Here is a 57,671-nt window from a genome sequence, read left to right as displayed (position 1 = left end):
GGTGGAGCGGCTGCTGCGCCCGGACGCCGAGGCCCGGCCCGACGCGGTCGCCGTGCAGCAGGAGCTGCGCGAGCTGCTGATGTCCGCCCCCGAGCCGTACCCGGACGGGCCGCCCGCCCCGGCGCTGCCGGCGCCCCGCACCGAGACCGGGCCGCCGGCCGTCCGCCCGCGCGGCGCCCGCCCGCGCAAGCGCCCGCCGACGCCCCGTCAGAAGGCCGCGCCCGCCGGGCGTCCGCCGCGGATTCCCGCCCGGATGCTCGGTCCGCTGGTGCTGGCGGCCGTGCTGGTGCTGATGGTGGCGGCGGTCACCGGGATCGTTCTGGTCGCTGGCTGAATGCGGCCGGTCACCGTGCGATTCGCAACCCGGGGTGTGATTCCCGCGCGGCCCCGCGCAGCCTAGGCTTGCCTTCGAACCGTCGGTGCGAGCAGGCACACGAGGTGCCACGACCTCGTCCGACCGACGGTGGGGGGTCAGAAGGGGGGACGGTCATGGGCGGGCAGGACCAGTCGACAGGCCGTCTGCTGGCCGGGCGGTACGCGCTCGGCGAGCGCCTGGGGCGCGGCGGGATGGGGACCGTCTGGCGGGCCAGGGACGAAATGCTGGACCGGGAGGTCGCCGTCAAGGAGTTGACGGTCAGCCATCTCTCGGAGGAGGACCTGGAGATCCTCCAGTCCCGGATGAAGCGGGAGGCCCGGGCCGCCGCCCGGATCAAGCACCCGGGCGTCATCACCATCCACGACGTGCTCGAACAGGACGGCCGGCCGTGGATCGTGATGGAGCTCGTCGACGGCCGCGCGCTGTCCGAAGTGATCAGCCAGGACGGCACCCTGACTCCGCGTGAGGCCGCCGACGTCGGCCTCCAGGTGCTCGCCGCCCTGCACCGCGGCCACCAGCTCGGGGTGCTGCACCGGGACGTCAAGCCCGCCAACGTGCTGCTCGAACACGGCAGCGGACGGGTCGTGCTGCTCGACTTCGGCATCGCCAAGTTCGAGGGCGCGATGGAGATCACCCGCCCCGGCGACCTGGTCGGCTCGCCCGACTACCTGGCGCCCGAACGCGCCCAGGGCCAGCGGCCCGGACCGGCCTCCGACCTGTGGGCGCTCGGCGCGACGCTGTTCCACGCCGTCGAGGGCCAGTCGCCGTTCCGCCGCGACAGCCCGCTCGGCACCCTCACCGCCGTCGTCGACGAGCCGCTGCCGGATTCCCGGCGGGCGGCCGCCCTCGGGCCGGTGCTGGCCGCGCTGATGGCCAAGGACCCGGCGGACCGGCCCGGCGCCGACGAGGCCGCGAGGATGCTCCGCGAGGTCGCCGCCGGACACACCGTCAGCATGCGCGTCCCGCAGCAGGCCGGCGAGGAACGGCTGCCCACCCAGCAGGTGCCGGTCGCCGACCGGGTCGAACCGGACGGGACGCCCGCCGAGCCGGAGCCGGCGGCGCCGCCGCGCGTGCCGTCGCAGGGCGGGCCGGCGGAGACCGCGACCCCGCCTCCGGCCGCCAGCGGCGGCCGGAGGCGATGGCCGCTGCTGGCACTGGCGGCCGTCCTGGTGCTGGCCGCGGCCGGCGGCGGCGGGTACTACGCCACCCACCGCCACCAGCAGCAGGCCGGCGGCGGCGGGACGACGCCGTCCGCCTCCGAACCCGGGCAGGGGCCCGCGCCCGCCGGCTACACCTGGCAGGACGACCCGGCGGGGTTCCGCTTCCCGCTGCCCACCGACGGCACCTGGGTGCGCAGCGAGAGCGGCACGCAGATCCTCTACTCGCCCGACGAGCGCGACCACTACCTGCAGTTCGCGGTGACGGTCGGTCAGCCGCTGGCGCCGCAGGAGCACCTGCTGCAGTTGGAGGCCTCGCTCAGCAAGAGCCTGAAGGACTTCCAGACCAGCAGCCTGGCCGCCGCGCGGATCAACGACCAGGAAGGCGCGGTGTGGGAGTTCAGCTTCACTGCGTCGGGCGGGCGCCGGCACGCGAAGGAAGTGGAGTTCCGGCGCAGCGACGGGACGTCGTACATCGTGTACGTGTCGGGGCCGGAGAAGGACTGGACGCAGAGCCTGCGACGCTTCACCACGGTGTTGAACAACTTCGTGCCGACCAAGTGACGTGACGGAGGGCGCACGCCCCCGGATTGTTGTTACCGCCGGGTACACAAGCGGGCGTCCAGCGCCTAGGCTGCCCGCATGACGGAGAGTGCGAGCCAGGGTCGGCGCAATCCTTCGGCGAAGGGTGCGGCGCGTACGGTTGCTTCGGCGGTGCCGGCGGCGGTGGTGGCGCGGTTGGCGAAGGGGGTCACGGCGTCCGGGGAGGACGTCGTGGAGACCGTCGCGCCGCTGACCGGCGAGGCGCTGGCGGCGCTGCCGGTGTCGGGGACGGCGGACGTGGAGCGGGCGTTCGCCGAGGCGCGGCGGGCGCAGCCCGGGTGGGCGGCGCTGTCGGTGCGGCACCGGGCGGGTGTGCTGCTGCGGTTCCACGATCTGCTGCTGCGGCGGCAGGACGAGGTGCTGGACCTGATCCAGGCGGAGACCGGCAAGGCCCGGCTGCACGCCTTCGAGGAGGTCATGGCGGTCGCGTCGGCGGCCCGGCACTACGGCCGGACGGCGGCGTCGTACCTGCGGGACCGCCGCCGCGGGGGCGCGGTGCCGGGGCTGACCAGCGCCGTGGAGGCGCGTCGGCCGAAGGGCGTGGTCGGGCAGATCTCGCCGTGGAACTACCCGCTGGAGCTGTCCGTCGGCGACGCGCTGCCGGCGCTGGTCGCGGGCAACGCGGTGGTGAACAAGCCGGACACCCAGACGGCGCTGACCGCGCTGTGGGCGCGGGAGCTGTTCGTCGAGGCGGGGCTGCCGCCGCAGGTGTGGCAGATCGTGCTGGGCGACGGCCCGGTGGTGGGCCCGGAGGTGGTGGAGCGCGCCGACTACGTGGCGTTCACCGGCTCCACCCGCACGGGTCGGGAGGTGGCCCGGCGGGCCGCCGAGCGGCTGGTCGGGGCCTCGCTGGAGCTGGGCGGCAAGAACGCCATGCTGGTGCTGTCCGACGCGGACCTGGACAAGGCGGCGGCGGGCGCGGTGCGGGCCTGCTTCTCGTCCGCCGGGCAGCTGTGCATCTCGATCGAGCGGCTGTACGTGCACCGGTCGGTGGCGGACGCGTTCCTGGCGAAGTTCGCCGAGAGGACCTCCGCACTGCGCCTCGGCGGCGGTCTCGCCTACGGCGCGGACATGGGCTCGCTGGTGTCGGGCCGTCAGCTGGAGACGGTGACCCGGCACGTCGACGAGGCGGTGAAGGCCGGGGCGACGGTGGTGGCCGGCGGGCAGGCCCGGCCGGACCTCGGGCCGCTGTTCTTCGAGCCGACCATCCTGGACGGCGTCACCCCCGACATGGCGGTGTGCGCGGAGGAGACCTTCGGCCCGGTGGTGTCGATCTACCGCTTCGACACCGAGGACGAGGCGGTCGCCGCCGCCAACGCCACCCCGTACGGCCTGAACTCCAGCGTGTGGACGAAGGACACCGGCCGGGGCCGCAGGGTCGCGGCGCGGCTGCGCACCGGCACCGTCAACGTGAACGAGGCGTACGCCGCCGCGTACGGGTCGGTCGCGTCGCCGATGGGCGGCATGGGCGACTCCGGACTGGGCCGGCGGCACGGCGCGGAGGGCATCCTGCGCTACACCGAGGCGCAGACCATCGCCGTGCAGCGGCTGCTGCCGATCGGGCCGTCGATGGGCCTGGACGACCGGAAGTTCGCCGAGCTGTTCACCACCGGCCTGAAGGTCATGAAGGCGTTCCGTCTGAAGTAGCAGGGCCGTTGATCGAGGAGGGGCAGTGTCGTTCGACTACGACGTCGTGGTGGTCGGTTCGGGCTTCGGCGGTTCGGTCGCCGCGCTTCGGCTGACCGAGAAGGGCTACCGGGTCGCCGTCCTGGAGGCCGGGCGCCGGTTCGGCCGCGACGAGCTGCCCAGCACCTCCTGGGACACCCGCGACTACCTGTGGGCGCCCGCGGTCGGCCTGTACGGCATCCAGCGCATCCACCTGCTGCGCAACGTGCTGATCCTGGCCGGGGCGGGCGTCGGCGGCGGCTCGCTGAACTACGCCAACACGCTGTACGTGCCGCCCACGCCGTTCTTCGAGGACCGGCAGTGGCGGCACATCACCGACTGGCAGTCCGAACTCGCCCCGTTCTACGACCAGGCGCAGCGGATGCTCGGCGTCCGGACCAACCCGACGATGACGCCCTCCGACGTGCACCTGAAGGCCGCCGCCGAGGCGATGGGCTGCGGCGACACCTTCCACCTGGCCCCCGTCGGGGTGTTCTTCGGCGACGGGCGGGACGGCACGGGCGAGGCCAAGGCCGCGCCCGGCGCCGAGGTCGACGACCCGTACTTCGGCGGGGCCGGCCCGAAGCGCACGGCGTGCACCGAGTGCGGCGAGTGCATGACGGGCTGCCGGCACGGCGCGAAGAACATGCTCACCGAGAACTACCTGTACCTGGCGGAGCGGGCCGGCGCCGAGATCCTGCCGCTGACCACCGTGAAGCGGCTGCGCCCGTACGGCGACGGCTACGCGGTGGACGTGCTGCCCACCGACGCCCGCACCCGGCGGGCGAAGAAGGCCGGCGCCCGCACGATCACCGCCGAGCGGGTGGTGGTCGCGGCCGGCACCTACGGCACCCAGACGCTGCTGCACCGGATGCGCGAGGGCGGGCTGCTGCCGCGGATCTCCGCCAGGCTCGGCCACCTGACCCGCACCAACTCCGAGGCGCTGGTGGGCGCGCAGACCTCCGACCGGCGCTACGGGGAGCGGCCCGACTTCACCCGCGGCGTGGCCATCACCTCGTCCGTGCACCCCGACGAGAACACCCACATCGAGCCGGTCCGCTACGGCCGCGGCTCGAACGCGATGGGCGCGCTCTCCATCCAGCAGGTCAGCGGCGCCGGGCGGGGGCCGCGCTGGCTGCGCTACCTCGGGACGGCCGCCCGGCACCCGTGGATCTTCGCGCAGTCGATGAACCAGCACCGCTGGTCGGAGAAGACCATCATCGGCCTGGTCATGCAGTCGCTGGACAACTCGCTGACGGTCTCCCTGAAGAACGGGAAGCTGACCTCCCGCCAGGGCCACGGCGCACCGAACCCGAACTACATCCCGGCCGCGGAGGAGGGGGCGCGGGCACTGGCCGCGTCCATCAACGGCTTCCCCGGCTCGACCGTCGGCGAGATCTTCGACATCCCGCTGACCGCGCACTTCCTCGGCGGCTGCCCGATCGGCGACAGCGCCGACACCGGCGTGGTCGACCCGTACCACCGGCTGTACGGCTACCCGGGGATCAGCGTGGTCGACGGCTCCGCGGTCTCCGCCAACCTCGGCGTCAACCCGTCGCTGACGATCACCGCGCAGGCCGAGCGCGCCATGTCGATGTGGCCCAACCGCGGCGAGGCCGACCCGCGCCCCGAGCAGGGCGCCGACTACCGGGCCGTCCGTCCGGTGGCGCCCCGTCGGCCCGCCGTCCCCGAGGGGGCGTTCGGGGCGCTGCGGCTGCCGCTGCTGGCCGTGCCGAAGGTGCCGCGGAAGGCCGACTGAGGCCGATTGACATCCCCGGAGGGCCGGTGGGATAAACGGGCACCCGATCGAACCATCCCCGGGGGGACCGTCATGCCCATCTGCCCGTCCTGCGGCGCGGCCGTCGCCGGCGCCGTGGCGGCCTGCGCGAACTGCGGGCACGGCCTCGCGCTGCCGCCGCCCGCGATCGGCGAAGTGGTGGCGGACGACACCTCGACGCCCGGCGGCTCCCCGTGGGGCGCCGGGCGGATCCACCCAGACCGGCAGTGGCCGACGCCGTCCCGGGGCTGGCTGACCGCCGGCCGGGTGCTGCTCGCCCCGACCGTGCTGCTGGTGCTGCTGGCCGCGCTCGGCTCCACCGTCGCGGGCCGCGACGTCGCCGGCGTGGACGACGACCCGGGGGTGCGGTGGACCACCCACGCCTTCCAGATGTGGCTGCAACTGACGCTGACCGCGTTCGGCACGCCCTGGCGGAACGCCAACACCAGCAGCTTCGGCAGCGCCGTCGCCGCCGTCCACGTGCTGCCCTACGCGGTGGCCCTCGGCTGGCTGGCGCTGCTCTGGTTCGGGCAGCGGCTCGCGGCCCGGGCCCGCGCCGAGGCCGGCGCCGCCGAGCCGACCGCGCGCGCGGCCGGCGCGCAGGCGCTGCGCACCGGCGCGCTGTCGGCGGCTGCGGCGCTCGTGCTGGGCCAGGTCGCCACCGGCAGTTCGGAGAAGGAGACGCTCAGCCTCAGCATGCACATCACCACCGGCCCGGCGATGACGCCGCTCGGGGTGTCCGCGTTCCTGGCCGCGGCCGTCGTGGTGCTCGCCGTGGACGGGCAGGGCGCGCTCCGGGCGGAGGCCGCGCGGCGCCGGTGGCTGGGCGGCTGGCTGCTGGCGTGGCAGCACGCGGCGCGGGTGGTCGGCGGCCTGCTGGTGCTGCTCACCGTGGTGTCGGTGGTCATGCAGGTGCTGGTCGACCGGCCGTTCCCGCAGTACGCGTTCCGGGCGCTGACGGTCAACGGCGGCGGCTACCTGTTCGGCGTGGGCAGCGGCGCCCGGGTGGTGCAGCGATCCCTGCGCGGCAGCCGGGACGACTCCTTCGCGCTGTACGACCTGGGCGGGCACGGCTCCCAGTGGTGGCTGGCGGTGGTGCCGGTGCTGCTGGCGGCGCTGGCGCTCGGCTGGTCCGCCCACCGCGGGCGGCTGACCCGGCCGGACCGGGCCCGGCTGGCCGTGCTGTACGCGGCGCTGGCCGCCGCCCTGGTGCTCGGCACCTCGATCCGGCTGAGCGACCGCACCACGTTGAAGGGCGAGGTCCACGAGACCCGGATCGACCTGGTCGGCTGGTCGCTGACCTCGGTGCTGGTCGCCGCCGCGGCCTGGGCGGTGTTCGGGGCGCTGGTGGTGCCGGCCCTGCTCGACGCGGTGCGGCGCACGCCCGCGCCGGTGTCCGTGCCGCTGCCCGGGCAGGCCTCGGACCGGCCGGAGCCGGCGGGCGGGCCGATGGAGGCGGAGCTGGTCGAGTCGGTCGCCGAGCGGCGGCCGGCGGTCGGACGCGTCGACGTGCTGGACTCGCACGCCCCCTACCGGCGGCCCGACGCCGACTGAGCCCGGACAGGGCAAAGGGCCCCGCGGGGGAACGGGGCCCTTTGTCGGTCAGCACTCGGCGTCAGGGCCGCGCCGGGTGCTGGTGACGGCGCCGGGGGAGGAGCGCCGTCGGGGGAAATGGCTCGGTGCACGCCGGAGGCCGGTGGGCCTCACGGAGCGTGAGAAAAGGGCCGTTCGCGCCAACGGTCCAGGACTGCGGCGGGGGTGTGCGGTGGCCCCCGTCCAGCAGCCATCGTCCTGGACGAGGGCCTTGCCGTGCAACCGATTCGACGCAAATCAGGGGGAGGCCGGAACAGGACACGGCGCCGGGGAGCGCCGGTCCCGACCGGCCGGGGTGGTGACTGTCCGTGATAGTGGCTTGCGGGGCGTACCGGGGCGTACGCCGGAGCGGGCGGCCGGCCGATGTGTGGCGGCCGGCACCGGTACCGGCCGCCACACCCCGGGTCCGCCCGGTCGCGGACGGGTTCGCTGTCCCCTGCTGACCCGACCGCGGCACCGGGGCGCGGTCCCACGGCGGGCCCGTGCCCGCCACGCGCACCCGGTGGACCGGAGAAGATCCACGCGTGGTCCGCCGTACGTCGCCGCCCGCACCTGGAGGATGCCGGCGTCTTCGTACGGCCGCCCGGTGCAACGATTCGCCACCCGGCGCGGTCACGGGCAGCGCGGCGGGCAGTCGGGTGAAACGCTCCCGGTAGACTCGGTGGCGACACCCCTTTTGTACCGCCGCCGGAAGGCCGTCCGTGTCCTCTGTACACCCCCAGTCCCCGCCCGAGAACGACACCGTCCTGGTCGTCGACTTCGGCGCCCAGTACGCCCAGCTCATCGCCCGTCGGGTGCGTGAGGCGCGGGTCTACAGCGAGATCGTGCCGAGCTCCATGCCGGTCGCCGAGATGCTCGCCAAGAACCCGCGGGCGATCATCCTCTCCGGCGGTCCGTCGTCGGTGTATGAGGAGGGCGCACCGCAGCTCGACCGTGCGATCTTCGAGGCCGGCGTCCCGGTGTTCGGCATGTGCTACGGCTTCCAGCTGATGGCCACCGTCCTCGGCGGCACCGTCGACAACAGCGGCGCCCGCGAGTACGGCCGCACCCCGCTGACCGTCACCCGCTCCGGCTCCACCCTGTTCGAGGGCACCCCGGACAAGCACTCGGTGTGGATGTCGCACGGCGACGCCTGCTCGGCCGCGCCCGAGGGCTTCACCGTCACCGCCTCCACCGACGTGGTGCCGGTCGCCGCGTTCGAGAACGACGAGCGCAAGCTGTACGGCGTGCAGTACCACCCCGAGGTGATGCACTCCGAGCACGGCCAGCAGGTGCTGGAGCACTTCCTGTACCGCGGCGCCGGCATCGCCCCGAACTGGACCACCACCAACGTGGTCGAGGAGCAGGTCGCGCTGATCCGCGAGCAGGTCGGCGACAAGCGCGCCATCTGCGGCCTGTCCGGCGGCGTGGACTCCGCCGTCGCCGCCGCCCTGGTGCAGCGCGCCATCGGCGACCGGCTGACCTGCGTCTACGTCGACCACGGTCTGATGCGCAAGGGCGAGACCGAGCAGGTCCAGAAGGACTTCGTCGCGGCCACCGGCGTCAAGCTGGTCGTGGTCGACGCCGAGGAGCGCTTCCTGACCGCGCTGAAGGGCGTCTCCGACCCCGAGACCAAGCGCAAGATCATCGGCCGCGAGTTCATCCGGGTCTTCGAGCAGGCCCAGGCCGACATCATCGCCGACGAGGGCCCGGCCGTGGAGTTCCTGGTCCAGGGCACCCTGTACCCGGACGTGGTGGAGTCCGGCGGCGGCACCGGCACCGCCAACATCAAGTCCCACCACAACGTCGGCGGCCTGCCCGAGGACCTTGAGTTCCAGCTGGTCGAGCCGCTGCGCAAGCTGTTCAAGGACGAGGTCCGGATGGTCGGCCAGGAGCTCGGCCTGCCCGCCGAGATCGTCCAGCGCCAGCCGTTCCCCGGCCCGGGCCTCGGCATCCGGATCGTCGGCGAGGTCACCAAGGAGCGCCTGGACCTGCTCCGCGACGCCGACGCCATCGCCCGCGAGGAACTGACCCTGGCCGGCCTCGACGCCGAGATCTGGCAGTGCCCCGTGGTGCTGCTGGCCGACGTCCGCTCGGTCGGCGTCCAGGGCGACGGGCGCACCTACGGTCACCCGATCGTGCTGCGCCCGGTCTCCTCCGAGGACGCCATGACCGCCGACTGGTCGCGCCTGCCCTACGAGGTGCTGGCGAAGATCTCCACCCGGATCACCAACGAGGTCAAGGACGTCAACCGGGTCGTGCTGGACGTCACCTCCAAGCCGCCGGGCACCATCGAGTGGGAGTGATCCCACCGGCAACCGTGTGACGCCGCCGCCGCTCCCCGACGTCAGGGGAGTGGCGGCGCCGTCATGTGCGGACGCCACCCGGCACAATCGGACCCGGCCGTGTCGGCGGTCGGCAGGCGGCGCGAGGGAGAGGGACGGCAGCGATGGCGACAGGGACGGGGACGGGAACGGTCCCGCACGAAGGGTCGGGGACGGCGGCACGGATCGGGCAGTGGAAAGCGGCGGCCTCGCGCCTCGCCCTGCTGCCGCTGCGGCTGTTCCTGGGGGTGACCTTCGTCTACGCCGGCTTCGACAAGCTCTCCGACGCGCACTACCTGGCCGGCGCCGGCGACGCCGCCTCCTTCTACTCGCAGACCCGGGCGGCCCAGGCCGGCAGCCCGATCGGCTGGACGCTCGCCCCCGCGCTGCACGCCCCCACCTTCTTCGGCCTGCTGATCGCCTTCGGCGAGCTCGCGGTCGGCCTCGGCACCCTGTTCGGCCTGTGGGGTCGGATCGCCGCCCTCGGCGGCGCGCTGCTCAGCGCCACCCTCTGGCTGTCCGTCAGCTTCCACACCACCCCGTACTACCTGGGCAACGACCTGGCCTACCTGATGGCCTGGACGCCGCTGGTGCTGGCCGGCACCCCGTACCTGTCGGTGGACGGCTACCTCGCCGCCCGGGCCGCCCGGGACCGGGCCCGCGGCCTCGCCGAGGACGCGGTGCGCCGCCGCGCCCTGCTGGACGGCGGCATCGCGGCGGTCGCGCTCGGCGGCGCCGGCCTGCTGTCCGGCTCGCTCACCGCCGCCTTCGGCCGCGAGGACCTCCCGCCCGCCGCCGCGCCCGGCACCGCCGCCCCCGCCCCGCAGTCCGCAGCCCCGCAGTCCGGCGGCCCGGCGGTGGCCGTCCCCGCCGCGCAGGTCCCGGTCGGCGGCTCCGCCACCGTCAAGGACCCGGCCAGCGGCGACGCGGTGTACATCGTCCAGCCGTCCGCCGGGAAGTACACCGCGCTGTCCTCGGTCTGCACCCACTCCGGCTGCGCCGTCAACCCGCCCAAGGACGGCCGGCTGTACTGCCCCTGCCACGGCTCCACGTTCGACGCCGCCACCGGCGCCGTGATCAACGGGCCGGCCGTCAAGCCGCTGCCCCACTACACCGTCACAAAGAACGGCGAGCAGCTCGAACTCGGGCCGCAGCAGTCCGCCTAGCCGTCCAGCGTGTGATCGTCGTCGCGGGCCCCGCCCCGGCCGCGCCTGGAGACCGCCACCAGCGCGCCGCCGAGGCCGCCCGCGCCGAGCACGATCAGCGCCAGCGGCAGCACGAACCGGCTGTTCACCTCCCGGTCGTTCAGCGACGCCACCAGGTACAGCACGGCCAGCGCCGTGAACAGGCCGCCCGCGACCAGCGCGTACAGATCGAACTGATGCTTCCTCATCACCGCTCCACCCTGATGTCACCGATGCCCGTCGTCACCGTCAGTTCCAGCGCGCCCTTCGACGGCTGCCCCTGCGGGACCTCGATCACCACGTTCTCGTTGGTGACCGGCCCGCTGTAGTCCTGGCCGTCCGGCAGGCTCACCGAGCCCACCGCGTCGCGCAGCTTCAGCCGCAGCTCCACGCCGGGCGGCACCTGCACCGTCGCGGTGCCGATGCCGACCCGCAGCTCGGTGCCGAGGACGCCGCCCTTCGGGTCCAGCGCCGACAGGTCGAGCCGGGCGTCGCCGACGCCCACCGTGTACGCCGAGTGCAGGTCGTCGTTCGCGGCGGTCCAGTGGCGGTCGCCGACCGTGCCCGCGACCGTCGTCGAGGTGCTCGCCGAGAACACCAGGCCCACCGTCAGCAGCAGCGACAGGAAGGTCAGCCCGCGGGTGCGGCCCCAGCGGGCGCTGAGCATCATCGCCAGGCCCAGCGGCAGCAGCGCCACCGCCAGCACCGTCGACCAGCGGTGGTCGCCGTGGTCGCTCGCCGCGACCGCCCAGGACGCGCCGATCGCCACCAGCACCGCCCACGCGCCAAGCCCCGAACGTCCGCGCTGCGCCCGCCGCGCGGCCTTCCACTCCTGGTGGCGGCGCAGGTTCTCGCGGCGCTGCTCCATCGCCTCGCGCTGCGCCTGCCGGCGCTGCTCGGCGGCGTCCCGGAAGTGCGCCTTCCACTCCTGCCGGCCCTGCGGCGCGGTCGTCTCCTTGCGCAGCGGGTCGCCCTCCGGCAGGTCGGTGCGCTGCCACCACGGCTGGGCGGGCGTGCCGGGCGGCGGCGTCGCGCCGTACGGGTTGCGCTCCGGGTGCCGCGGGTCCCACAGATAGCCGGACGGGCCGGTCGGGGGCGTGTCCGCCGGGCGCTCCTCGTGCTGGGCCGCGACCCGCTCGTGCAGGTCGGCGGTGCGGGTCCGCCACTCCTGGCGGAGGTCCCGGCTCATCGCCTCCCCCCAGGTCTTCCAGTCGGCGAACGTGCCGGACGGGTCCAGCCGGTCGTACGGGCCGCAGCCCGGCTTCGGGCCGGCGCCCTCGCCGCTGCCGAACCGGCGCCGGCGCTCCGGGTCGTAGCGCAGCGCCAGGAACACCAGCGCGGCCAGCAGCAGCAGCGGGAACAGCTGGTCGCCGTCGCCCATCGAGGAGAAGAACACCCCGGTGCCGATCACCGTCAGCAGCACCGCGCCGATCGACTGGCCGTCCACCCGGCCGGTCAGCACCCGCTGGAGCTCGGTGCGGCCGCCCTCGCCGTCGGTCGCCTCGCGCGGGATCACCAGCCAGGCCAGGCCGTACAGGAAGAGTCCCAGTCCGCCGGTCAGGCCGAGCACCGCGATCACCACCCGGAACACCACCGGGTCGATGTCGAGGTAGCGGCCGAGTCCGCCGCACACGCCCGCCACCACCCGGTGCCGGGAGGAGCGGGTCAGCGCCGGGCGCGGTTCGGTGGGGGCGTCCGGTGCGTCTCCCGGGATCTGGTCGTCCGTCATGCCCCCCATCCTTCCGGCCCGCCGGGCCCCGCCCAACCGTCCCGGGCCCCGGAGCGACCCTGAACTGTCCCTGAGGCGGGCTCCGGGCCGGACCCTGATGCGCCGCCGACACCGCACCTGCGACCATCGGTGCCGTGGCAGCACCCGACACCAGAACCCCCGAGACCCCACCGACCGACCTGCCGGCCGGCGCGCCGCCGTACCGGCGGCTCTACCGCAGCCCGCACGGCGGGATCCTCGGCGGCGTCTGCCAGGGCCTGTCGGTGCACCTCGGCGTGCCCGTCACCTGGGTGCGGCTGGCGTTCATCGTGCTGTTCTTCGCGCAGGGCATCGGCACGCTGCTGTACGCCGCGTTCTGGGTGGTGGTGCCGCTCGGCATCGGCGAGGCCGCGCCCGGCGCCGCCCGGCCGGGCCTGCCCGACGTCGGCCGGCTCGGCCGCCTCGGGCGGCTGCGCGAGCTGCTGGAGCGGACCTTCCACGGCGAGGACGGCGCCCCCGGCGCCTACCCCGACCCGGAGGGCCGCCCGGCGACCGCCCCGGCCGCCGCCGGGCAGCGCGGCGCCGGCCTCGGCCAGCTGTTCGCGCTGATCGGCCTGGTCATCGGCGTGATGGCGCTGCTGTCCGCGCTCGGCATCCAGACCGCCAAGCCGTACGTGTGGCCGCTGCTCGCGGTCGGCGTCGGCGTCGCCCTGGTGTGGCGGCAGGCCGACGACTCGCGCTGGCAGAACTGGTTCGGCCTGGAGCCCGGCAGCCGCAACGGCGCCTACCTGCGGGTCGGCGCGGGCGTGCTGCTGGTGGTGGCCGGCATCGTCGGCTACTTCGTGACGCAGGGCGTCGAGTCGCCGATCGCGCTGGTGGTGGAGTCCTCGCTGGCGGTGGTGGCGGGCGTGCTGGTGCTGGCCGGCCCGTCCATGCTGCGGATGTGGCAGGACCTCGGCGCGGAGCGCACCGCCCGCATCCGCGCCCAGGAGCGCGCCGAGATCGCCGCGCACGTCCACGACTCGGTGCTGCACACCCTGACGCTGATCCAGCGCCGCGCCGAGGACCCCAAGGAGGTGCTGCGCCTGGCCCGCGCCCAGGAACGCGAACTGCGCCTGTGGCTGTACCGCCCCGAGGCCGCCGCCGAGGCCGCGCCCGACACCCTCGCCGAGAACCTGCGGGAGATCGTCGCCGAGGTCGAGGACCGGCACGGCGTCCACATCGAGCTGGTCTGCGTCGGCGACTGCCCGATGGACGAGAAGATCGCCTCGCAGATGCAGGCGGCCAGGGAAGCCATGGTGAACGCCGCCAAGTACGGTGGCGGGGGACCGGTCCAGGTCTACGCGGAGGTGGAGGGGAGGACGGTGTCGGTGTTCGTCCGCGACCACGGCCCCGGCTTCGACCCCGACGACCTCCCCGAGGACCGCATGGGCGTACGCGAATCGATCATCGGCCGGATGCGGCGCAACGGCGGCACCGCACGGGTGCGGCCCGCGCCGGACGGCGGTACCGAGGTCGAGCTGGAGATGGAGAGGGCGGCAGATGACTGACGCAGCGGCACCCGAGAGGCGTGCCCGGGTGGTCCTGGTGGACGACCACCGGATGTTCCGCACCGGTGTGCGCGCCGAGATCGGGCGCACCGAGGAGACCGGCATCGACGTGGTCGGCGAGGCCGACGACGTCGAGTCGGCGGTCCGGGTGGTCGCCGAGACCCGGCCCGACGTGGTGCTGCTCGACGTCCACCTGCCGGGCGGCGGCGGCGTCGAGGTGCTGCGCCGCTCGGTGGGCGTGGAGGGCGTGCGCTTCCTCGCGCTGTCGGTCTCCGACGCCGCCGAGGACGTCATCGGCGTGATCCGCGGCGGCGCCCGCGGCTACGTCACCAAGACCATCACCGGCACCGACCTGGTCAACGCGATCTTCCGGATCTCCGACGGCGACGCGGTGTTCTCGCCGCGGCTGGCGGGCTTCGTGCTCGACGCGTTCGCCGCCACCGACACCCCGCCGGTCGACGAGGACCTCGACCGGCTGACCCAGCGCGAGCGCGAGGTGCTGCGGCTGATCGCGCGCGGCTACGCCTACAAGGAGATCGCCAAGCAGTTGTTCATCTCGGTGAAGACGGTGGAGAGCCACGTCTCCGCGGTGCTGCGCAAACTGCAGTTGTCGAACCGTCACGAGTTGACCCGCTGGGCGACCGCCCGCCGACTGGTCTGAACCAAGGAACGGCCCGGGGCGGGGCCCGGGGCGGTGTGCGGCTAGGATGCACGCAATTGTGTTGGGAGAGCCGGGTCGTTCGGAGGCCCGTCCAACCGACCGCCGCTCGTTGTCCGCGCCCGCCCCGCCCGATGGAGCAGCATGCCCACCACCCACACCGGCCCCGAGTCGCGAACCGACTCCCGGCAGCCCGACGGTGACCTGGGGGCGGACGGCGCCCGGACGTTCTCGCCGTGGCGCGTCACGACCTGGAACCAGCGCGTGCTGGCGCCGGTCGGCTACTGGGCGTGCACCCGCCTGCTGATCATCATGATGGTGTTCACCACGGGGGAGAACGCCCACGGCGAGGTGCACCTGCTGTACCGCAAGTGGGCCCACCTCCTGCAGAACGGGTCCTTCCCGGTCGGCGACTCGACCTGGCAGTACCCGCCCGGCGCGGGCGCGGTGATCCTCGCGCCCACCCTGGTGCCGGGCGTCAACTACGTCCAGGCCTTCATCGTGGTGACCTTCCTGGCCGACGCGGTGATCCTCGGCGCGCTGCTGCGGGCCGGCTCCCGGCCCGGCCGCAGCCTGGCCGGCGCCTGGGTGTGGGTGCTGATGCTGCCGCTGATGCAGTACATCCCGTACGCGCGCTACGACATCATCGTCACGCTGTTCGCCGTGCTGGCGCTGGTGCTGCTGCCGCGGTACAAGGCGCTCGGCGGGGCGATGGCCGCGATCGGCGCGGCGGTCAAGGTCTGGCCGGCGTTCGCGGTCTTCGGCATGCCGTGGGGGCGCGGCCTGCGGTCGGCCGTGCTCGGCTTCGTGGCCTCGGCGGCGGCGCTGATCGGCATCATGTCGCTGCTGTTCAGCAACAGCTTCGGCTTCCTGCAGGAGCAGAGCGGGCGCGGCGTGGAGTTCGAGTCGCTGGGCGGCAGCGCGCTGCTGGCGGCCAAGCACTTCGGCTGGACCGGCAGCGTGGTCTACCAGTACGGCTCGAACGAGGTCGTCGGCCCGTACGTCGACGTGGTCGGCCGGGTGCTGGTCGGGCTCAGCGTGGTCGGCTTCTGCTGGCTGCTGCTGTGGCGGGTCCGGGCCCGGGTGTTCTCCGCGGCCACCCCGGCGGACGCGGCGCTGGCCGCGGTGCTGGTGTTCGTCACCACCAGCCGGGTGATCAGCCCGCAGTACTTCATCTGGCTGGCCGGGCTCGGCGCGGTCTGCGTGACCTTCCGCCACTCCTCGCAGCGCCTGGTGGTCGGCCTGCTGGTGGTCGCGACCGCGCTGACCACCGTCGAGTTCCCGTTCTTCTACGAGAAGGTCCTTCAAGGGCACGCGGGATTCACCGCCGTGCTGCTGCTGCGCAACCTGGTGCTGGTGGCGGCGACGGTACTGTCGTGTGTCCAGCTGTGGCGCTCCACCGTGCCGCGCGGGAAGACCGGTCGAGGCGCGTCCCGTGCCCCGGTCGACACCGCGGCCGGGACGGGCGGCTGAGCGCCCGCCGCAACCCAGCCCATCTCCGGACGGACGTTCCGGAGCCGCCCCGGGCCCGCAGAATCGGGCCCCGCCTCGCTTAACGTGGAGCACCGTGACCGACACCGCCGCTTCGAGTCTTCCGACGCCCGAAACCTCACCGGACCCGGTCCGGCCGGGTTCGGGCAGTTCCCCGCTGGGGTCGGAGGACGGTTCCCGCGCACCGAAGTCGGCCCGGGGCCTGCGCGGACTGTTCCGGATCACCCCCTACCGGGTCACCGGACTGCTGTTCCTGCTGTTCCTGGTGCCGATGGCCGCCCGCCTCCCGTGGTCCGGCGACATCGGCCAGCACGCGTCGACCATCTGGCGACTGCGCGAGAACCTCTCGCACCCGACCAGCCCGATGATCGACCTGCCCGGTGACGGCAGCCCCTACTTCTCGCCGTACCAGCTGTTCGGCGCGCTGGTGTCGCTGGCCACCGGCCTGGTCCCGCTGAAGACGCTGCACCTGCTCGCCGTCATGAACGTCGTGCTGGTGATCACCGGCCTCGGCGCGCTGGTCCGGGCGCTGACGCCCAACCGGTGGGCACCGGTGGTCGCGCTGTTCTCCTACTTCTTCCTCTGGGGCGTGGACGTCTCGGTGTGGAGCGGCTACGAGTCGTTCGTGTCGTTCTCGCTGGGCCTGTCCTACCCGAGTGCCTTCGGCGCCGGCGTGATGTTCTGGATCTGGGCGCTCACCCTGCGGCTGCTCGGCCGGGTCCCGGACCGGGCGCCGCTGTCCGACTCGCTGCTGGTCCGGATACCGCTGCACCTGCTGCTGGGCGTCGCGCTGTTCTCGGTGCTGCTGTCGCACCCGTTCACCGGCATCGTGCTGTGCATGGGCATGGCCGGCATCATGATCGGCTCGCTGCGGGTCATCGTGCTGCGCGACTGGCTGCTGTGGGCGCTGTCCGCCGCCGTCGTCACCGTCGGCGTGCTGGCCTGGCCGTACTGGAGCGTGCTGGAGCTCAAGCAGTCCGCCGCGCTCGACGACATGCACCGCGGCCTGTACAACCACCCGCTGAACTGGTTCGGCTTCGCGCTGCTGCTCGGTCTGCCCGCGATGGTGGCGCGCTTCCGCCGCAACCGGCTCGACCCGGTGGTGCTGACCTTCGCCCTGGTCGGCGCGACCGTCGCCTACGGCTGGTTCAGCGGCCACTACAGCTGGGGCCGTGCCTACCCCGGCGTGATCGCCATGCTCCAGCTGGCCGCCGCTCTGGAGGCCGCCCGGATTCCGTGGCGGCAGTGGACGCGCAACTACTTCACCGGGATCATGGCGATCTGCCTGGTGTTCGGCATGTGGGTGCAGTCCGGCGCGATGTTCTACCTCGTCCCCAAGAACCACTTCCCCAAGGGCGTGGTGGAGAACGTCCAGGCCTGGAACCCGTGGCCGGGCTACACCTGGGCCGGCAAGTACCTCAAGTACGGCGACGTGGTGATGGCCACCGGTGAGCGCCCGCTGGTGCAGCTCCCGGCGTACGGCTACTACACCGTCGAGGCCGGCTACCCGGACCCGGCGATCGACCAGGCCGTGCTCGACCAGCGGAAGAAGGACACCGACGAGTTCTTCGCCAAGAACACGACGAACACCCGCAAGACGGAGCTGCTCCGCCAGTACCACGCCGACTGGGTCATGCTGCTCCCGAAGGACGGCGAGGTGCCCACCGGCCCCGAGTTCCAGGTCGTGACCAAGAGCCCGCAGGGCGAGTACCTGATCAAGGTGTCGAAGCCGTGACGAACGCAGGCCCGGGACACCCGTCCCCCGAACGCCCCCTGCTCCAGGCACCCGTGTTCGCGGACGCCGCTCCGGCCCCCGCCGGGACGGGGCGGCGGGCCGCCGCCCCCGCCCCCGCCAAGCGGCCCCGCCTGTACGTGCTCGACGGCATGCGCCTGGTCGCCGCGCTGACCGTGATGCTCTTCCACTACGTCGGCAAGCCCGCCGGGTGGGAGCAGGTCTGGCGCGGCGCGCCCGACGTGCTGATGCCGGCCCTGCACGGCGTGGCCATCTACGGCTGGATCGGCGTCGAGCTGTTCTTCCTGATCAGCGGCTTCGTCATCTGCATGTCCTGCTGGGGCAAGCGGCCGCAGGACTTCTTCGTCTCCCGGGTGGTCCGGCTCTACCCGGCGTACTGGGTGGCCGTGCTGCTCACCACCGCGGTGGTCACCACCGCCGGCTACGCCTTCACCACCGCCAAGGACCTCACGCCGCGCACGGTCATCGCCAACCTGACGATGATCCAGACGCCGCTGGGCGCGCCGTCGGTCGACCCGAGCTACTGGACCCTGTGGGTCGAGATGCTCTTCTACGTGCTCTTCGCCGGCGTCGTCGCGATGGGCCTGACCTACCGCCGGGTGGTCGCCTTCTGCGGCATCTGGACCTTCGTCGCGGCGATCGCGCCGACCGTCGACCTGCCGCTGCTGGACACCCTGACCCAGCCGTCGTACGCGCCGTTCTTCACCGCCGGCGTCACCATGTACCTCATGTACCGGTTCGGCCCGAACCTGCTGCTGTGGGGCATGCTCGGGTTCTCCTGGATGGTCGCCCAGTACCGCCTCAAGGGCACCGTGGACATGTACCAGCAGTGGCTGCCGCAGCACATCTCGTTCACCGTCGCGGCCGCCCTGATGACGCTGTGCTTCCTGCTGGTGCTGGCCGCCTCGCTCGGCTTCTTCAACTGGATCCAGTGGCGCTGGCTGACCGTCGCCGGCGCGCTCACCTACCCCGTGTACCTGCTGCACCAGGAGATCGGCCTGAGCGCCATCCACTGGCTGCGCCGCTCGATGGAGCCGATCCCGACCCTGCTCGTGGTGATGCCGTCGATCCTGGTGCTCGCCTACCTGGTGCACAAGCTGGTCGAGAACCCCCTGTCGAACGCCCTGAAGCGCGGGCTCACCACGGCCTTCGCGACGGTCACCAAGGTCGACCAGGAGAGCCGCGCCCGGGTCGAGGCGCAGACGCGCAACACCGGCGGGGGATCTGCCCGATGAGCACCGACACCACCCGGGCGTCGCTGGCGCCCGAGGAACAGGGGGGCGGGGCGACCGGGCTGAACCGCTCGCTGCTGCGTCGGCCGCTGCGGTTCCTGCGGCCGATGGCGCCAGCGCTGCTGGCCTACACCGCCGTGCGGGCCTTCGGTCTGCTGGCGATGTGGCTGCACCCCAAGTCCGACCTGCCCGGGGTCAGCAACTCCACGCTGACGCGCCTCGCCACCCTGTGGGACGCGCCGTACTACCAGATGATCGCCGTCCACGGGTACAGCGACGACCTGGGCATCGACGGCTACGCCAACGGCGTCCCCTACTCGTCGCGGGCGTTCTTCCCGTTCTACCCGATGGCGATCCGCGCGGTGCACGCCGTGCTGCCGATCACCGCCGGGCACGCCGCCCTGCTGGTCGCCTGGTTCTTCTCGCTGGTGGCGGCCGCGGGCATCTTCGCCGTCGTCGCGCACGTCTACCGGCCGCGGATCGCGCTGATCGCGGTGGTGCTCTGGGGGGCGCTGCCGCACGGCGCGGTGGAGAGCATGGCGTACTCCGAGCCGGTCTTCACCGCCTGGGCCGCCTGGTCGCTGTACGCGCTGCTGCGCCGGAACTGGATCTGGGCCGGCGCGCTGAGCTGCATGGCCTGCCTGACCCGTCCCAGCGGACTGGCCGTGGCGGCCGCCGTCGGCATCACCGCGGCGGTCGAACTGGTGCAGTTCTGGCGCGGCCGGCGCAACGGCGCCGACCGCCCGGTGGTCTGGCGGGTCCTGCTGGGCACCGCGCTCGCCCCGGCGGGCTGGTTCGGCTACCTCGCGTACGTCGGCTGGCAGCGCGGCACCTGGCGCGGCTACTTCGACGTCCAGCTGGCCTGGGGCACCCACTTCGACTTCGGCCGGGGCACGCTCTCCTGGATGAGCGGCATGATCCTGCACCCGGACAGCAAGGGGACCACCCTCGACCAGGTCGTGATGGTCGGCATCGTGGTCGCCTCGGTGGTGCTGTTCCTGCTGGCCGTCGAACAGCGCCAGCCGCTCCCGCTGCTGGTGTTCGGCGGCATGATGCTGGTGATCGCGCTCGGTGACGGCGCCTACTACGCACCGCGCGCCCGGTTCCTGCTGCCGGCGTTCGTGCTGCTGCTCCCGGTGGCCGCCGGACTGTCGCGCATCCGTTCCCGGGTGTCGCTCTGGGTGCTGCTATCGTCAGCCGTTGTCTGTTCGGGCTTCTACGGCGTGTTCCTGGTGTTCGAGAGCGTCTACTCGCCCTGACCGGCGGCCGATCAGGCCTCTGTGCCCCGACGTTGTTGTCCGCGCACGGTGCTCCTTTCCCGTGCCGGAATCCCTGCTGCGGAAAGAGTCCCTTCGATGTCCTACGACCAGAGCGTGGTGCCGCCGAGGCTGCGCGGGCCCGCTCCCGCCGCAGGTGACGGGCCGGGTCGGCCGCTCCCCGGAACGGCCCCCCGGCCCCGGCTGTACCTGCTCGACCTGCTGCGGCTGCTGGCCGCGCTGGGTGTCGTGCTCTGGCACTACGCGGGCTACCAGGGCTGGCCGAAGGACGTGTGGGGCGGCCGTACCTCGGACGTGATACCCGTCCTGCACGACATCGGGAAGTACAGCTGGATCGGCGTCGAGCTGTTCTTCCTGATCAGCGGGTTCGTGATCTGCATGTCCTGCTGGGGCAAGACCTCCGGGGCGTTCTTCCGCTCCCGGGTGGTCCGGCTGTTCCCGGCGTACTGGTTCGGGGTGCTGGTGGCCGGCGCACTGATCCTGTACGCCCGTCCGAACTGGATGTGGAACGGCAAGCTGTTCCGGTACTCGGACGTGCTGACCAACCTGACGATGGTTCAGAAGGGCGAGGGCGTCTGGGACGTCGACCCGGTGTACTGGACGCTCTGGATCGAGCTGCGCTTCTACGTGCTGTTCGGCCTGGTGGTCGCGTTCGGGCTGACGTACAAGCGGGTGGTCGCGTTCTGTGCGATGTGGACCTTCGCGTCGGTGCTCACCACCGCCTCCGGACTGCCGTTCCTGGACCTGATCTTCTTCCCCGACTACTCGTCGTTCTTCGTCGCCGGCATCGCGATGTACCTGATGTACCGGTACGGGCAGGACCTGCTGCTGTGGGGGATCGTCGGGTTCTCCTGGCTGCTCGCCCAGAACAAGCTGCACAAGATCATGTCGGACTACCAGGCCTTCTCCGGCGACACGCTGTCCTACACCAAGCTGCTGATCCTGATGACCCTGGCGTTCGTCGTGGTCGCGGGCACCGCGCTCGGCTGGTTCCGCTGGGTCAAGTGGCCCTGGCTGACGGTGCTCGGCGCGATGACCTACCCGCTGTACCTGCTGCACCAGGTGATCGGCTGGTGGTTCCTGGTCCACCTGCAGGGCAAGGTCGGGCCGTACGCCGAGGCCGGGATCGTGATCGGCGGCATGCTGGTCGCCTCGTGGCTGGTGAACCGGTACATAGAGAAGCCCGGATCGAAGCTGCTCAACCGCGGTCTGGAGAAGTCCTTCGAGCGGATGCGCGGCATCGACGCCCGGGAGGCGCTGGCCAAGCGCGAGAAGAAGGCCAGGCTCGCCGCCGAGGAGGCGGCCCGCGAGCGGCAGGCCGTCGGCGCCGAGTCCTGACCCCGGCCCGGCCGGTTCCGACGGAACCGGCCGGGCTTGTCGGTGCAGGGCCATAGACTCGAAGGGCCATGACTAGCCTCTTCGATGACCTCCCGCTCCCCGGCTTCGAGCGTCCTGCCGTCGGGTCGAGCCGCCGCCCCGGCGCGGTGCAGCAGCCGCCCCTGACGTCGTGGTCCGACGAGGAGGCGCCGCCCGCGGACGAACCGTACGACGAGCCGCCGTACGACCCCGGGTACGGCGCGGAGGAGGACATCCCGGACGGGCTGTTCGCCACCGACCACGCCGCCGAGGCCGAGCGCGACGCCTGGCACCGCAACGGCGCGGCGCGCACCGTGGTGGACCCGGCGCAGCTGCTGGAGGGCATGAACGACCCGCAGCGCGAGGCGGTGCTGCACCACGGCTCGCCGCTGCTGATCGTGGCCGGCGCGGGCTCCGGCAAGACCCGGGTGCTGACCCACCGGATCGCGTACCTGCTGGCCGCGCGGGGCGTGCAGCCCGGCGAGATCCTGGCGATCACCTTCACCAACAAGGCCGCCGGCGAGATGCGCGAACGCGTGGAGGCGCTGGTCGGCCCGCGCGCCAAGGCGATGTGGGTGTCGACGTTCCACAGCGCGTGCGTCCGGATCCTGCGCCGCGAGGCGAAGCTGCTGGGCATGAGTTCCAGCTTCTCGATCTACGACTCGGCGGACTCGCAGCGCCTGATGGCGCTGGTCTGCCGGGACCTGGACCTCGACCCCAAGCAGTTCCCGCCGAAGTCGTTCACCGCGAAGGTCAGCAACCTCAAGAACGAGCTGATCGACGAGGAGACGTACGCCGACCAGGCCGCGAACCCGATGGAGAAGAAGCTCGCCGAGGCGTACTTCCTCTACCAGCGGCGCCTGCGCGAGGCCAACGCGCTGGACTTCGACGACATCATCATGACCACCGTCAACCTGCTGCAGGCGTTCCCGGACGTCGCCGAGCACTACCGGCGCAGGTTCCGCCACATCCTGGTCGACGAGTACCAGGACACCAACCACGCCCAGTACACGCTGGTGCGGGAGCTGTCCGGCGGCTCGGCCGCGCACGCCCCGCGGATGACCGCGGACGGCGACTTCGTCGACCCGACGGAGGCCAGGCTGGCGCAGATCGCGCCCGCCGAGCTGTGCGTGGTCGGTGACGCCGACCAGTCGATCTACGCCTTCCGCGGCGCGACGATCCGCAACATCCTCGCGTTCGAGGAGGACTACCCGAACGCGACGACGATCCTGCTGGAGCAGAACTACCGCTCCACCCAGACCATCCTGACCGCCGCGAACTCGGTGATCGAGCGGAACACCAACCGCCGCAAGAAGAACCTGTGGACGGCCGGCGACCAGGGCGAGCAGGTGGTCGGCTACGTCGCCGACGACGAGCACGGCGAGGCCCAGTTCATCGCCGACGAGATCGACCGGCTCACCGACGCCGGCCACGCCCGCCCCGGCGACGTGGCGATCTTCTACCGCACCAACGCGCAGTCCCGGGTGTTCGAGGAGGTGTTCATCCGGGTCGGCCTGCCGTACAAGGTGGTCGGCGGGGTGCGCTTCTACGAGCGCAAGGAGGTCAAGGACGTCCTCGCGTACCTGCGGGTGCTGTCCAACCCGGAGGACACCGTGCCGCTGCGCCGGATCCTCAACGTGCCCAAGCGCGGCATCGGCGAACGCGCCGAGGCGATGATCGACGCGCTCTCCTCGCGCGAGCGGATCTCCTTCGCGCAGGCGCTGCGCCGGGTCGACGAGGCGTACGGGATGGCGGCGCGCTCCGCCAACGCGGTCAAGAAGTTCAACGACCTGATGGCCGGGCTGCGCCAGGTGGTCGAGTCCGGGGCCGGGCCGGCCGCGGTGCTGGAGGCCGTCCTGGAGGAGACCGGTTACCTGGCCGAACTCCAGGCGTCCACCGACCCGCAGGACGAGACCCGGGTGGAGAACCTCCAGGAGCTCGCGTCCGTGGCGCTGGAGTACGAGAAGGACCCGGGGGAGCGGCCCGAGGGCGACGAGGGCCCGCCGGTCGGCTCGCTGGCGGACTTCCTGGAGCGGGTCGCGCTGGTCGCCGACTCCGACCAGATCCCGGATGCCGACGAGGACGGGGCCGGCGCGGGCGTCATCACGATGATGACCCTGCACACCGCCAAGGGCCTGGAGTTCCCGGTGGTCTTCCTCACCGGCATGGAGGACGGGATCTTCCCGCACATGCGGGCGCTGAACCAGGTCAAGGAACTGGAGGAGGAGCGGCGCCTCGCCTACGTCGGCCTCACCCGGGCCCGGCAGCGGCTCTTCCTGACCAGGTCGGTGCTGCGCAGCGCCTGGGGGCAGCCGTCGTACAACCCGGCGTCCCGGTTCCTGGAGGAGATCCCGGAGAACCTGATCGAGTGGAAGCGCACCGGCGCGGCCGCCGTGCCCGCCTCCCGCTTCTCCTCGTCCTCGTCGTCCTCCTCGTCGTCGGGCGGGCGCAGCAGCAGCGGCGGCAGCGGCTTCTCGGCGAGCGCCTCGCCGAAGGCCGGCTGGGGCAAGTCGGCGCGCACCGTGGTCGACCGGGAGGTGGTGGCGCTCGCCGTCGGCGACCGGGTCAGCCACGACAGCTTCGGCCTGGGCACCGTGGTCGCCACCCAGGGCGTCGGCGACAAGGCCCGTGCCACCGTCGACTTCGGCACCGCCGGGCGCAAGGAACTGCTGCTGCGCTACGCCCCGGTCGAGAAGCTCTGACCCGACCGGCCCCGGCCTCAGCGGGGGTCGAGGCCGCGGTCCAGCAGCCACGGCACCGGGTCGACGGGGGTCTCGCCGTCGGGCCGCACCTCGAAGTGCAGGTGCGGCCCGGTGCTGTTGCCGGTGCTGCCGGACCAGCCGATCACCTCGCCGGCCCGGACCGGGCCGCGCAGGATCCGGTACGCGCGCAGGTGCCCGTACAGGGTGCGGGTGCCGTCGGGCGCGGTGACCGTCGCCAGCCGGCCGTACGCCGGGTGCCACTGGGTGCCGACGGCGCCGTCGGTGACGGCCAGCACCGGGGTGCCGGACGACACCGGGAAGTCGATGCCGGTGTGCCGCGCGGACCAGTGCGCGCCGGGCTCGCCGAACACCGCGCTCAGGCCGGGCCGGGCCACCGGCAGCGAGAAGCGCCGGGCCGACGCGGCCGCCTGCTCCTCCTCGGCCCGACGGGCCGCCGATTCGGCCGTCAGGTCGGCGGGCTGACGGCCCGTCCGGTCGGCGCGGTCGGGGAGCTCCGGCCGGGCGGCGGCCTGCCGGTCCGGCCCGCCGGGGAGCGGGGCGGCGCTCGGCGGCCGGTGCGGCGGCGGGTGCGCGGAGGCGACGGCGGCCGCGAACACGCCCAGCGCCGCCACCGAGGGCAGCGCGACCGCCAGCACCGCCGTCCTGGTGGCGCTGCGGGCCCGGGCCCGGCGCTCGGCACGGGCGGCGGCACGGCTGCTGGGGACCACGGCTGTCACCTCGCGGCGGCTCGGGGACGTACGGGAGGACGCGGTCGAGACTGTAGCGGGGCGTCGACAGAGCGGACAAAGCGTGCATTTCAGCAGGCGTGGCGCGACGGCGGCCGGGGCCGGCAGGCGGGGTGGGCTGTGATTTTCCCCTCCTCTTGACCGGCGGGAAAGGACGGCGGCCCTGCCGGGCCGCTACCCTCCCCTCAGATCTGTTAAAAGTGGTTAACACGCCCCCGCGACGAGGTCGGCCGGGTGGTGGACGACGTGGTCCAGGAGGCAGTCATGGTTGTGTCAGGGCCGATCCGAGTAGTGGTCGCCAAGCCCGGTCTCGACGGGCACGACCGGGGCGCCAAGGTCATCGCGCGGGCGCTGCGCGACGCGGGCATGGAGGTCATCTACACCGGCCTGCACCAGACGCCCGAGCAGATCGTCGACACGGCGATCCAGGAGGACGCGGACGGCATCGGCCTGTCCATCCTGTCGGGCGCGCACATGACGCTCTGCGCGAAGGTGATCGAGCTGCTCAAGGAGCGCGACGCGGCCGACATCAAGGTCTTCTGCGGCGGGATCATCCCGGACGCGGACATCGCGGAGCTGAAGTCGCTGGGCGTCGCCGACATCTTCACCCCCGGCACCTCCACCCAGGACGTGGTGAGCTGGGTCGAGGCGAACCTGCGCACCGCCAGTTGATCGTGCCGCAGCGGCCCCGGGCGACGGACTCGCCCGGGGCCGCTGTGCTGTGCTGTCGGGCCCCCGTTCGCCCCCCGTTCGCTACCCGGCGAGTTCGCCGAGCATCGCCTGCCGGAACCGCAGGGTGCCGGCGAGCCGGGTGAAGGTGTCGGACCAGGCGGTGTCGGGGGAGGTGTCGGCGGCCAGCGCCTCGACCGCCGGCGCGGTCTCCGGGGCGAGGGCGCGCTCGGTCATGCCGAGGACGCCGCTGTGGCTCCACGGGTACGAGCCGAGCTCCGCGGCCCGCTTGAGGGCGGCGACCACGGCGGTCGACAGCGGCGGCGTCCACGGGGTGGCGCAGGCGCCGAGCAGCTGGAAGGCGTCGCCGAGGCCGTGGGTCTGCACGAACGCGGCCGTCCAGGCGGCGCGTTCGGCGGGCGACAGGACGGCGAGCAGCTTCGCGGGCGCGCCCGGGGTGCGGCTCTCCCGGCCGGGCCGGGGCGGGGCGCCGAGCAGCGCCCGCGCCCAGTCGGCGTTCTGCTGGCGGACGGCGGCGCGGGCCCACGCCTCGCGCAGGTCCTCGGCCCACTCCGCGCCGCCGCCGCCGTCCGCGTCCACGGTGGGCACGGCGAGCAGCCGGTCCGGGGTCAGCCCGGTGTCGGCGGTCCACAGCGCGAGCGGGGCGGCGGCCGCGACCTCGCCGAACCACCAGGCCCGTTCGCCGCGCCCGGTGGGCGACTTGACGGGTATGCCGTCGCGCTGCATGGCGGCGTCGCAGGCGTCCGGCGGGGTGACGTGCAGCCGGCCGTCCGCGAACCGGACGGCCGCGCGGGCGCGGTCGGCCATCCGGGCGGCGAGCGCCGAGCCGGGCAGCGTGGAGAGCAGTTCGGCGGCGGTGGCGCGGACGTTCTTGGAACGGTCGCCGAGCGCGGCCTCCAGGAACTCCTCGTCGGCGCCGGACAGTCCGTCCTGCAGCGCGTCGAGGAACAGCACCCGGTCCTCGGCCCGCTCGGTCGGCCAGGTGGAGGCGAGCAGGGCCAGGCCGGCCGCCGGGTCGGTCCGGCGCAGCCGGGTCAGGTGGGTGACGCGTTCGGCGAACAGGCCTTCCTGCCAGAGGAGTTCGCCGGGCCGGTCGAGGTCGTCGTGGTCGGCGGCGGTCCGGGTGACGTACCGCCAGTCGGGGTTCTGCGGGGCCAGCCAGCGGCCGAGCGGGCCGGCCAGGGTGACGGCGTCGCCGCGCAGCTCGGAACGGGCCCGGGCGGTGTCCAGCAGCGCCGGGACGAGCGCGGGCGGCGGCCGGTAGCCGCGCGCGCGGGCCGCGGCCAGCCACTGCGGGAGCAGCTCGGCCAGGTTGGCGGTGGAGCCGTGGCCGCCGCGGGTGCCGAGCAGTACGGCGAGCCGGCGGGCGGCGGGTTCGGGCAGTGCCGGGCGGGTGTCGTCCGGGGCGGGCGCGGGGGCGTCCACGGCGGGCGTGGGCAGCGCGCCGGCCCGGCGGCGGACCGCGGCGAGGGCGGCCAGGTCGAGCAGCGCGGTGGCCGGGTCGGTACGGTCCACGGACTCGGCGAGCGGCGTGCCGGGTTCGGGCAGCGGACGGCGGTCGGTGCCGAGCAGGGCCGCGCCCTGCAGGTCGGCCCACTGGTCGCCGGCGAGGGCGGCGGCGGTCATGCGCGGCCCCCGATCGGGCGGGCGTCGGTGCGGTGGCGCCGGCCCCAGCCGCTGGCGGTGGCGGCGCGGCGGGCGGCGTGGTGCAGGCAGATGCGTCGGACGGCGGCGCGCTGGCGGGTGCGGATGCAGGACATGTGGTTCCTCCGGTTGACGGGCCGTCGGGAGACGCCGGGGAGCGCCGAAGGGCCGGTCGGTCGGGTGTGGTGGCTTTTTCGGGCATGCCGAGGCCGTGACGTGGCGTCAGGCGTGCGGGTGGAGGTTGTCGGTCAGCCGAGGCCGACGGGGCGGTGCTCGGCGTCCCAGGCGGTGACGGGCGTGAAGCCGGCGTGGCCGCACTCGCCGAACAGCGTGACGGGGTGGCCGGCGGAGACCGCGGCGAGACGCCACAGCGCGGCGTCGGCGAGCGCGCCGCGGCGCACCGGAAGGGTGTGCCGGCCGTCGGTGAGCTGCCAGCCGTCCGGGGTGAGGACGGGGACGACGTCGGTGAGGACGGCCGGCCAGCTGTCCAGCCACGGGTCCTCGGCGACGGCGTCGCCGTACGCGGCCAGCGCCTCCGCCGGGGAGAGTCCGGCGGGCACGGCCGCCGGGGCCGGCTCGGGGTCGCCGTACCGGGTGCCGAGGACGGCGCGCAGCGGGCGGGCGCCCGGGTGGAAGGCGACGTCGGCCTCCAGCAGCCGGCCGGTGGGCAGCGCCAGGTCGGGGGCCTGGCCGGGGCGGCCGAAGGCCAGCAGCAGGGCGTCACGGCCGGTCTTCGCGCCGCGCAGCCACACCCGGCGGGTGGTGAGCCGCTCGTCGGCGGTGTCCCGGCTGCCGAGGACCTGCCAGCGGTCGCGGACGGTCGGGCCGGCGAGCAGTTCGGCGGTGTCGGTGGTGAAGCCGACCCGGGTGCGGACGGTCGCGGCGAGCGCCTCCGGCAGGGCGTCGATCCGGCCGTACGCGCCGGCCAGCAGGTGCAGCATCGCGTACTCCTCCAGCAGACCGTCCTGCGGGGTGTCGGCCAGCGCCCGGACCCGGCCGGCCAGGCCCGGGGCCTGGGCGTCGACCATGCGGGCCGCGACCTCGTCCCAGGCGCCCGCGGGCGGCGGATCGGCGAGGCCCCGGCGGATGCCGTCGGCCAGCCGCAGCCGCAGGTCGAGCGCGCCCGCGGCGACCCGCGCGGAACGCTTGGCGGCCCGCTTGCGGGCGGCCTCCGGATCCGCGTCGGCGGCCTTCGCCTGCTGCTTGGCGGCCTTGTCGGCGGCGGCCTGACTACGGCCGTTCAGCCACTCCGACACCCAGTCGGGCGCCTCGGCGGCCGCGGTGACGGCCTCCGGCCCGGACGCCCACAGCAGCAGCAGGCCCAGGGCGTGCTTGCACGGGAACTTTCGGCTCGGGCAACTGCACTTGTAGGCGGGGGTGCCGAGCTCCACCGCCGTCCGGTACGGCGTGCTGCCGCTGCCCTTGCACAGGCCCCACAGCGCGCCCTGACCGGTGCCGGCGCCACTCCACGGTGCGGGCCCGGAGAGCTTGCCCGCGGCTTTCTGGGACGCCGGGTCGGGGGCCAGGGAAAGGACGTGTTCGGTGCTCCAGCGTTCCTCCATGCCCACGACGTTAGGCGGCGCCACTGACAGTTGAGGGACGGTCAGGCCGGGGCCAGCGGACAGCCGGAGCCGACCCGCTCGACGAGATCCGCGCGCAGCGCCGCGAGCTCGGCGGTGCGGGCGTCGATCAGGGCGATCTTCTCCCGCAGCAGCGCCGACAGTCGCTCGGCGGCGTCCGGTGCGCCGTCCAGTTCCGCGCCGGTGCGGGCGATCTCGGCGAGCGAGAAGCCGAGCGCCTGCGCGGTACGGACGTACCGCAGCCAGGGCACCGCCTCCGGCGGAAAGTCGCGGTAGCCGTTCGGCAGCCGGCGGGCCGTCAGCAGCCCGGTGCGCTCGTAGAACCGGACGGCATCGCGGCTCAGCCCGGCCCGCTCGGCGAGTTCCCCGATCCTCATGTCCCTGCCTCCGTCGGCGACTTGACCTTGGACAGTACTCCAGGGTCGAACCTGGGGCGGTCCGCACGGCGAGAGTTGAAGGAGACCGCCCGATGACACCCCGCCACCTCCGCGTGGTCCGCGCCAGCGCCTGGTACGACCTGCTGGTCACCGCCCCGTTCGCCACCCCCTGGACGTTCGCCCTGGCGCACCGCGCGCTGTCCGCCGCCGGGCGGGCCCTCGGGGTGGGCGAACTCCCGCCGCCGGAGCCCGTGCTGACCCTGTTCGCCAACCTGATGGGCTCCCTGGTCGTGGTGTGGGCCCTCCTCCGCCTCCTCCGCCCCCTCCCGGTGCACGGCCGCTACGACGGCGCCGCCCGCCTCCTGTTCGCCTGCTGGCAGGCCTGGGCCCTGGCCCACGGCGCGACCGGCCTGCTGTGGGGCTTCCTGGCCGTCGAGCTGGCGTTCGGCGCGGCCCAGCTGTGGCCGCTCGTCGCCGACCGGGCGGCTGCGGCACGGGGCCGGCGGAATTGTCGGTGGCGGGGTGCAGAGTAGGTCTCGCACGGCCCGAACGGGAGTATGTATCCCCAGGTCAGCGCCGTGCCATTCCCCCTTCGCGCCCTTTCTGCGCAGTGTTCTGACGTCCCGTGAGATCGGAGCAGTCGATGACCACCGAGACGACCAGCGAGGTCCTGCGGCAGCACGCCGAGGACGCGTTCGGCGAGGAGTTGGCCGCCCTTGCCCGGCATGACGACCGGGTGCGGCCGGAGCGTTGGCGGCTGTCGCCGTGGGCGGTCGCCACGTACCTGTTGGGCGGGGAGCTCGCCGACGGGACGGTGATCACGCCCAAGTACATCGGGCCGCGCCGGGTGATCGAGGTCGCCGTGACGACGCTGGCCACCGACCGGGCGCTGCTGCTGCTCGGTGTGCCCGGCACGGCCAAGACCTGGGTGTCCGAGCACCTGGCCGCCGCGATCTCGGGCGACTCCACGCTGCTCGTCCAGGGCACCGCGGGCACCCCGGAGGAGGCGGTCCGCTACGGGTGGAACTACGCGCAGCTGCTCGCCCACGGGCCCAGCGAGGACGCCCTGGTGCCGTCCCCGTTGATGCGGGCCATGCGGGACGGGCAGATCGCCCGCGTCGAGGAGCTCACCCGCATCCCCGCCGACGTGCAGGACAGCCTGATCACCATCCTGTCGGAGAAGACCCTGCCGGTGCCCGAACTCGGCACCGAGGTGCAGGCGGTGCGCGGCTTCAACGTGATCGCCACCGCCAACGACCGCGACCGCGGCGTCAACGAGCTCTCCTCCGCGCTGCGCCGCCGGTTCAACACCGTGGTGCTGCCGCTGCCCGCCACCCTCGACGAGGAGGTGGAGATCGTCACCCGCCGGGTCGGCCAGCTCGGCCGCTCCCTCGACCTGCCCGAACTGCCGGGCGGCGCCGAGGAGATCCGCCGGGTGGTCACCGTCTTCCGCGAGCTGCGGGCCGGTCTGACCGCCGACGGCCGCACCAAGGTGAAGACCCCCAGCGGCACGCTGTCCACCGCCGAGGCGATCTCGGTGGTCACCAACGGCCTCGCGCTGGCCACCCACTTCGGCGACGGCGTGCTGCGGGCCGGCGACGTCGCGGACGGCATCGTCGGCGCCGTGGTCCGCGACCCGGTCGCCGACCGGCAGGTGTGGCGCGAGTACGTGGAAGGCGTGGTCCGCGACCGCGACGGCTGGAAGGACTTCTACCGGGCCGCCCGGGAGGTCTCCGCGTGAGTGCCCAGGTGACGCTGCTCGGGGTGCGCCACCACGGCCCCGGCTCGGCCCGCGCGGTCGCCGCCGCGCTGGCCGCCCTGCAGCCCGACGCGGTGCTGATCGAGGGACCCCCGGAGGCCGACGAGCTGACCGCGCTGGCCGCCGAGAAGGACATGGTCCCGCCGGTCGCCCTGCTCGCCCACGTCAGCGACGACCCGGCGCGGGCCGCGTTCTGGCCGTACGCCGAGTTCTCCCCCGAGTGGGTGGCGCTGCGGCACGCCGCGGACGCCGGGGTGCCGGTCCGGTTCATCGACCTGCCGGCCGGGCAGAGTCTCGCGCTCCCGCCGCGCGGCGCCGATCCGGATGCGACATTCCCGGCCGACGGCGCGTCAGAAGAGGGGGAGCAGGGGCCGGGAGTGCCGGGGGGCACTTCCGGGCCCGCCCCCGTCGACCCGATCGCCGAACTCGCCGCCGCCGCCGGACATCCCGACCCGGAGGCCTGGTGGGAGGACGTGATCGAGCACCGCACCCCCGGCGCCGACCCTCCCCCAGCCTTCGGCCGGGGGTACCCCCAGGTGCCCGGTTGCTCCCTTGCCGAGGCGCTCGAACCGTTCGCCGCTCTCGCCGAGGCGATGGCCGCGCTGCGCGAGCACCACCCCGTCGAGCGGCGCGACGAGATCCGCGAGGCCGCCATGCGGCAGCAGATCCGCGCCGCCCGCCGGGCCGGGCACCAGCGGATCGCCGTGGTCTGCGGCGCCTGGCACGTCCCCGCGCTGGCCGTCATGCCGACCGTCGCGCACGACCGGGCGCTGCTCGCCGAACTCCCCAAGAAGCTGAAGACCGAACTCACCTGGGTGCCGTGGACCCACCGGCGGCTGTCCCAGCACACCGGCTACGGCGCCGGCATCGACTCGCCCGGCTGGTACCACCACCTGTACACCACGCCCGAGCAGCCGATCGCCCGCTGGATGACCAAGGTCGCCGGACTGCTGCGCGCCGAGGACCACCCGGTCTCCTCCGCGCACGTCATCGAGGCGATCCGGCTGGCCGACACCCTCGCCGCGATGCGCGGCCGTCCGCTGCCCGGCCTCACCGAGACCCTGGACGCGGTCCGCGCCGTCATGTGCGACGGCTCCGACCTGGCCCTCGCCCTGGTCCACGACCGGCTGGTGGTCGGCGACGCGCTCGGCGAGGTCCCCGACGACGCGCCCGCGGTGCCGCTGCAGCGCGACCTGACGCGCCTTCAGCGCACGCTGCGGCTCAAGCCCGAGGCGACCGGCCGCGAACTCGTCCTCGACCTGCGCAAGGACCTCGACGCCGAGCGCTCCCGACTGCTGCACCGGCTGCGGCTCCTCGGCCTGCACTGGGGCCGGCCGGTCCGCGACAGCGTGCAGTCCACCGGCACCTTCCGGGAGACCTGGCAGCTCGTCTGGGAACCCGAGTACGCCGTCCGTCTGGTCGAGGCCGGCCAGTGGGGCACCACCGTGCTGGGCGCCGCCACCGGCAAGGCGGTCGCCGACGCGGCCGGCGCCGAGCTCACCGCGCTCACCGAACTCGCCGAGCACTGCCTGCTGGCCGCGCTCCCCGACGCCCTGCCCGAGGTGATGCGGCGGCTCGCCGACCGCGCCGCGCTCGACACCGACGCCGGACACCTCGCCACCGCACTGCCCGCCCTGGTCCGCACCCTGCGCTACGGCGACGTCCGCGCCACCGACACCAGCGCCCTCACCGCCGTCGCGCTCGGCCTCGCCGAACGGCTCTGCGTCGCCCTGCCCGCGGCCTGCACCGGCCTCGACGCGGACGGCGCGAGCGCCCGCCGCACCGAGATCGACGCCGTCCACCAGGCGATCGCCCTGCTCTCCGACACCGCCATCGGCGAACGGTGGGCCGGCACCCTCACGGCGCTCGCCGCCCGCGAACCGCACGGCGGACCGGCCACCGGCGTCCCCGGGCTGCTGCGCGGCCGCGCTGTCCGACTGCTGCTCGACGACGGCCGGATCGACACCGCGGAGGCCGGCCGGCGGCTCGGCCTGGTCCTCTCGATCGCCTCCGGTCCGCTGGACGCCGCCGGCTGGGTCGAGGGCCTGGTCTCCGGCGGCGGCGCGATGCTCCTGCACGACCCGGCCCTGCTCGGCCTGCTCGACACCTGGCTGTGCGGCGTCCCCGCCGAGACCTTCACCGACCTGCTGCCGATCCTGCGCCGCACCTTCTCCTCCCTGGAGACGGGCGTCCGCCACACCATCGGCTCCCGGGTCGCCGCCGGACCGCTGAGCACTTCTGTCGTGGACAGCGGCCCCGACATCGAGCTGGACGCGGAGCGCGCGGACGCGACGACGCCCGTGCTGGCGCTGCTCCTGGGCGTGCGGCAAGCGGTCATCCCGCGCCAGGCGGACCGCCGCGCGAGCTGACGTGTCGTGGGCGGGGGATGCGATCAGTGGTGGGCCCGCGCTGCAGTGCCCTGATCGTGCCCTCCGCTCCTTCCGCTCTGCGCAGTTCTCTCCCAGCCCTGGCGGGCCGGGAGGTGCCCGTTCCCTTGTTTCTTCCGCTTCGCGCAGCTTTCCCTGCGGGTGAGGAGTGAGTTCAGATGACTGTCCGTCAGGATGATGAGCGGATGCGGCGGTGGCGGCTCGTCCTGGGAGCCGAGGGGGACGGGACCGGGGTGCGGCTGTCGCGGCGGGATGCGGGGATGGACGGGGCGCTCGGGGCGCTGTACCGGGAGGACGGGAAGCGGTCGGCGGGGCTCGGGGGGTCCGCGCCGCAGGTGGCGCGGTGGTTGGGCGACATCCGGGAGTACTTCCCGACCAGCGTGGTGCAGCTGATGCAGCAGGACGCGATCTCCCGGCTGGGGCTGGACCGGCTGCTGCTGGAGCCGGAGATGCTGGCAGCGGTGGAGCCGGACGTGCACCTGGTGGGGACGCTGCTGTCGTTGAAGCACGCGCTGCCGGAGACCACCCGGGAGTCGGCCCGCATGGTGGTCGGCAAGGTGGTCGCGGAGCTGGAGCGCCGGCTGGCCGACAAGACCCGTTCGACGCTGGGCGGGGCGCTGGACCGCAGCGCCAAGGTGAACCGGCCCAAGCACCGGGACATCGACTGGGACCGGACCATCCGGGCCAACCTGTCGAAGTACCTGCCGGAGTACCGGACGGTGGTGCCGGAGCGGCTGGTCGGCTACGCGCGGGCACAGCGGGCGGTGAAGAAGGACGTGATCCTGTGCATCGACCAGTCGGGGTCGATGGCGCCGTCGGTGGTGCACTCGGCGGTGTTCGGCGCGGTGCTGGCGTCGATGCACAGCCTGGACACCCGGCTGGTGGTGTTCGACACCTCGGTGGTGGACCTGACCGAGCAGCTGAGCGACCCGGTGGACGTGCTGTTCGCGACCCAGTTGGGCGGCGGCACCGACATCAACCGGGCGCTGGCGTACTGCCAGTCGAAGATCACCCGCCCGTCGGAGACGATCGTGGTGCTGATCAGCGACCTGTACGAGGGCGGCATCCGGGACGAGATGCTGAAGCGGGTGGCGTCGATGAAGGCGTCGGGGGTGCAGTTCATCGCGCTGCTGGCGTTGTCCGACGAGGGCGCGCCGGCGTACGACCACGCGCACGCGCAGGCGCTGGCCGCGTTGGGGGCTCCGGCGTTCGCCTGCACCCCGGACGCGTTCCCGGACATCATGGCGGCCGCGATCGAGAAGCGTCCGCTGCCGGTGCCGAACCGGCAGTGACCGGTCAATGGCGGCTGACGCCACCCGTCCGGGTGATCGTGTGGTGCGGTGGGCCGTCGTGCGCCGCGGGGTCGCGGGAGGCCGTCGACACGCCGGACCAGGTCCGCTGTGACGGTTCTCACGAAGGTCGAGCCGGTCCCGGGCGAAACCTGCCCGCCGTCCGGGGATAACCTGCCATGCGGACGTGACGCGCGTGTTGATCCACGATGCGCCCGGCGCCTGGGTGGGCCGCAAGGCCGTACATCTGCGTACCCGCCCAGCGCCGACGACCCGCAGCGAAGATCCTGCCGTGGCACGCTCGTAGAGACACATTCCGCGACCACGAACAAGGACAAACACGTGGACCTGTTCGAGTACCAGGCGAGGGACCTCTTCGCCAAGCACGGTGTACCCGTGCTTGACGGCGATGTCATCGAGACCGCCGCAGACGCTGCCGCCATCGCGGAGCGCTTCGGCGGCCGAGCCGTCGTCAAGGCTCAGGTGAAGGTGGGTGGCCGAGGCAAGGCCGGTGGCGTGAAGCTCGCGTCCGACCCGCAGGACGCCGTGGCCAAGGCCGAGGCGATCCTCGGTATGGACATCAAGGGCCACACCGTCCACAAGGTGATGCTGGCGCAGACCGCGGACATCAAGGAGGAGTACTACGTCTCCTTCCTGCTCGACCGCACCAACCGCACCTTCCTGGCCATGGCCAGCGTCGAGGGCGGCGTGGAGATCGAGGTCGTGGCCGAGGAGAACCCGGACGCGCTCGCCAAGATCCCGGTGGACGCCAACGAGGGCGTGACCCCGGAGAAGGCCGCCGAGATCGTCGCCGCCGCGAAGTTCCCGGCCGAGATCGCCGACCAGGTCGCCGACGTCCTGCAGAAGCTCTGGGTCGTCTTCGTCAAGGAGGACGCCCTCCTGGTCGAGGTCAACCCGCTGATCAAGTCCGGCGACGGCAAGATCATCGCGCTGGACGGCAAGGTCTCCCTCGACGAGAACGCCGAGTTCCGCCAGCCGGAGCACGAGGCGCTCGAGGACAAGGCCGCCGCCAACCCGCTGGAGGCCGCGGCCAAGGCGAAGGGCCTGAACTACGTCAAGCTCGACGGCCAGGTCGGCATCATCGGCAACGGCGCGGGCCTCGTCATGAGCACCCTGGACGTCGTCGCGTACGCCGGTGAGAACCACGGCGGCGTGAAGCCGGCCAACTTCCTCGACATCGGCGGCGGCGCGTCCGCCGAGGTGATGGCGAACGGCCTGGAGATCATCCTGGGCGACACCGACGTCAAGTCGGTCTTCGTCAACGTCTTCGGCGGCATCACCGCGTGCGACGCGGTCGCCAACGGCATCGTGCAGGCCCTCGCGCTCCTGGAGAGCAAGGGCGAGGCCGTCACCAAGCCGCTGGTCGTCCGCCTGGACGGCAACAACGCCGAGCTGGGTCGTCAGATCCTGACCGACGCCAACCACCCGCTGGTGCAGCAGGTGGACACCATGGACGGCGCCGCCGACCGCGCCGCCGAGCTGGCCAACAAGTAAGGAAGGGGACTTAACACCATGGCTATCTTCCTTACCAAGGACAGCAAGGTCATCGTCCAGGGCATGACCGGCTCCGAGGGCATGAAGCACACCCGCCGCATGCTCGCCTCCGGCACCCAGATCGTCGGCGGCGTGAACCCGCGCAAGGCCGGCACCACCGTGGACGTGGACGGCACCGAGGTCCCGGTGTTCGGCACCGTGGTCGAGGCGATGGAGAAGACCGGTGCCGACGTCACCGTCATCTTCGTCCCGCCGGCGTTCACCAAGTCCGCCGTGGTCGAGGCGATCGACGCCGAGATCGGCCTCGCCGTGGTCATCACCGAGGGCGTTCCGGTGCACGACACCGCCGCGTTCTGGGCCCACGCCGGCGCCAAGGGCAACAAGACCCGCATCATCGGCCCGAACTGCCCCGGCCTGATCAGCCCCGGACAGTCCAACGCGGGCATCATCCCGGCCAACATCACCGGCCCGGGCAAGATCGGTCTGGTGTCGAAGTCCGGCACCCTGACCTACCAGCTCATGTACGAGCTGCGCGACCTCGGCTTCTCCTCCGCGGTGGGTATCGGCGGTGACCCGGTCATCGGCACCACCCACATCGACGCCCTCAAGGCGTTCCAGGAGGACCCGGAGACCGAGCTGATCGTGATGATCGGCGAGATCGGCGGCGACGCCGAGGAGCGTGCCGCGGCCTACATCGCCGAGCACGTCACCAAGCCGGTCGTCGGCTACGTCGCGGGCTTCACCGCGCCCGAGGGCAAGACCATGGGCCACGCCGGCGCCATCGTCTCCGGCTCCTCCGGCACCGCCCAGGCGAAGAAGGAGGCCCTGGAGGCCGCCGGTGTCAAGGTCGGCAAGACGCCGTCCGAGACCGCCCGCCTGGCCCGCGAGCTGATCGCCGCCGCCAAGTAAGGCGACATCGCTTCGGCACGAAGGCGCCGTCCACCGAGAGGTGGGCGGCGCCTTCGGCGTTCGCCGGGCCGGATCAGACCCGGCCCGGGCGGCACCGGGTGAACGGGACGCAGTCCTTGGCCAGCGGCGGCGGCAGCGGGCGGGGCGCCGTCAGGGGGAGCAGCAGCGGGCGGTGCGCCGTGAACGGGCCGGGCGGCAGGGCGTCGGCACTGCCCGGGTCGTCGGTGTCGTCGGGCCGGTCGTCGGACGGCTCCACCGACGGCAGCACCCGGGCCGGCGGGCCGACCAGGCGCGCCGGTACGCCCGGCGTCGGGCCGCACCACGGCGTGCGCAGGCCCGGGGCGCCGGCCGGTGCTGCCGGACCCGCGCTGCCGGAGCCCGCCGCCGTGCAGGCCGTCGCGTCCGGCAGGTCCGGACGCAGCAGATCGGCCGGGCCCACCCCGAGCAGGGTGGTCGCCACGGCGGTGCCCACCGCCACCGTCAGCGCCGCCGCCGCGCCCGTGAGCAGACCGGTGCGCAGCCGGCTGTCCGCGACCAGCAGGGCCGGGGAGGGCAGCCGGGGGCCCGGGCAGCCGTGCACCGCCGCGTTGTGCAGCAGTTCGCCGAGTCGCTCCACGAACTCCGGGTCGTCCGGGTCGGGGCCGACCAGCGCCGGGACCTCCCGGGCCAGCGACGCCCGGGCCGAACGCACCCGGGCCTCCGCCGCGGCCGTGCTCGACTCCACCTCCAGCGCCAGCCGCTCCACCGACAGCCCCAGCGTGTCGTGCAGCACCAGCGCCCGGCGGCGCGGCCGGGACAGCCGCTGCAGGGCCTTCAGCAGCGCCCGGTCCTGGGGCGTCAGCCGGGTCGGCGGCTCCGGGACGACCGGCTCGGCGACCTTGATCCGGCGACGCGCCCGCAGCACCCGGGCCCGGCGCGGCCCGCCCCGGTGCCACGGCGACAGCGCCAGGTCGAACGCCTCCGACCGCACCCACCCCTCCGGGTCCGCCCCCGCCGACACCTCCTCCCAGCGCCGGCCGGCCGCCCCCAGCGCGAGGTGCACGCAGTGCACGGCACGGTGCCGGTGGCCGGTCAGCAGGAAGGTCTGCTGCACCAGCCGGGTGTGCACCAGCGCGGCGAAGTCGGCGAACCCGGCGGGGGCCTCGACCGGGCCGTCGGGAGCCGGGCTCTTCCCCGCGGGCCCGGGCTCCGGGCGGCGCGCGGGGTCGGCCGTCGTCGTCGGCACCGGTGCGGGTGAATCCGTGTCGGCGGGGGTGTCGGACGTCGCGCTGACACCCGTCGTCGATCCGGGTGAACTTCCGGCGCGCCTGCGTTTCTGCCGCCGGGGCGAACCGGGCGGGGGCGAGTCGGGCGGGGACGAGTCGGGCGGGGGCGAGGCGTCGGCCGCGGTGTCCGGCACGGACTCGGCCTCGGGAGCCGTCTCCGCCGCGGCCGCGGCCGGTGCCGCCGGGGCGGCGGTGAGGGCGGCGGCCTCCGCGAGGGTGCGGGCGCCGAGTTTGCGGGCGGCGCGGTTGAGGTGGGCACGGGCGGCGCCGGGGGAGACGCCGAGGTCGCGGGCCAGGGTACGCAGGTCGTCGCCGGCGGCGAACCGGGCCAGCGCCTGGGCCTCGCGCGGGGACAGCCGGCGCACCAGGTGCGCGGCGTCCTTGCGGGTGCGGGGCGCGTCTCCGGTGGTGCGCCCGGGCCCGGCGGTCGAAGGTGAAGTCACCGCGCTCCTCCGCTGCGAATCCGTCCCGTCGATAGGCACATGTACTGATAATCCGGGACACGGCGAAGGTTTGCGCGATGACACCCCGTAACGCGCGGCCTTGGCAGCATGTGGCCCATGACGCAGCTGATGGGCCGTCCGATCCTCGGCCTGCCGAGCGAACTCGACAGTCGTTCCCCCCTCGCCGATCTGCTCGCCGGAGTCCGCACCGCGCTGCTCACCCTGTCGGTGGTCGCCGTCCCGGTGTTCGGCCTGTGGGTGCTGGCCCCCTACGGCGACGACTCGGCGCAGGGCGCGGCCAGGACGGCGTTCGGACTCTGGCTGCTCGGCCACGGCGCACCGCTCGGCCGGGGCCCCGGGGCCGTGCCGGTGACCGTCACCCCGCTGCTGCTCACGATCGTCGTCTCGGTGCTGGTGGTCCGCGCCGGGCGACGGGTGGCCCGGCGCGCCCGGGGGCGCGGATTCGTCCGCTGGCGCTCCCCGCTGGCCATGTACGCCGGATACCAGCTGGTCGCGGCCGTCGCGGTCGCCCAGTGCGGCGACCCGGAGGCCGCGCTGCGCTCCCGACCGGTACTGGACCTGCTGGCCGTCGCGGCCCTGACAGCCGCCACGTTCGGCTACGGGCTCTGGGCCGGACTCGGCCGGCCCGGCGGGCTGCCGCGGCCGCCACTGCCCCCCGCGATCTGGCCGGCCGACGGCGCCGAGACCGCCGCGCTGCGGGCCCTGGCCGGGTGGGCGGCGGCGCTCACGGCCGGCGGCGGAGCGGTGTTCGCGGCGGCGATGCTGCTCGGCTCGGCCGGACAGAGCGCGCAACGCCTCGGCGGCGACACCGCCGGCTGGCTCGGAATGCTGCTGGCCTGCCTGGCCCTCGTACCCAACGCACTGCTCTGGGCGGCGGGCTACGCGCTCGGCCCCGGCTTCACCGTCGGCGCCGGCAGCCACGCCGGACCGTTCGGCACCCGGCTCGGCGTCGTCCCCGACTTCCCGCTGCTCGCCGTCCTGCCCGACCGCCGCGGCCCGGACTGGCACCTGCTGGCCTGCGCGGTCCCCGCCGCCGCCGCGATCGTCGCCGCGCTACTGCTGGGCCGCGCCGCCACCCGCTGGAGCGCCCCGCAGACCGCCGGCGTCGCCACCGCCACCGCCCTCGCCGCCGCCCCGCTCGGACTCCTGGCCGGCTGGTCCTGCGGAGGCGCGCTCGGCGCCCGACGCATGGCCGAACTCGGCCCGGTGCCCTGGCAGTTCGGCCTGTCCCAGAGCGCCTGGCTGCTGGCCGTCTCCCTCCCGGCCACCCTGCTCGCCCGCTGGTGCCACACCTACGACGGACCCGGCCCGACGGTACGCGCCCGAGCCGGCGCCTACCGGCTGGTGCGCCGCCTGGCGCCATAGCCCCCGCCCGCCCGCCCACCCGTGACCCCGCCGCCGACGTTGACCCAACGCAACCCGCTGCGCGGGGCTGGGGCAGTTCGCTGTGCGGGGCTGGGGTGGGAGGGGAGTGGGTGAACCCCGGACATTCCGCTGCGCGGGGCTGGGGGCGGGAGAGGAACAGGCGCAGCCGGGACGTTCCGCTGCGCGGGGTCCGGCGGGACGGGAGTGGGCGAAGCCCGGCCAGGGCGCCGGGCCGGCATGGGGGCGGGAGAGAGGAACGGGCGCAGAGGCATTCCGCTGCGCAGGGGCTGGGCTGGGAGGGGAGTGGGTGGCCCCTGGAGCATCCGCTGTGCGGGCCCCTCACCCCGCGCAGCGGACAGCTCCGCCTCCGCCCATTCGCGTCCTGCCGAGCCCCGCGCAGCGGAATGCCCTTCGACCACCCGCTCGCGTTCCGCCGAGCCCCGCGCAGCGGACAGTCACGCCTCCGCCCACTCGTGTCCCGCCGAGCCCCGCGCAGCGGGACGGCGGTGGGGTCACGGGTGGGTGGGCGGGCGCAGGGGTCAGGCGTCGTGGCGGTGCAGGGCGTACTGGCCCGCCGCCGCGGCGATCGCCGTCCACAGGGTCATCAGCAGCAGTCCGGTGCCGTGGCCGTAGTGGACGTCGGGGGCGTCGTGGAGGCGGGTCGCGTAGAGGCCGGCGCGGTCGGGGAGGAACTGGGCGATCTCGCGGACGCCGGGGATCGCGGTCAGGGCGGTGGTGCCGAGGAAGATCAGGGGGGAGAGCAGGCCGAGTGCGGCGGTCTGGTTGCGCAGCACGGTGGTCAGTGCGAGGCACAGGACCAGGAGGAGCGGGTGGTAGAGCACTCCGGCGGCGAGTGCCCGCCAGGTGCCGGGGGCGGTCAGGTCGAGGCCGACGGTGGCGGCGGTGGCGGCGAGTTGGCCGGCCACGGTGAGGAGCCCGACGGCGAGGCCGAGGGCTGCGCCGAGCAGGAGCTTGCCGCGGTAGAAGCGGGCCCGGTCGGGGACGGCGGCCAGTGAGCCGGCGAGGGTGCCGGAGGCGTACTCCTGGCCGATCAGCAGGATGCCCAGGCAGACCACGGCGACCTGGCCGAAGTTGAGGCCGAAGTAGAGGCCTTCCATGGGGTCCTCGGTGAGGGAGGTGTCGGTGCGGCCGTAGGCGAACTGGACGGCGGCGGTGATGCCGGCGCTCAGTGCGACGGCCACCAGGGGGGTCGTCCACAGCGAGCGCAGGGTGGTGAACTTCGTCCATTCGGCGCGCAGGGGGTAGGTGCTCATGCCGTCACCGCCCGGTACTCGACGGTGTCCGCGGTCATCCGCATGAAGGCTTCCTCCAGTGAGTCGTGGGTGACGGACAGTTCGACCAGCGCGACCCGGCGGGACGCGGCCAGTGCGCCGAGCTCGCCCGGGTCGGCGTCCGGCACGTCGTAGCCGCCGTCGCCGAGCGGCACCGCCGCGGGGTGGGTCTCGGCGAGCAGCGCGGTCAGCGCGGCGGGGTCGACGGCCCGGACCCGGGTCCGGCGGCGGCCGTGCTCGGTGAGGAACGCGGCGGTGGAGGTGTCGGCGAGCAGCCGGCCCCGGCCGATCACCACCAGGTGGTCGGCGGTCTGCGCCATCTCCGCCATCAGGTGCGAGGAGACCAGGACGGCGCGGCCCTCGTCGGCGAGTCGGCGCAGCAGGGTCCGGATCCACCGGATGCCTTCGGCGTCCAGGCCGTTGACCGGTTCGTCCAGCAGCAGTGCGGCCGGGTCGCCGAGCAGTGCGGCGGCGATGCCCAGGCGTTGGCGCATGCCGAGCGAGAAGGTGCGGATCCGGCGGTGGGCGGCGTCGGTGAGGCCGACCAGGGCGAGCACCTCGTCGATCCGGCGGGCGGGCAGGTGGTGCGAGGCGGCGATCCAGCGCAGGTGGCCGGTGGCGGTGCGGCCGCCGTGCACGGCCTGGGCGTTGAGCAGGGCGCCGACCCGGCGCAGCGGTTCGGTGAGCCGCTGGTAGGGCAGGCCGTCGATCAGGGCCTCGCCGGCGGTGGGCCGGTCCAGGCCGAGCACCGTCCGCAGGGTGGTGGACTTGCCCGCGCCGTTCGGCCCGAGGAAGCCGGTGACCCGGCCCGCCGCCACCCGGAAGCTGAGACCGTCCACGGCGCGGCGCTCCCCGTACGCCTTGGTCAGGTCGCGAATCTCGATCACGGTGGGTGCTCCTCCCTCGGGTTCTTCGTGACACCCAGTCAACCCGGCGGGCGGGGCGCGGCAGATCCCGCCGGGGAGTGGTTCGCCTCCCTCTCGGGAGGGAGGCCGCGGCGGGCGGGGGCGGGGGAGGATGGCGGGGTGCCCGCCCTGTTCGCTCCGCTGCTGCTGCCCGCCACCTGGGCCCGACTGCTGCACCTGTCGGTCGGCCTGGTGTTCGCCGGGATCGTGGTGCTGGTCTACCCGGGGACGGAGGGCGTCTCGACCGGGCGGGCGCTGCTGCTGAGCGGCGCGGTCGACGTGTCGCTGCTGTGTCTGGTCGCGCTGGTGCCGGCGGTGCGGCGGGCGGAGGGCGTGCAGGCGCGGCTGCTGCTGGTGCCGGCGCGCGAGGAGTCGATCGGCGTGGCGCCGTCGGCGGGTTGGGCGGACCGCGGGCGGACGGCGCTGTGGCTGGTCGCCCGGGTGGCGCTGGGCGCCGCGGTGGGTGCGCCGACGGTCGCGGCGTTCGGCGCGGCCACCCGGTGGCCGGTGCTCGCGGCGCCGGTGCTGTTCGCCCTGCTGTGGCTGCTGGTGTTCGCCGGTCGGCTCCAACTCGCTTTGGCCGAGCGGCTGTTGGGGCCGTCGGCGACGGAGCGGCTGGCCGCGGCGGAGCTGCGTGCGGAGCGGCTGCTGGAGCGCAACCGGCTGGCCCGCGAACTGCACGACTCGATCGGCCACGCGCTGACCGTGACGGTGCTGCAGGCGGGCGCGGCCCGGGAGGTCGCCGATCCGGCGTTCCGGGAGCGGGCGCTGGAGGCGATCGAGACCACTGGCCGCCGCGCGCTGGACGACCTGGAGCGGATGCTGGTGCTGCTGCGCGAGGCCCCGGAGGGCGCCGCCACCGAGCAGCCGGGCCTGGACCGGGTCGAGGAGCTGTTCGCCGCCGCGCGCGCCGCCGGCAGCCCCGTCGACGCCGAACTGGACGTCCGGGCGGGCGAGTTGCCGGGCGTGCTGTCCCGCGAGGCGTACCGGATCGTCCAGGAGGGCGTCACCAACGCGCTGCGGCACGCCCCCGGCGCGCCGATCCGCGTCCGGGCCGTGGTCACGGTCGGCGAGCTGACGCTCTCCTGTCGCAACTCCCTTACTGGAAAGGGGAGTTCGCGCAGGGTCGGCGGCAAGGGCCTGCGCGGCGTCCGGGAGCGCGCGGTGCTGCTCGGCGGCGAGTGCGAGGCCGGCCCGGACGGCCCGGACTGGGCGCTGCGGGTGCGGCTGCCGCTACGGTTGGGCCGGTGACGGTGATCAAGGTGCTGCTGGTCGACGACGAGGAGCTGATCCGGGCCGGCCTGCGCGCCGTGCTGGACGCCCAGGACGGCATCGAAGTGGTCGGCGAGGCCGAGGACGGCGCCGAGGCCCTCGGCCTGGTCCGCACGCTGCGCCCCGACGTGGTGCTGATGGACGTCCGGATGCCCGGCGTGGACGGGCTGGCCGCGACCCGGGCGATCCTGCGCGGCGCGGACGGGCCGCCGAAGATCCTGGTGGTGACCACCTTCGAGGCCGACGACTACGTGTACGAGGCGCTGCGGGCCGGCGCGGACGGCTTCCTGCTCAAGCGCTCCCGCCCGGCGGAGATCGTCCAGGCGGTGCGGCTGGTCGCGGCCGGCGAGTCGCTGCTGTTCCCGGCGTCGATCCGCCGCCTCGCCGCGGCCCGGGCCCCGCACGCGGCGGACGGCGGGGCGGTGGCCCGGGCCGGGCTGACGGAGCGCGAGGGGCAGGTGCTGCGGCTGATGGCGCGCGGGCTGTCCAACGCGGAGATCGGCGCCCAGCTGCACCTGGGCGTGCAGACCGTCAAGACGCACGTCAGCAGCCTGCTCGGCAAGCTCGGCGCGCGCGACCGCACCCAGGCGGTGATCGCCGCCTACGAGTCGGGGTTCGTCGCCCCGGTCGCGGACGGGGCCTGACGGCAGGTCACTCCGCGGGGCCCTCGTAGAGGGTGGTCACCCAGGTGGGGACGTCGTTGCCGCAGCTGTGCACGCCCTCCTTGGTGATCGCGGAGTTCACGCAGTCCAGGTAGTCGTGGTACGCGAACTGCAGGGCGAACGCCCCCAGCGACATCACCAGCGCCAGGCCGCCGGTGAGCAGCGCGCTGAGCGCGGCCGGGACCTGCGGGCGGACCGGGCGCGGCGCGAACGGGTCGGAGACCGGCTCGGCGGGCGCGCGCAGCACGGTGACGGCGTACCAGACGGCGAGCAGGGCGAGCGGGAAGCTGATCCAGAACAGGCTGAACAGCGCCGTCAGCAGCGCGGCGAAACCCGACAGCAGGGCGTTGCGGGCGGCCCGGTGCGCCGGGTCGGACAGGTCGAGGCGGGGCCCCTGCGGGCCGGGCTCGGGGCGCGGGCCCCACTGCGGCGGCTGCGGGCGCTCGCCGTCCGGCGGCCCGTCCGGGCGGTCGCCGGACGCCGGGGGCTGCGGGACGCGCGGACTCCAGGGCTGGTCCGGGGCGCCGGGCGGAGGGGGCGCGAAGGGGTTGCGCTCGCCGCTGTCCTCGCCGCTGCTCATGGTGTCGGCCGTTTCTGCTCGTCGGTTGTCCGCCCGGCGGTGGGGGAGTGGGCGGTCGGTCAATGATCCCCCAACCGCTCGGCGGCTGTACGGCACCCCGCCAGAACCGGGGCCGGGCGGCCGGGAGATCCCCGTCTCAACTACGCGCGTAGCGTTGCCGGGCGGTTACAGATGGCCTCCCGCCAGCCGTTATCGTGGTGACGGTCGGCAGCTCCCGACGGTTCCCCGGATCCCGCAGCGCCGCGGGCGCCCGCGCCCGTCGACGGCTCCCGACCTGCCGCCGCCCGTAATGGCCCCACCGACGGTGGACGTACCAGCGGGCGACACGACCTACGGAGAACCGCGCCGTGGCTGCCGCTGACGCCCAAGTCTTCCCGCCCCGTACCCCCGGACCGGCCCGGCTGGTGGTGCTGGTCTCCGGCTCCGGCACCAACCTCCAGGCGCTGATCGACGCCGCCGCCGACCCCGCCTTCGGGGCGCGGATCGTCGCCGTGGGCGCCGACCGGGACGGCATCGCCGGCATCGACCGGGCCGAGAAGGCCGGTGTCCCGGTCTTCGTCGAGCGCGTCAAGGACCACGCCGACCGGGCCGCCTGGGACGCCGCGCTGACCGCCGCCGTCGCGTCGTACGAGCCCGACCTGGTGATCTCCGCCGGGTTCATGAAGATCCTCGGCCCCGCGTTCGTCGGCGCCTTCGCCGGACGCACCGTCAACACCCACCCCGCGCTGCTGCCGGCCTTCCCCGGGGCGCACGGCGTCCCCGACGCGCTCGCGTACGGCGTGAAGGTCACCGGCTGCACCGTGCACCTGGTGGACGCCGGCGTGGACACCGGGCCGATCATCGCCCAGGGCGTGGTGGAGGTCGAGGACACCGACCACGCCGACGGCGGCGAGGCGCTGCACGAGCGCATCAAGACTGTCGAGCGCAAGCTGCTCGTCGAGGTCGTGGGCCGGCTGGCCCGCGAAGGACACCGCATCGAAGACCGAAAGGTATGGATCCCGGCATGAGCGCCGCTCCCTCCGCCACTCCGCCCGTCTCCGAGAACGTACGCCCGATCCGGCGCGCGCTGATCAGCGTGTACGACAAGACCGGTCTGGAGGAGCTGGCCCAGGGCCTGCACGCCGCCGGGGTCGCCATCGTCTCCACCGGCTCCACCGCCGGCCGGATCGCCGCCGCCGGCGTCCCGGTCACCGAGGTCTCCGAGCTGACCGGCTTCCCCGAGTGCCTGGACGGCCGGGTCAAGACCCTGCACCCGCGGGTGCACGCCGGCGTCCTCGCCGACCTGCGCCTGGAGTCGCACCGCGCGCAGCTGGCCGAGCTCGGCGTCGAGCCGTTCGACCTGGTCGTGGTGAACCTGTACCCGTTCACCGCCACCGTCGCCTCCGGCGCCACCCCCGACGAGTGCGTCGAGCAGATCGACATCGGCGGCCCGTCGATGGTCCGCGCCGCCGCCAAGAACCACCCCTCGGTGGCCGTCGTGGTCGACCCGGCCCGCTACGCGGACGTGCTGACGGCCGCGCAGTCCGGCGGCTTCGACCTGCTGACCCGCAAGCGCCTGGCCGCCGCCGCGTTCGCGCACACCGCCGCGTACGACGTGGCCGTCGCCTCCTGGTTCGAGCAGTCCGGCTACACCGAGTCGGACGCTGTGTCTTCGCCGTTTCCCACCTTTCTGGGCGACACCTGGGAGCTCGGCAACGTCCTGCGCTACGGCGAGAACCCGCACCAGCAGGCCGCGCTCTACCTCGACGGCACCGGCGGCCTGGCGGGCGCGCAGCAGCTGCAGGGCAAGGAGATGTCCTACAACAACTACGTGGACACCGACGCCGCCCGCCGCGCCGCCTACGACCACGCCGGCCCCGCCGTCGCGATCATCAAGCACGCCAACCCGTGCGGCATCGCCACCGGCGCGGACGTCGCCGAGGCGCACCGCAAGGCGCACGCCTGCGACCCGGTCTCCGCGTACGGCGGCGTGATCGCCGTCAACCGCCCGGTCACCGTCGAGCTGGCCGAGCAGATCGCCCCGATCTTCACCGAGGTCGTCGTCGCCCCCGGCTACGAGGACGGCGCGCTGGAGGTGCTGACCAAGAAGAAGAACCTGCGGGTGCTGCTCGCCCCCGAGGCCCCCGCCGACAAGCTGGAGTCCCGCCGGATCTCCGGCGGCGTGCTGCTCCAGCAGGTCGACCGCGTCGACGCCGAGGGCGACGACCCGTCGACCTGGACGCTGGCCACCGGCGCGGCGCTGTCCGCCGACGAGCTCGCCGAACTCGCCTTCGCCTGGCGGGCCTGCCGGGCCGTCAAGTCCAACGCGATCCTGCTCGCCAAGGACGGCGCCTCGGTCGGCGTCGGCATGGGCCAGGTCAACCGAGTCGACTCCTGCAAGCTGGCCGTCACCCGGGCCGGCGAGCGGGCGGTCGGCTCCTACGCCGCCTCCGACGCGTTCTTCCCGTTCGCCGACGGCCTGGAGATCCTGCTCGCCGCGGGCGTCAAGGCCGTGGTCCAGCCCGGCGGTTCGATCCGCGACGAAGAGGTGATCGCCGCCGCCGAGAAGGCCGGCGTGACCATGTACTTCTCGGGGACCCGGCACTTCTTCCACTGACCGGCCGGTCCACAACGCCGAGGGCCCCGCACTCCGGAGACGGAGTGCGGGGCCCTCGGGCGTGCCCGGCGGGCGTTACTTCTTGATCACCACGGTGCCGGCGGCACGGTCGTGCCAGCCCTGCAGCTTGCCGGAGTTGTCGAAGAACGGCGACAGCCAGACCAGCAGCAGACCGATGCCGCAGACCAGGTAGCCGACCTGCGGGATGATGAAGCGGACGAAGCCGGCGCCGATGCCCGGGTTCTGGCCGGTGTTCTCCTTGACCACCCGCAGGCCCAGGGCCATCTTGCCGAGGGTCGCGCCCACCAGGCCGACCATCAGCCATTCGTAGAGCAGGTTGAAGATGCCGACCGCGGCCGCCATGCCGAAGATGGCGGCGAAGACGCCGGCCGACTGCTGGACCTGCTCGTTCGTGCAGCTCTGGTACGCCGCGGTGCCGTAGCTGTACCCGGTGCAGTCCTTGATGTCGCCCGACAGACCCAGCGCACCGGCCAGGCCCAGCGCCATCGCGATGCCGACGACCACGCCGCTGATCAGACCGTCCAGCAGGCGGGCCAGGAAGCGCTGGCCCATGGTGGCGATCCGCACCATGCCGAGGTTGGCGATGTTGATGTAGCCGTTGTTGGCCTGGATCGTGCCGGGCGCCTGCGGGTAGCCGTAGCCGTAACCGGGCTGCGGCGGCACCTGGCCCTGCGGGTAGCCGTAGCCGGGCTGCTGCACCGGCGGCGCCTGCGGGTAGCCGTAACCGGGCTGCTGCGGCGGCTGCTGCGGCTGGCCGTAGGGGTTGTTGGGGTCGGGCGGGTAGCTCATCGATGCCTCCGGGCAGGAAGGAGCGTGGACGGAACGGAAAAAACCTGGGGACGGACGGGCAGGGGACGCGCCGACTGCGTCGGAGAGTAGCGGACAGGTCCGACGGCAGGAGGATCAACGACCATCGACCGGGCCCTCCGTCCGGAGCGTCAGAATGCCGAAACGGGCCGAACTCCGAGCCCGGGCGCGGGCAGCGCCGCACCCGGCGCCGCACCGGCCGACCGCCGCCGGCGGAGCGTCAACACCTCGCCGGGCAGCGGCAGTGGACGCGTCGTCACCGGGGCGGTCGGCCCGGGGGCCACGGGGTTCATGAGGGGCTGGTGACCGCGAGGACCATCACGCCGAGTGAGATCAGCAGGGCCAGCGAGTTCAGCACGATGCCGCCGATCGCGGCGGTCCGTCCGGTGCCCCCGAGCTGCGTCGCCCGCTTCAGCCCAGAGACGCCGAAGCCCAGGCCCACCAGGCCCGATATCCCCAGGAAGAAGAAGCAGGACAGCAGGATCGCGACGAAACCGATCACCACGGACGCCGTGGCGGCGTTGTTGTTCACCGACATCGGCACGTTCGGCGGGTACGGGTGCGAAGGGTGCGCCTGCTGCGGATAGCCGTAGCCGTAACCGGGCTGCATCGGTTGAGGCGGCTGCGGCGCCTGGGGATAGCCGTAGGGCGGCTGCTGCGGCGGCGGGCCGGGCGGGCCGCCTGCCTGGCCGTAACCGCCGTACGGATCCGGCTGGTACGGATTGCTCACTTGTCGATTCCCCCGACTTGTTCGTCCCCCGTCGCCCGACGGTCCGTCACCAGGACCTGGGCGGCGGCACTTGCCCCGTCATCGTGGGCCTTGGCGCGGCGCGATGTCCAGCCACATGCAGGCCACGCGCGCGACCGTGGCACAACCGCAATCCCCCGGCACGCTCCGTGGCCGCCCGGGACGCTCCGTACAGGACCCGCCCGGCCGGGACACGGACCCCGCCCGGCGGCACGTCGCGGACCCCGGATCCGGAAGAATGGAGACATGACTGCCCAGATTCTCGATGGCAAGGCCACCGCGGCCGCGATCAAGTCCGAACTCGCCGTCCGCGTGGCGGCCCTCAAGGAACGGGGCATCGTCCCCGGCCTCGGCACCGTCCTGGTCGGCGACGACCCGGGCAGCCGGTGGTACGTCAACGGCAAGCACCGCGACTGCGCGGAGATCGGCATCGCCTCCATCCAGCGCGAGCTCCCCGCCACCGCCACCCAGGAGGACGTCGAGAACGTCGTCCGCGAGCTCAACGCCGACCCGGCCTGCACCGGCTACATCGTCCAGCTGCCGCTCCCCAAGGGCCTGGACCAGAACCGCGTGCTCGAACTCATGGACCCCGACAAGGACGCCGACGGCCTGCACCCGACCTCGCTCGGCCGCCTCGTCCTCGGCATCGACGGCCCGCTGCCCTGCACCCCGCTCGGCATCGTCGAACTGCTCCGCCGCCACGACGTCGCCATCGACGGCGCCGAGGTCGTGGTCGTCGGCCGCGGCATCACCGTCGGCCGCTCCATCGGCCTGCTGCTCACCCGCCGCAGCGAGAACGCCACCGTGACGCTGTGCCACACCGGCACCCGCGACCTCGCCTTCCACCTGCGCAAGGCCGACATCGTGGTCGCCGCCGCGGGCGTCCCGCACCTGGTCAAGCCCGAGGACGTCAAGCCCGGCGCGGCCGTGCTCGACGTCGGCGTCTCCCGCAGCGAGGGCAAGATCGTCGGCGACGTGCACCCCGGCGTCGCCGAGGTCGCCGCCTGGATCTCCCCCAACCCCGGCGGCGTCGGCCCGATGACCCGCGCGATGCTCCTCAACAACATCGTCGAGGCGGCCGAGCGCCGCGCCGGCGTCTGAGACCGGTGCCCGGCGTCATGAAGCGCGCCCGCCGCCGACCCCTCACCACGGAAGGAACCCTCCCCCCGGAGGGTTCCCGGGCGGCACTCGGCCGCGGCCACACCCTCCCGCTCCGGCAGTGGCCGATCACCCTGGTGCTCGCCGTCGCCGCCCTCGGCCTGCTCACCACCTGGGCCGGCGACTTCCGGCTCGGCCTGCTCGCCGTCGGCGTCGCACCCCTGCTCGGCGCACTGCTGCGACTCGGCCTGCCCGACGTCGGCATGCTCGCCGTCCGCAGCCGGTTCACCGACGTCACCCTGATGTTCGTCCTCGGTGGGGTGATCGTGCTGCTCACCCTGGTGGCGCAGCCCCACCCGTGGCTGAACGTGCCGATGCTCGACAACATCGGCCGGCTGATCGGGCACCCCGTGCACTGATCGGACGAGTGGCTGTCAGCAAGGTCGCGACGACGGGCAGGTCACTGCCCTGCGTCGCGATCCTGCTGACGCCCCCTCCCGCTCCGCGCAGTCACCCGCGCCCCCTCGTTGCGCGCTCCCTGGTTTCGCACCCGGTTGTGACCCTGCGATAACCTGAGCCGGGTCTCTCGACATCGAGAGATCATCCTCGGCTCCAGTGCGCCGATGTGCCTGGGGCGCCTGGCGATTTGCTGGAGAAGGTAGATATGACTCGCACCCCCGTCAACGTCACCGTTACCGGAGCGGCCGGCCAGATCGGCTACGCGCTGCTCTTCCGCATCGCCTCCGGTCACCTGCTGGGCGCCGACGTGCCGGTGAACCTGCGTCTGCTGGAGATCCCGCAGGGCGTGAAGGCCGCCGAGGGTGTCGCGATGGAGCTGGACGACTGCGCGTTCCCGCTGCTGCGCGACATCACCATCACGGACCAGGCGAACGTGGCGTTCGACGGCGCCAACGTGGCGCTGCTGGTCGGCGCCCGTCCGCGCACCGCGGGCATGGAGCGCGGCGACCTGCTGTCCGCCAACGGCGGCATCTTCGGCCCGCAGGGCAAGGCGATCAACGACAACGCCGCGGACGACATCAAGGTCCTGGTGGTCGGCAACCCGGCCAACACCAACGCCCTGATCGCCCAGCGCAACGCCCCGGACGTGCCGGCCGAGCGCTTCACCGCGATGACCCGCCTGGACCACAACCGCGCCGTCGCCCAGCTGGCGAAGAAGGCCGGCGTGACGGTCGAGGACGTCAAGAAGGTCACCATCTGGGGCAACCACTCCGCCTCCCAGTACCCGGACCTGTTCCACGCGGAGATCGCCGGCAAGGCCGCCTTCGACGCCGTCGGCGCCGACCAGGCGTGGGTCGAGAACTTCTTCATCCCGAAGGTCGCCAAGCGCGGCGCCGAGATCATCGAGGTCCGTGGCGCGTCCTCGGCCGCCTCGGCCGCCAACGCCGCCATCGACCACGTCCACACCTGGGTCACCGGCACCCCGGCCGGCGACTGGACCTCGATGGGCATCGTCTCCGACGGCTCGTACGGCGTGCCGGAGGGCCTGATCTCCTCGTTCCCGGTCACCACCAAGGACGGCAAGTTCGAGATCGTCCAGGGCCTGGACCTCTCCGAGTTCGACCGCAAGCGGATCGACGCCTCGGTCGGCGAGCTCGCCGAGGAGCGCGACGCGGTCAAGGAGCTCGGCCTCATCTGAGCGCCGCTCCGCCGCGAGTGAAGTGAACGGCCGGGCGCCCACGGGGCGCCCGGCCGTTCTCCTACACTCGGGCCGTGAGCGAAACCCTGCAGGACGCCGCGCTCGTCCTGGTGTTCATCATGCTGGGCGGGCTGTTCAACGTCGCCGAGATCGCGCTGATCTCGTTGCGCGAGGGGCAGATCCGCACCCTGGAGTCGGTCGGTTCACGGCGGGCCGCCCGGGCGGCGCACCTGGCGGCCGATCCGAACCGGTTCCTGGCCGCCGTGCAGGTCGGGGTGACCTGCATGGGCTTCCTGTCGGCGGCGTTCGGCGCGGACACGCTGGCCGGCAAGCTGGCGCCCGTGTTCGTGGAGGCGGGGCTGTCGGACGGCGTCGCGGACGCGGTGGCGCTGGTCGGGCTGACCCTGGTGATCTCCTACGCGTCGCTGGTGCTGGGCGAGTTGACGCCCAAGCGGATCGGCCTGCAGCGGGCCGAGTCGATCGCGCTGCTGGCCGCGCCGGTGGTCGACGTGATGTCGGTGGCGCTGCGCCCGGTGATCTGGCTGCTCGGCCACTCGACCAACCTGATGGTGCGCCTGCTGGGCGGCGACCCGTCCGCCGGGCGCGGGGTGATGAGCCCGGAGGAGCTCCGCGGGCTGGTCGCGTCGAACACCGAACTCGGCTCGGACGAACGTGAGTTGATCAACGAGGTGTTCGCGGCGGGGGAGCGCCAGCTGCGCGAGGTGATGGTGCCGCGCACCGAGGTGACGTTCCTGGACGCCGACCGGCTGGTGCGCGAGGTCCGGGCCGAGACCGATTCCTCGCCGCACTCCCGCTACCCGGTGGTGGAGGGCTCCTACGACGCCGTCACCGGTTTCGTGCACGTCCGCGACCTGTACGGGGTGCGCGGCGAGGAGGCCGCCCGGGTCCGTGACCTGGCCCGCCCGGTGAAGCTGCTGCCCGCGACCAAGCGGGTGCTGGAGGCGATGAGCGAGATGCGCCGCGAGGGCCACCACCTGGCCATCGTGGTCGACGAGTACGGCGGCACCGCGGGCATCGTCACGCTGGAGGACCTGGTCGAGGAGGTGGTCGGCGAGATCCGCGACGAGTACGACGCCCAGGACACCACCGCGACCCGCAGGCTGGCGGGCGGCGGCGTCGAGCTCGACGGCCTGCTGAACCTCGCCGACTTCGCCGAGGAGACCGGCTTCACGCTGCCCGAGGGCCCGTACGAGACGGTCGCCGGCTTCGTGGTGCGCGAGCTCGGCCGGCTGCCGCAGAAGGGCGACCAGGTGCTCACCGAGTCCGGCGCCCGGCTCACCGTGGCCCGGCTCGACGGGCGGCGGATCGAGCGGCTGCGGGTGAGTGCCGTCACACTGCCGAACCCGGGTGCGCAGGACGTTTCCTGAGCGGTCGGGGGAACTGGAACAATGGGCGCATGGTCAACGCAGCGGTCACCGGTCCGGTGAAGGACCGTCCTCGGGTGCTCTCCGGCATCCAGCCCACCTCAGGCTCCTTCCACCTGGGCAACTACCTCGGCGCGGTGCGCCAGTGGGTCGACATGCAGGAGGCCAACGACGCCTTCTACATGGTCGTCGACCTGCACGCGATCACCGTCGAGCAGGACCCGGCGACGCTGCGGCAGAACACCCGGGTCTCCGTCGCGCAGCTGCTCGGCGCCGGCCTGGACCCGGAGCGCTGCACCCTGTTCGTGCAGTCGCACGTGCCCGAGCACGCGCAGCTGGCCTGGGTGATGAACTGCTTCACCGGCTTCGGCGAGGCCTCCCGGATGACGCAGTTCAAGGACAAGTCCCTCAAGCAGGGCGCCGACCGCACCACCGTCGGCCTGTTCACCTACCCCGTGCTGATGGTCGCCGACGTCCTGCTCTACCAGACCCAGACCGTCCCGGTCGGTGAGGACCAGCGCCAGCACCTGGAGCTCACCCGCGACCTCGCGGAGCGCTTCAACACCCGCTACGGCAAGACCTTCACCGTCCCCGAGCCGTACATCCTGAAGGCCACCGCCAAGATCCAGGACCTGCAGGACCCGACGGCGAAGATGAGCAAGTCCGCGGCCAGCGACAAGGGCCTGATCAGCCTGCTCGACCCGCCGAAGGCCAGCGCCAAGAAGTTCAAGAGCGCCGTCACCGACACCGACACCGTGGTCACCTACGACGAGGCGAACAAGCCCGGCGTCTCCAACCTGCTGCGGATCCACTCCGCCCTCAGCGGGATGAGCATCGAGCAGCTGGTCGCGCACTTCGACGGCAAGATGTACGGCGCCCTGAAGACCGAACTGGCCGAGCTGTTCACCGACTGGGTGACCCCGTTCCAGACCCGGACCCAGGAGTACCTGGACGACCCGGCCGAGCTCGACCGGGTGCTGGCGCTGGGCGCCGAGAAGGCCCGCGCGGTGGCGTCCGAGACGCTCGCCGAGGTGTACGACCGGGTCGGCTTCCTGGCGCCGAAGCGCTGATGCCGACGGCTGCCGCCCCCGACGGCGACGGTCTCGACGAGACCGTCACCATCGGCGTGTCCATACACGTCCCGGAACCGTACGGCAGCCAGGTGCAGGACGCCCGGGCCGGCCACGGCGACCCGCAGGCCCGGGCGATACCCACCCACGTCACGCTGCTGCCGCCCACCGAGACCCGGGCCGCCCTGCTGCCCGGCATCGAGGAGCACCTGCGGGCGGTGGCGGCCGCGCAGCGCCCGTTCCGGATGCTGCTGCAGGGCAGCGGGACGTTCCGCCCGGTGTCGCCGGTGGTCTTCGTCCGGGTCGAGGAGGGCGCCCAGGAGTGCCGCGAGCTGGAGGCCGAGGTCCGCTCCGGTCCGCTGGCCCGCGAACTCGCCTTCCCGTACCACCCGCACGTCACCGTCGCGCACGGCCTGACCGACCCGGTCCTGGACGAGGCCCAGGAGCAGGCCCGGGGCTTCCGCGCGGCGTTCGAGGTCACCGAGTTCGTGCTCTCGACGTTCGGGGCGGACGCCGTCTGGCGGCCCTGGCGCGGTTACGCGTTCGGCCGAGCCTGAGGGTTCCGCCCGGGGATTCCTGGAGTTGTCTGGGAGTTCTTTGCCATTCCTTCACCTTGCCTTTCGTCGTTGTTACCGTCGAGACGAGTCATCGCGCGGCGGGAGAACCATGGCTGGCAAGCGGTCGGTGCGGACAGTTGCACGGCGTTTCGCCGGCCGGGTGCTCCGTCGGCTGGGCGTGCTGCCGCCGCCGCCCGTGCCCGCCGCCGCCCCGGACCCGCCGGTGGACCCGCGGCGGGTCCGCGAGGACGAACTGCTGGCCGCCGACCGCCGCCTGGTGCGGCACCGCGACCGGCTGGCCGAGCTCCGCGACGACCTGCTCGCCCCCCGGGCCCGCGAGGCCAACCTCGCGGCCGCCGCGGCGGCGCTGGACGCCGCCGGCGTGCCCCACCTGCTGATCCCCGACCGCGGCACCCGCCACCGGCTGGCCGTTCCCCCCGGCGGCCGGGACCGGGCGCTGGCCGCCCTCGCCGACGCCTTCCGCGGCGCCCCCGTGTACGCCGCGCTGCTCGGCCACGGCACCGTGCACGGCACCGTGCTCGCCGAGGAGCTGCCGCCCGCCGTCGCGGAGCACGAACTGCCGCCGCCGGTCGAGGCCGTCGAGGACACCGAGGCCGTCGAGGACACCGAGGACGCCGCCGAACCGGCGGAGCCCGTCGAGCTGCCCGAGCGGGTCAAGGGCGTGCGCCTGTACCGGCCGGTGGTGACCGGCAGCCGCACGCTGTACTACGGCGAGGACCACGGCTGCGACCTGGAGTTCTGGGACACCGACGGGTCGGCGCACGGCGCCGTCGCCGCGATCGACCAGACCCCGTTCGGCTGGTGGCTGCCCTCGCTGGAGGCGGCCGGCACGGTCCGGGTCGGCGACCGCGACTACCCCGTCGCGGAGCCGTTCCTGCACGCCCTGCCGGAGGACGTCCGCTTCCCGGTGGACGCCGTGATCACCTGGGTCGACGACCGCGACCCCGCCTGGCGGGCCCGCCGCGACGCCGCCCGCGCCCGGCTGTCCGGCGAATCGCGGACCGCCGCCGACGGCCCCGCCCACGACGACGGCGACCACCGCTACCGCGACCGCGACGAACTGCGGCACTGCCTGCGCTCGATCGCCATGTACGCCCCCTGGATCCGGCGGATCTTCCTGGTCACCGACGACCAGACGCCGTCCTGGCTGGACCCGTCCGCCCCCGGCCCCACCCTGGTGTCGCACCGTCGACTGCTGGACGGCGGACCGGTGTTCAACTCGCACGCGATCGAGACCGGACTGCACCGGATCCCCGGCCTGGCCGAGCACTTCCTGTACTTCAACGACGACATGTTCCTCGGCGGGCCGGTCCGCCCCGAGGACTTCTTCCTCGGCAACGGACAGCCGAAGGTCTTCCGCGACACCCGGATCGTCCCGCCGTCCGCCGGGGCCGGCTCCGCCGACGTCTACACGTCCGCCCAGCAGAACACCCGGCGGGCCCTGGAGCGCGACCACGGCCGGGTCATCACCCGGGTGCTCGCGCACGTCCCGTACGCGCTGCGGCGCAGCCTGCTGGAGGACGCCGAACGGCGCTGGCGGCCCGAGCTGGAGGCCACCGGCCGCTCCGCGTTCCGCTCCGCCGCCGACGTCGCGCCGATCACCCTGGCGCTGTACCACGCGCAGCTGCGCGGCGCCGCCGTCGACGGAACCCTCCGCCACGGGTACCTGGCGGTGGACCGCGCCGCGGACCGGGACCGGCTGGCCCGGCTGCTCGACGAGCGCGACCTGCCGGTGTTCTGCCTGGCCGACGGGGCCGGCGACGGCAGCCCCGCGGAGGAGCAGGACCGGGCGATGGCCGCGTTCCTGGCCGCGTACTTCCCGGTGCCCGGCCCCTACGAGCGGCGGGCCGGCTCAGCCGACCGCGCCGAGGGCGAGCATCCGGTCGACCAGCCGGGCGGCCGCCCCGCCGTCGTCCAGCGGGCAGAACCGCTCGCGGAACGCGCGGTAGTTCTCCCGGTACCGAGCCGGGTCGAGGTCGCGTAGCGCGGCCACCACCTGCTCGGAGCCGGTCAGCAGCGGGCCGGGGGCGTGCCGCTCGAAGTCGAAGGTGAAGCCGCGCAGCCGGTCGCGGTAGTGCTCCAGGTCGTAGGTGAAGAACAGCATCGGGCGGCCGGTCACCGCGAAGTCGAACATCACCGAGGAGTAGTCGGTGACCAGCACGTCGGCGACCAGCAGCAGGTCCTGGACGTCCGGGTAGTCGGCGACGTCGCGGACGAAGTCGTCGTCCGGCAGCGCGCCGCCGCAGTGCACGTGCGGGCGCAGCAGCAGCACGTGGTCGTGGCCGAGGGCGGCCCGGGCGGCGGCCAGGTCGAGGTGCAGGTCGACCTCGAAGCGGTCGCCGGCGCCGCGTCGGTCGTCCCGCCAGGTCGGCGCGTACAGCACCACCCGGCGGCCGGGCGGCACCCGCAGCCGGCGGCGGACGGCGGCCACCTCGTCCGGGTCGGGGCGGGCCAGCCGGTCGTTGCGCGGGTAGCCGCCCTCCAGGACCTCGCCGCGGTGGCCGAAGGAGGCGACCAGCTCCGGGGTGGCGAACGGGCTGGGCGACAGCAGCAGGCTCCACTGCGGCACCTCGCGGTCCAGCCGCTCCAGGTAGCCGTCGACGGTGGTGCGGTTCTCCGGCATGC

General features: G+C 73.8%; 47 protein-coding genes and 2 pseudogenes (1 of these 49 running past the window's edge). 35 read left to right on the top strand and 14 right to left on the bottom strand.

The window, feature by feature from the left end; genetic code table 11:
* The 8 genes and pseudogenes from IEZ12_RS08215 to IEZ12_RS40530 all read left to right on the top strand — a co-directional run.
* Positions 1-334, top strand: partial view of a protein kinase gene (locus IEZ12_RS08215; protein ID WP_189271460.1) — the 3' portion only. Its footprint begins 761 nt before the window's first position; the window shows 334 of its 1,095 coding nt (coding positions 762-1,095); its start codon lies off the left edge, out of view; it ends in the stop codon at positions 332-334.
* Positions 335-489: 155 nt separating this feature from the next.
* On the top strand, positions 490-2,097 hold the full coding sequence (locus IEZ12_RS08210) for a serine/threonine-protein kinase (protein WP_189271459.1): 1,608 nt from the start codon (positions 490-492) through the stop codon (positions 2,095-2,097).
* A 78-nt stretch (positions 2,098-2,175) separates the two neighbouring features.
* Entirely contained in the window at positions 2,176-3,783 is a 1,608-nt protein-coding gene (locus IEZ12_RS08205) for a succinic semialdehyde dehydrogenase (protein ID WP_189271458.1), read from the top strand.
* A 25-nt stretch (positions 3,784-3,808) separates the two neighbouring features.
* Positions 3,809-5,560 (top strand): GMC oxidoreductase, encoded by a 1,752-nt coding sequence (locus tag IEZ12_RS08200; RefSeq protein ID WP_189271457.1) that lies wholly within the window; start codon positions 3,809-3,811, stop codon positions 5,558-5,560.
* 72 nt (positions 5,561-5,632) lie between these two features.
* Positions 5,633-7,132: a hypothetical protein gene (locus tag IEZ12_RS08195; RefSeq protein WP_189271456.1), complete on the top strand. Its 1,500-nt coding sequence runs from the start codon at positions 5,633-5,635 to the stop codon at positions 7,130-7,132.
* Between the two features lie 740 nt (positions 7,133-7,872).
* Positions 7,873-9,456, top strand: a complete 1,584-nt coding sequence (guaA, locus tag IEZ12_RS08190) for a glutamine-hydrolyzing GMP synthase (RefSeq protein ID WP_043914479.1) — start codon at positions 7,873-7,875, stop codon at positions 9,454-9,456.
* 143 nt (positions 9,457-9,599) lie between these two features.
* Positions 9,600-10,124: pseudogene (locus IEZ12_RS40535) on the top strand (DoxX family membrane protein); the annotation flags it as partial.
* Positions 10,125-10,154: 30 nt separating this feature from the next.
* Positions 10,155-10,640 (top strand): QcrA and Rieske domain-containing protein, encoded by a 486-nt coding sequence (locus tag IEZ12_RS40530; RefSeq protein ID WP_373295453.1) that lies wholly within the window; start codon positions 10,155-10,157, stop codon positions 10,638-10,640.
* Here IEZ12_RS40530 and IEZ12_RS08180 read toward each other — a convergent pair.
* Positions 10,637-10,867 (bottom strand): hypothetical protein, encoded by a 231-nt coding sequence (locus IEZ12_RS08180; RefSeq protein ID WP_043914477.1) that lies wholly within the window; start codon positions 10,865-10,867, stop codon positions 10,637-10,639. The two genes, IEZ12_RS40530 and IEZ12_RS08180, sit on opposite strands and share 4 nt — an antisense overlap.
* Positions 10,867-12,387 carry a PspC domain-containing protein gene (locus tag IEZ12_RS08175; protein ID WP_189271454.1) on the bottom strand — a complete coding sequence of 507 codons (1,521 nt, stop codon included), beginning with the start codon at positions 12,385-12,387 and terminating at the stop codon, positions 10,867-10,869. Before IEZ12_RS08175 ends, IEZ12_RS08180 begins: the two co-directional genes overlap by 1 nt.
* A 134-nt stretch (positions 12,388-12,521) precedes the next feature.
* Here IEZ12_RS08175 and IEZ12_RS08170 point away from each other — a divergent pair, with 134 nt between their 5' ends.
* From IEZ12_RS08170 to pcrA, 8 genes are all read left to right on the top strand, one after another.
* On the top strand, positions 12,522-13,916 hold the full coding sequence (locus tag IEZ12_RS08170; protein ID WP_189271453.1) for an ATP-binding protein: 1,395 nt from the start codon (positions 12,522-12,524) through the stop codon (positions 13,914-13,916).
* Entirely contained in the window at positions 13,909-14,577 is a 669-nt protein-coding gene (locus IEZ12_RS08165; protein ID WP_100587213.1) for a LuxR C-terminal-related transcriptional regulator, read from the top strand. The genes IEZ12_RS08170 and IEZ12_RS08165 overlap by 8 nt, the downstream gene beginning before the upstream one ends.
* A gap of 141 nt (positions 14,578-14,718) precedes the next feature.
* Entirely contained in the window at positions 14,719-16,047 is a 1,329-nt protein-coding gene (locus tag IEZ12_RS08160) for a glycosyltransferase 87 family protein (protein ID WP_052509618.1), read from the top strand.
* Positions 16,048-16,141: 94 nt separating this feature from the next.
* Complete coding sequence (locus IEZ12_RS08155; RefSeq protein WP_189271452.1) at positions 16,142-17,800, top strand: putative glycosyltransferase family protein; 1,659 nt, start codon at positions 16,142-16,144, stop codon at positions 17,798-17,800.
* On the top strand, positions 17,797-19,053 hold the full coding sequence (locus IEZ12_RS08150) for an acyltransferase family protein (RefSeq protein ID WP_189271451.1): 1,257 nt from the start codon (positions 17,797-17,799) through the stop codon (positions 19,051-19,053). Before IEZ12_RS08155 ends, IEZ12_RS08150 begins: the two co-directional genes overlap by 4 nt.
* Positions 19,050-20,309, top strand: coding sequence for a putative hexosyltransferase (locus tag IEZ12_RS08145; RefSeq protein WP_189271450.1), 1,260 nt, complete (start codon positions 19,050-19,052; stop codon positions 20,307-20,309). Before IEZ12_RS08150 ends, IEZ12_RS08145 begins: the two co-directional genes overlap by 4 nt.
* Positions 20,310-20,405: 96 nt before the next feature.
* Positions 20,406-21,665, top strand: coding sequence for an acyltransferase family protein (locus IEZ12_RS08140; RefSeq protein WP_189271449.1), 1,260 nt, complete (start codon positions 20,406-20,408; stop codon positions 21,663-21,665).
* Positions 21,666-21,733: 68 nt separating this feature from the next.
* Positions 21,734-24,385 carry a DNA helicase PcrA gene (gene pcrA, locus IEZ12_RS08135; protein WP_229847341.1) on the top strand — a complete coding sequence of 884 codons (2,652 nt, stop codon included), beginning with the start codon at positions 21,734-21,736 and terminating at the stop codon, positions 24,383-24,385.
* 17 nt (positions 24,386-24,402) lie between these two features.
* Here pcrA and IEZ12_RS08130 read toward each other — a convergent pair whose 3' ends face one another.
* On the bottom strand, positions 24,403-25,113 hold the full coding sequence (locus IEZ12_RS08130; protein WP_189271448.1) for a M23 family metallopeptidase: 711 nt from the start codon (positions 25,111-25,113) through the stop codon (positions 24,403-24,405).
* Between the two features lie 282 nt (positions 25,114-25,395).
* Between IEZ12_RS08130 and icmB the strand changes: the two genes are divergently transcribed.
* Complete coding sequence (icmB, locus tag IEZ12_RS08125; RefSeq protein ID WP_100587342.1) at positions 25,396-25,803, top strand: coenzyme B12-dependent isobutyryl CoA mutase small subunit; 408 nt, start codon at positions 25,396-25,398, stop codon at positions 25,801-25,803.
* Between the two features lie 81 nt (positions 25,804-25,884).
* On the opposite strand, the gene IEZ12_RS08120 is transcribed toward icmB, so the two are convergent.
* The 4 genes from IEZ12_RS08120 to IEZ12_RS08105 all read right to left on the bottom strand — a co-directional run bounded on the left by IEZ12_RS08120 (position 25,885) and on the right by IEZ12_RS08105 (position 29,422).
* Positions 25,885-27,447: a DUF5691 domain-containing protein gene (locus tag IEZ12_RS08120; RefSeq protein WP_189271447.1), complete on the bottom strand. Its 1,563-nt coding sequence runs from the start codon at positions 27,445-27,447 to the stop codon at positions 25,885-25,887.
* Positions 27,444-27,581: a hypothetical protein gene (locus tag IEZ12_RS08115; protein ID WP_161801098.1), complete on the bottom strand. Its 138-nt coding sequence runs from the start codon at positions 27,579-27,581 to the stop codon at positions 27,444-27,446. The genes IEZ12_RS08120 and IEZ12_RS08115 overlap by 4 nt, the downstream gene beginning before the upstream one ends.
* Positions 27,582-27,713: 132 nt before the next feature.
* The gene (locus tag IEZ12_RS08110; protein ID WP_189271446.1) at positions 27,714-29,027 is read right to left on the bottom strand and encodes an SWIM zinc finger family protein; all 1,314 of its coding nucleotides are present in this window, start codon (positions 29,025-29,027) and stop codon (positions 27,714-27,716) included.
* Positions 29,028-29,068: 41 nt separating this feature from the next.
* Positions 29,069-29,422 (bottom strand): MerR family transcriptional regulator, encoded by a 354-nt coding sequence (locus tag IEZ12_RS08105; RefSeq protein ID WP_189271445.1) that lies wholly within the window; start codon positions 29,420-29,422, stop codon positions 29,069-29,071.
* A 92-nt stretch (positions 29,423-29,514) separates the two neighbouring features.
* On the opposite strand from IEZ12_RS08105, the gene IEZ12_RS08100 reads away from it, so the two are divergent.
* From IEZ12_RS08100 to sucD, 6 genes are all read left to right on the top strand, one after another.
* Positions 29,515-29,955, top strand: coding sequence for a hypothetical protein (locus tag IEZ12_RS08100; RefSeq protein WP_189271444.1), 441 nt, complete (start codon positions 29,515-29,517; stop codon positions 29,953-29,955).
* Between the two features lie 110 nt (positions 29,956-30,065).
* Entirely contained in the window at positions 30,066-31,163 is a 1,098-nt protein-coding gene (locus IEZ12_RS08095) for an ATP-binding protein (RefSeq protein WP_189271443.1), read from the top strand.
* Complete coding sequence (locus tag IEZ12_RS08090; RefSeq protein ID WP_189271442.1) at positions 31,160-33,550, top strand: DUF5682 family protein; 2,391 nt, start codon at positions 31,160-31,162, stop codon at positions 33,548-33,550. Before IEZ12_RS08095 ends, IEZ12_RS08090 begins: the two co-directional genes overlap by 4 nt.
* 176 nt (positions 33,551-33,726) lie before the next feature.
* Complete coding sequence (locus IEZ12_RS08085) at positions 33,727-34,860, top strand: VWA domain-containing protein (RefSeq protein ID WP_189271441.1); 1,134 nt, start codon at positions 33,727-33,729, stop codon at positions 34,858-34,860.
* A gap of 339 nt (positions 34,861-35,199) precedes the next feature.
* Entirely contained in the window at positions 35,200-36,372 is a 1,173-nt protein-coding gene (sucC, locus tag IEZ12_RS08080; protein ID WP_043914455.1) for an ADP-forming succinate--CoA ligase subunit beta, read from the top strand.
* 18 nt (positions 36,373-36,390) lie between these two features.
* Positions 36,391-37,281: a succinate--CoA ligase subunit alpha gene (gene sucD, locus IEZ12_RS08075; protein WP_043914454.1), complete on the top strand. Its 891-nt coding sequence runs from the start codon at positions 36,391-36,393 to the stop codon at positions 37,279-37,281.
* Positions 37,282-37,354: 73 nt separating this feature from the next.
* Here the strand turns inward: sucD and IEZ12_RS39975 are convergent, their stop codons facing one another.
* The gene (locus IEZ12_RS39975) at positions 37,355-38,989 is read right to left on the bottom strand and encodes a LuxR C-terminal-related transcriptional regulator (RefSeq protein ID WP_189271440.1); all 1,635 of its coding nucleotides are present in this window, start codon (positions 38,987-38,989) and stop codon (positions 37,355-37,357) included.
* Between the two features lie 117 nt (positions 38,990-39,106).
* On the opposite strand from IEZ12_RS39975, the gene IEZ12_RS08065 reads away from it, so the two are divergent.
* On the top strand, positions 39,107-40,375 hold the full coding sequence (locus IEZ12_RS08065) for a cell division protein PerM (RefSeq protein WP_189271439.1): 1,269 nt from the start codon (positions 39,107-39,109) through the stop codon (positions 40,373-40,375).
* Between the two features lie 539 nt (positions 40,376-40,914).
* Here IEZ12_RS08065 and IEZ12_RS08060 read toward each other — a convergent pair.
* Both IEZ12_RS08060 and IEZ12_RS08055 read right to left on the bottom strand, forming a co-directional pair.
* Positions 40,915-41,649: an ABC transporter permease subunit gene (locus IEZ12_RS08060; protein WP_189271438.1), complete on the bottom strand. Its 735-nt coding sequence runs from the start codon at positions 41,647-41,649 to the stop codon at positions 40,915-40,917.
* On the bottom strand, positions 41,646-42,554 hold the full coding sequence (locus tag IEZ12_RS08055) for an ABC transporter ATP-binding protein (protein ID WP_189271437.1): 909 nt from the start codon (positions 42,552-42,554) through the stop codon (positions 41,646-41,648). The genes IEZ12_RS08060 and IEZ12_RS08055 overlap by 4 nt, the downstream gene beginning before the upstream one ends.
* Before the next feature lie 138 nt (positions 42,555-42,692).
* Between IEZ12_RS08055 and IEZ12_RS08050 the strand changes: the two genes are divergently transcribed.
* Entirely contained in the window at positions 42,693-43,823 is a 1,131-nt protein-coding gene (locus tag IEZ12_RS08050; protein ID WP_189271436.1) for a sensor histidine kinase, read from the top strand.
* 2 nt (positions 43,824-43,825) lie between these two features.
* Positions 43,826-44,488, top strand: coding sequence for a response regulator transcription factor (locus IEZ12_RS08045; RefSeq protein ID WP_100587343.1), 663 nt, complete (start codon positions 43,826-43,828; stop codon positions 44,486-44,488).
* A gap of 7 nt (positions 44,489-44,495) precedes the next feature.
* Here IEZ12_RS08045 and IEZ12_RS08040 read toward each other — a convergent pair whose 3' ends face one another.
* Positions 44,496-45,086, bottom strand: a complete 591-nt coding sequence (locus IEZ12_RS08040) for an MFS transporter (protein WP_189271435.1) — start codon at positions 45,084-45,086, stop codon at positions 44,496-44,498.
* A gap of 347 nt (positions 45,087-45,433) precedes the next feature.
* On the opposite strand from IEZ12_RS08040, the gene purN reads away from it, so the two are divergent.
* Together purN and purH are read left to right on the top strand one after the other, a co-directional pair.
* Positions 45,434-46,093 carry a phosphoribosylglycinamide formyltransferase gene (gene purN, locus IEZ12_RS08035; RefSeq protein ID WP_189271434.1) on the top strand — a complete coding sequence of 220 codons (660 nt, stop codon included), beginning with the start codon at positions 45,434-45,436 and terminating at the stop codon, positions 46,091-46,093.
* Positions 46,090-47,682: a bifunctional phosphoribosylaminoimidazolecarboxamide formyltransferase/IMP cyclohydrolase gene (gene purH, locus IEZ12_RS08030; protein WP_189271433.1), complete on the top strand. Its 1,593-nt coding sequence runs from the start codon at positions 46,090-46,092 to the stop codon at positions 47,680-47,682. Before purN ends, purH begins: the two co-directional genes overlap by 4 nt.
* 75 nt (positions 47,683-47,757) lie before the next feature.
* Here the strand turns inward: purH and IEZ12_RS08025 are convergent, their stop codons facing one another.
* Both IEZ12_RS08025 and IEZ12_RS08020 read right to left on the bottom strand, forming a co-directional pair.
* The gene (locus IEZ12_RS08025) at positions 47,758-48,492 is read right to left on the bottom strand and encodes an RDD family protein (RefSeq protein ID WP_189271432.1); all 735 of its coding nucleotides are present in this window, start codon (positions 48,490-48,492) and stop codon (positions 47,758-47,760) included.
* Positions 48,493-48,799: 307 nt separating this feature from the next.
* A complete protein-coding gene (locus tag IEZ12_RS08020; protein ID WP_189271431.1) occupies positions 48,800-49,240 on the bottom strand; it encodes a DUF4190 domain-containing protein in 441 nt (146 codons plus the stop codon).
* Positions 49,241-49,504: 264 nt separating this feature from the next.
* Here IEZ12_RS08020 and IEZ12_RS08015 point away from each other — a divergent pair, with 264 nt between their 5' ends.
* The 7 genes and pseudogenes from IEZ12_RS08015 to IEZ12_RS39970 form a co-directional block, all read left to right on the top strand.
* Positions 49,505-50,359: a bifunctional methylenetetrahydrofolate dehydrogenase/methenyltetrahydrofolate cyclohydrolase gene (locus IEZ12_RS08015; protein ID WP_100587235.1), complete on the top strand. Its 855-nt coding sequence runs from the start codon at positions 49,505-49,507 to the stop codon at positions 50,357-50,359.
* Positions 50,360-50,376: 17 nt separating this feature from the next.
* Positions 50,377-50,775: a DUF3017 domain-containing protein gene (locus tag IEZ12_RS08010; RefSeq protein ID WP_189271430.1), complete on the top strand. Its 399-nt coding sequence runs from the start codon at positions 50,377-50,379 to the stop codon at positions 50,773-50,775.
* Positions 50,776-51,020: 245 nt separating this feature from the next.
* A complete protein-coding gene (locus IEZ12_RS08005) occupies positions 51,021-52,013 on the top strand; it encodes a malate dehydrogenase (protein WP_189271429.1) in 993 nt (330 codons plus the stop codon).
* Positions 52,014-52,087: 74 nt separating this feature from the next.
* On the top strand, positions 52,088-53,401 hold the full coding sequence (locus IEZ12_RS08000) for a hemolysin family protein (protein WP_189271428.1): 1,314 nt from the start codon (positions 52,088-52,090) through the stop codon (positions 53,399-53,401).
* A 29-nt stretch (positions 53,402-53,430) separates the two neighbouring features.
* Complete coding sequence (trpS, locus tag IEZ12_RS07995; protein WP_189271427.1) at positions 53,431-54,468, top strand: tryptophan--tRNA ligase; 1,038 nt, start codon at positions 53,431-53,433, stop codon at positions 54,466-54,468.
* On the top strand, positions 54,468-55,025 hold the full coding sequence (locus IEZ12_RS07990; RefSeq protein WP_189271426.1) for a 2'-5' RNA ligase family protein: 558 nt from the start codon (positions 54,468-54,470) through the stop codon (positions 55,023-55,025). Before trpS ends, IEZ12_RS07990 begins: the two co-directional genes overlap by 1 nt.
* A 109-nt stretch (positions 55,026-55,134) precedes the next feature.
* Positions 55,135-56,850: pseudogene (locus IEZ12_RS39970) on the top strand (stealth family protein); the annotation flags it as partial.
* Between the two features lie 48 nt (positions 56,851-56,898).
* On the opposite strand, the gene IEZ12_RS37950 reads toward IEZ12_RS39970, so the two are convergent.
* On the bottom strand, positions 56,899-57,671 hold a 773-nt coding region (locus IEZ12_RS37950), incomplete at its 5' end, for a CDP-glycerol glycerophosphotransferase family protein (protein WP_229847339.1).

It is taken from the genome of Kitasatospora griseola (assembly GCF_014648555.1).
GTDB classification, from domain to species: Bacteria; Actinomycetota; Actinomycetes; order Streptomycetales; family Streptomycetaceae; genus Kitasatospora; species Kitasatospora griseola.
The sequence above is the reverse complement of the archived record's forward strand: the minus strand, read 5'-3'. Positions and strand labels throughout refer to the sequence as shown.

Bases quoted from the DNA above. Each gene is read 5' to 3' on its own strand.
- IEZ12_RS08210 (WP_189271459.1), top strand. From the start codon at position 490: ATGGGCGGGCAGGACCAGTCGACAGGCCGTCTGCTGGCCGGGCGGTAC.
- IEZ12_RS08205 (WP_189271458.1), top strand. From the start codon at position 2,176: ATGACGGAGAGTGCGAGCCAGGGTCGGCGCAATCCTTCGGCGAAGGGT.
- IEZ12_RS08195 (WP_189271456.1), top strand. From the start codon at position 5,633: ATGCCCATCTGCCCGTCCTGCGGCGCGGCCGTCGCCGGCGCCGTGGCG.
- IEZ12_RS08180 (WP_043914477.1), bottom strand. From the start codon at position 10,867: ATGAGGAAGCATCAGTTCGATCTGTACGCGCTGGTCGCGGGCGGCCTG.
- IEZ12_RS08175 (WP_189271454.1), bottom strand. From the start codon at position 12,387: ATGACGGACGACCAGATCCCGGGAGACGCACCGGACGCCCCCACCGAA.
- IEZ12_RS08165 (WP_100587213.1), top strand. From the start codon at position 13,909: ATGACTGACGCAGCGGCACCCGAGAGGCGTGCCCGGGTGGTCCTGGTG.
- IEZ12_RS08160 (WP_052509618.1), top strand. From the start codon at position 14,719: ATGCCCACCACCCACACCGGCCCCGAGTCGCGAACCGACTCCCGGCAG.
- IEZ12_RS08145 (WP_189271450.1), top strand. From the start codon at position 19,050: ATGAGCACCGACACCACCCGGGCGTCGCTGGCGCCCGAGGAACAGGGG.
- IEZ12_RS08140 (WP_189271449.1), top strand. From the start codon at position 20,406: ATGTCCTACGACCAGAGCGTGGTGCCGCCGAGGCTGCGCGGGCCCGCT.
- pcrA (WP_229847341.1), top strand. From the start codon at position 21,734: ATGACTAGCCTCTTCGATGACCTCCCGCTCCCCGGCTTCGAGCGTCCT.
- icmB (WP_100587342.1), top strand. From the start codon at position 25,396: ATGGTTGTGTCAGGGCCGATCCGAGTAGTGGTCGCCAAGCCCGGTCTC.
- IEZ12_RS08120 (WP_189271447.1), bottom strand. From the start codon at position 27,447: ATGACCGCCGCCGCCCTCGCCGGCGACCAGTGGGCCGACCTGCAGGGC.
- IEZ12_RS08115 (WP_161801098.1), bottom strand. From the start codon at position 27,581: ATGTCCTGCATCCGCACCCGCCAGCGCGCCGCCGTCCGACGCATCTGC.
- IEZ12_RS08110 (WP_189271446.1), bottom strand. From the start codon at position 29,027: ATGGAGGAACGCTGGAGCACCGAACACGTCCTTTCCCTGGCCCCCGAC.
- IEZ12_RS08105 (WP_189271445.1), bottom strand. From the start codon at position 29,422: ATGAGGATCGGGGAACTCGCCGAGCGGGCCGGGCTGAGCCGCGATGCC.
- IEZ12_RS08100 (WP_189271444.1), top strand. From the start codon at position 29,515: ATGACACCCCGCCACCTCCGCGTGGTCCGCGCCAGCGCCTGGTACGAC.
- IEZ12_RS08095 (WP_189271443.1), top strand. From the start codon at position 30,066: ATGACCACCGAGACGACCAGCGAGGTCCTGCGGCAGCACGCCGAGGAC.
- IEZ12_RS08085 (WP_189271441.1), top strand. From the start codon at position 33,727: ATGACTGTCCGTCAGGATGATGAGCGGATGCGGCGGTGGCGGCTCGTC.
- sucD (WP_043914454.1), top strand. From the start codon at position 36,391: ATGGCTATCTTCCTTACCAAGGACAGCAAGGTCATCGTCCAGGGCATG.
- IEZ12_RS08065 (WP_189271439.1), top strand. From the start codon at position 39,107: ATGACGCAGCTGATGGGCCGTCCGATCCTCGGCCTGCCGAGCGAACTC.
- IEZ12_RS08060 (WP_189271438.1), bottom strand. From the start codon at position 41,649: ATGAGCACCTACCCCCTGCGCGCCGAATGGACGAAGTTCACCACCCTG.
- IEZ12_RS08040 (WP_189271435.1), bottom strand. From the start codon at position 45,086: ATGAGCAGCGGCGAGGACAGCGGCGAGCGCAACCCCTTCGCGCCCCCT.
- purH (WP_189271433.1), top strand. From the start codon at position 46,090: ATGAGCGCCGCTCCCTCCGCCACTCCGCCCGTCTCCGAGAACGTACGC.
- IEZ12_RS08025 (WP_189271432.1), bottom strand. From the start codon at position 48,492: ATGAGCTACCCGCCCGACCCCAACAACCCCTACGGCCAGCCGCAGCAG.
- IEZ12_RS08015 (WP_100587235.1), top strand. From the start codon at position 49,505: ATGACTGCCCAGATTCTCGATGGCAAGGCCACCGCGGCCGCGATCAAG.
- IEZ12_RS08010 (WP_189271430.1), top strand. From the start codon at position 50,377: ATGAAGCGCGCCCGCCGCCGACCCCTCACCACGGAAGGAACCCTCCCC.
- IEZ12_RS08005 (WP_189271429.1), top strand. From the start codon at position 51,021: ATGACTCGCACCCCCGTCAACGTCACCGTTACCGGAGCGGCCGGCCAG.
- trpS (WP_189271427.1), top strand. From the start codon at position 53,431: ATGGTCAACGCAGCGGTCACCGGTCCGGTGAAGGACCGTCCTCGGGTG.
- IEZ12_RS07990 (WP_189271426.1), top strand. From the start codon at position 54,468: ATGCCGACGGCTGCCGCCCCCGACGGCGACGGTCTCGACGAGACCGTC.